This window comes from Pseudomonas kairouanensis (assembly GCF_004682055.1).
GTDB classification, from domain to species: Bacteria; Pseudomonadota; Gammaproteobacteria; order Pseudomonadales; family Pseudomonadaceae; genus Aquipseudomonas; species Aquipseudomonas kairouanensis.
The window spans coordinates 1-41,884 of sequence record NZ_QUZU01000051.1 but is presented as its reverse complement, the minus strand read 5'-3'; the positions used below and the strand labels follow the sequence as shown (position 1 = coordinate 41,884).

General features: G+C 61.3%; 39 protein-coding genes and 1 pseudogene. 27 read left to right on the top strand and 13 right to left on the bottom strand.

Annotated elements, in window-relative coordinates:
* Both DYL59_RS27285 and DYL59_RS27280 read right to left on the bottom strand, forming a co-directional pair.
* The coding region (locus DYL59_RS27285) for a penicillin acylase family protein (protein ID WP_135291935.1) at positions 1-1,079 on the bottom strand (1,079 nt) is incomplete at its 3' end.
* A gap of 30 nt (positions 1,080-1,109) precedes the next feature.
* Positions 1,110-1,685 (bottom strand): DUF6436 domain-containing protein, encoded by a 576-nt coding sequence (locus DYL59_RS27280; protein WP_135291934.1) that lies wholly within the window; start codon positions 1,683-1,685, stop codon positions 1,110-1,112.
* Positions 1,686-1,783: 98 nt separating this feature from the next.
* On the opposite strand from DYL59_RS27280, the gene bipL reads away from it, so the two are divergent.
* Positions 1,784-2,704, top strand: coding sequence for a phospholipase BipL (bipL, locus tag DYL59_RS27275; protein ID WP_135291933.1), 921 nt, complete (start codon positions 1,784-1,786; stop codon positions 2,702-2,704).
* Between the two features lie 90 nt (positions 2,705-2,794).
* Here bipL and DYL59_RS27270 read toward each other — a convergent pair whose 3' ends face one another.
* Positions 2,795-3,532, bottom strand: a complete 738-nt coding sequence (locus DYL59_RS27270; RefSeq protein WP_135291932.1) for a DUF2059 domain-containing protein — start codon at positions 3,530-3,532, stop codon at positions 2,795-2,797.
* A gap of 132 nt (positions 3,533-3,664) precedes the next feature.
* On the opposite strand from DYL59_RS27270, the gene DYL59_RS27265 reads away from it, so the two are divergent.
* Complete coding sequence (locus DYL59_RS27265) at positions 3,665-4,297, top strand: 2OG-Fe(II) oxygenase (RefSeq protein WP_135291931.1); 633 nt, start codon at positions 3,665-3,667, stop codon at positions 4,295-4,297.
* Between the two features lie 2 nt (positions 4,298-4,299).
* Entirely contained in the window at positions 4,300-4,794 is a 495-nt protein-coding gene (locus DYL59_RS27260; RefSeq protein ID WP_135291930.1) for a 2-thiouracil desulfurase family protein, read from the top strand.
* Positions 4,795-4,897: 103 nt separating this feature from the next.
* On the opposite strand, the gene DYL59_RS27255 is transcribed toward DYL59_RS27260, so the two are convergent.
* The gene (locus tag DYL59_RS27255; protein WP_135291929.1) at positions 4,898-5,392 is read right to left on the bottom strand and encodes a transporter substrate-binding domain-containing protein; all 495 of its coding nucleotides are present in this window, start codon (positions 5,390-5,392) and stop codon (positions 4,898-4,900) included.
* A 134-nt stretch (positions 5,393-5,526) separates the two neighbouring features.
* Between DYL59_RS27255 and DYL59_RS27250 the strand changes: the two genes are divergently transcribed.
* Positions 5,527-5,967 (top strand): DUF4399 domain-containing protein, encoded by a 441-nt coding sequence (locus DYL59_RS27250; RefSeq protein ID WP_135291928.1) that lies wholly within the window; start codon positions 5,527-5,529, stop codon positions 5,965-5,967.
* A 149-nt stretch (positions 5,968-6,116) separates the two neighbouring features.
* Here the strand turns inward: DYL59_RS27250 and serA are convergent, their stop codons facing one another.
* Positions 6,117-7,346, bottom strand: coding sequence for a phosphoglycerate dehydrogenase (serA, locus tag DYL59_RS27245; protein ID WP_003195214.1), 1,230 nt, complete (start codon positions 7,344-7,346; stop codon positions 6,117-6,119).
* A gap of 205 nt (positions 7,347-7,551) precedes the next feature.
* Between serA and DYL59_RS27235 the strand changes: the two genes are divergently transcribed.
* The 4 genes from DYL59_RS27235 (at position 7,552) to DYL59_RS27220 (ending at position 11,808) form a co-directional block, all read left to right on the top strand.
* Positions 7,552-8,946: an FAD-binding oxidoreductase gene (locus DYL59_RS27235; RefSeq protein ID WP_135291927.1), complete on the top strand. Its 1,395-nt coding sequence runs from the start codon at positions 7,552-7,554 to the stop codon at positions 8,944-8,946.
* A 20-nt stretch (positions 8,947-8,966) separates the two neighbouring features.
* Entirely contained in the window at positions 8,967-9,632 is a 666-nt protein-coding gene (locus DYL59_RS27230) for a fumarylacetoacetate hydrolase family protein (RefSeq protein ID WP_135291926.1), read from the top strand.
* A 213-nt stretch (positions 9,633-9,845) separates the two neighbouring features.
* Positions 9,846-10,772 (top strand): SdiA-regulated domain-containing protein, encoded by a 927-nt coding sequence (locus DYL59_RS27225; protein ID WP_135291925.1) that lies wholly within the window; start codon positions 9,846-9,848, stop codon positions 10,770-10,772.
* 121 nt (positions 10,773-10,893) lie between these two features.
* Positions 10,894-11,808, top strand: a complete 915-nt coding sequence (locus DYL59_RS27220) for an SdiA-regulated domain-containing protein (protein WP_135291924.1) — start codon at positions 10,894-10,896, stop codon at positions 11,806-11,808.
* An 86-nt stretch (positions 11,809-11,894) separates the two neighbouring features.
* Here the strand turns inward: DYL59_RS27220 and rpiA are convergent, their stop codons facing one another.
* Positions 11,895-12,566 carry a ribose-5-phosphate isomerase RpiA gene (rpiA, locus tag DYL59_RS27215; RefSeq protein WP_017253881.1) on the bottom strand — a complete coding sequence of 224 codons (672 nt, stop codon included), beginning with the start codon at positions 12,564-12,566 and terminating at the stop codon, positions 11,895-11,897.
* 138 nt (positions 12,567-12,704) lie between these two features.
* Between rpiA and ilvA the strand changes: the two genes are divergently transcribed.
* Positions 12,705-14,219 carry a threonine ammonia-lyase, biosynthetic gene (ilvA, locus tag DYL59_RS27210; protein WP_135291923.1) on the top strand — a complete coding sequence of 505 codons (1,515 nt, stop codon included), beginning with the start codon at positions 12,705-12,707 and terminating at the stop codon, positions 14,217-14,219.
* A 40-nt stretch (positions 14,220-14,259) separates the two neighbouring features.
* Positions 14,260-14,673 (top strand): DUF2269 family protein, encoded by a 414-nt coding sequence (locus tag DYL59_RS27205; protein ID WP_135291922.1) that lies wholly within the window; start codon positions 14,260-14,262, stop codon positions 14,671-14,673.
* 105 nt (positions 14,674-14,778) lie between these two features.
* Here the strand turns inward: DYL59_RS27205 and DYL59_RS27195 are convergent, their stop codons facing one another.
* Complete coding sequence (locus DYL59_RS27195) at positions 14,779-15,435, bottom strand: histidinol-phosphatase (protein ID WP_135291920.1); 657 nt, start codon at positions 15,433-15,435, stop codon at positions 14,779-14,781.
* 143 nt (positions 15,436-15,578) lie between these two features.
* Here DYL59_RS27195 and DYL59_RS27190 point away from each other — a divergent pair, with 143 nt between their 5' ends.
* The gene (locus tag DYL59_RS27190) at positions 15,579-16,058 is read left to right on the top strand and encodes an RNA pyrophosphohydrolase (protein ID WP_003176750.1); all 480 of its coding nucleotides are present in this window, start codon (positions 15,579-15,581) and stop codon (positions 16,056-16,058) included.
* Positions 16,059-16,080: 22 nt separating this feature from the next.
* A complete protein-coding gene (gene ptsP / locus DYL59_RS27185; RefSeq protein ID WP_135291919.1) occupies positions 16,081-18,360 on the top strand; it encodes a phosphoenolpyruvate--protein phosphotransferase in 2,280 nt (759 codons plus the stop codon).
* A 90-nt stretch (positions 18,361-18,450) separates the two neighbouring features.
* Here ptsP and DYL59_RS27180 read toward each other — a convergent pair whose 3' ends face one another.
* Entirely contained in the window at positions 18,451-19,197 is a 747-nt protein-coding gene (locus tag DYL59_RS27180; protein WP_135291918.1) for an NRDE family protein, read from the bottom strand.
* A 120-nt stretch (positions 19,198-19,317) separates the two neighbouring features.
* On the opposite strand from DYL59_RS27180, the gene DYL59_RS27175 reads away from it, so the two are divergent.
* The 3 genes from DYL59_RS27175 to DYL59_RS27165 all read left to right on the top strand — a co-directional run bounded on the left by DYL59_RS27175 (position 19,318) and on the right by DYL59_RS27165 (position 21,833).
* The gene (locus DYL59_RS27175) at positions 19,318-20,100 is read left to right on the top strand and encodes a sulfite exporter TauE/SafE family protein (RefSeq protein WP_135291917.1); all 783 of its coding nucleotides are present in this window, start codon (positions 19,318-19,320) and stop codon (positions 20,098-20,100) included.
* 66 nt (positions 20,101-20,166) lie between these two features.
* On the top strand, positions 20,167-20,979 hold the full coding sequence (lgt, locus tag DYL59_RS27170; RefSeq protein WP_010207296.1) for a prolipoprotein diacylglyceryl transferase: 813 nt from the start codon (positions 20,167-20,169) through the stop codon (positions 20,977-20,979).
* A gap of 20 nt (positions 20,980-20,999) precedes the next feature.
* A complete protein-coding gene (locus DYL59_RS27165) occupies positions 21,000-21,833 on the top strand; it encodes a thymidylate synthase (RefSeq protein ID WP_135291916.1) in 834 nt (277 codons plus the stop codon).
* Positions 21,834-21,962: 129 nt separating this feature from the next.
* Here DYL59_RS27165 and cadR read toward each other — a convergent pair whose 3' ends face one another.
* Entirely contained in the window at positions 21,963-22,403 is a 441-nt protein-coding gene (gene cadR / locus DYL59_RS27160) for a Cd(II)/Pb(II)-responsive transcriptional regulator (RefSeq protein ID WP_135291915.1), read from the bottom strand.
* A gap of 84 nt (positions 22,404-22,487) precedes the next feature.
* On the opposite strand from cadR, the gene DYL59_RS27155 reads away from it, so the two are divergent.
* The 7 genes from DYL59_RS27155 (at position 22,488) to DYL59_RS27125 (ending at position 31,403) form a co-directional block, all read left to right on the top strand.
* The gene (locus tag DYL59_RS27155) at positions 22,488-24,698 is read left to right on the top strand and encodes a heavy metal translocating P-type ATPase (protein ID WP_135291914.1); all 2,211 of its coding nucleotides are present in this window, start codon (positions 22,488-22,490) and stop codon (positions 24,696-24,698) included.
* Positions 24,699-24,714: 16 nt separating this feature from the next.
* Positions 24,715-25,578 carry a LysR family transcriptional regulator gene (locus DYL59_RS27150; protein WP_135291913.1) on the top strand — a complete coding sequence of 288 codons (864 nt, stop codon included), beginning with the start codon at positions 24,715-24,717 and terminating at the stop codon, positions 25,576-25,578.
* 197 nt (positions 25,579-25,775) lie between these two features.
* Positions 25,776-26,840, top strand: a complete 1,065-nt coding sequence (locus DYL59_RS27145) for a putative 2-aminoethylphosphonate ABC transporter ATP-binding protein (protein ID WP_135291912.1) — start codon at positions 25,776-25,778, stop codon at positions 26,838-26,840.
* 1 nt (position 26,841) lies between these two features.
* On the top strand, positions 26,842-28,548 hold the full coding sequence (locus DYL59_RS27140) for a putative 2-aminoethylphosphonate ABC transporter permease subunit (protein WP_135291911.1): 1,707 nt from the start codon (positions 26,842-26,844) through the stop codon (positions 28,546-28,548).
* A gap of 19 nt (positions 28,549-28,567) precedes the next feature.
* The gene (locus DYL59_RS27135; protein WP_135291910.1) at positions 28,568-29,590 is read left to right on the top strand and encodes a putative 2-aminoethylphosphonate ABC transporter substrate-binding protein; all 1,023 of its coding nucleotides are present in this window, start codon (positions 28,568-28,570) and stop codon (positions 29,588-29,590) included.
* Positions 29,591-29,715: 125 nt separating this feature from the next.
* Complete coding sequence (locus DYL59_RS27130) at positions 29,716-30,852, top strand: TIGR03364 family FAD-dependent oxidoreductase (RefSeq protein WP_135291909.1); 1,137 nt, start codon at positions 29,716-29,718, stop codon at positions 30,850-30,852.
* Positions 30,849-31,403 (top strand): phosphonate degradation HD-domain oxygenase, encoded by a 555-nt coding sequence (locus DYL59_RS27125; protein ID WP_135291908.1) that lies wholly within the window; start codon positions 30,849-30,851, stop codon positions 31,401-31,403. The genes DYL59_RS27130 and DYL59_RS27125 overlap by 4 nt, the downstream gene beginning before the upstream one ends.
* On the opposite strand, the gene DYL59_RS27120 is transcribed toward DYL59_RS27125, so the two are convergent.
* Together DYL59_RS27120 and DYL59_RS27115 are read right to left on the bottom strand one after the other, a co-directional pair.
* Positions 31,400-32,767, bottom strand: coding sequence for a DUF3482 domain-containing protein (locus DYL59_RS27120; protein ID WP_135291907.1), 1,368 nt, complete (start codon positions 32,765-32,767; stop codon positions 31,400-31,402). The two genes, DYL59_RS27125 and DYL59_RS27120, sit on opposite strands and share 4 nt — an antisense overlap.
* Positions 32,760-34,130 carry a DUF2868 domain-containing protein gene (locus DYL59_RS27115; protein WP_135291906.1) on the bottom strand — a complete coding sequence of 457 codons (1,371 nt, stop codon included), beginning with the start codon at positions 34,128-34,130 and terminating at the stop codon, positions 32,760-32,762. The genes DYL59_RS27120 and DYL59_RS27115 overlap by 8 nt, the downstream gene beginning before the upstream one ends.
* A 69-nt stretch (positions 34,131-34,199) precedes the next feature.
* Here DYL59_RS27115 and DYL59_RS27110 point away from each other — a divergent pair, with 69 nt between their 5' ends.
* On the top strand, positions 34,200-34,712 hold the full coding sequence (locus DYL59_RS27110; protein ID WP_135291905.1) for a dihydrofolate reductase: 513 nt from the start codon (positions 34,200-34,202) through the stop codon (positions 34,710-34,712).
* Here the strand turns inward: DYL59_RS27110 and DYL59_RS31820 are convergent.
* Both DYL59_RS31820 and DYL59_RS27105 read right to left on the bottom strand, forming a co-directional pair.
* A pseudogene (locus DYL59_RS31820) lies at positions 34,702-34,800 on the bottom strand (outer membrane lipoprotein carrier protein LolA); the annotation flags it as partial. The gene DYL59_RS27110 and the pseudogene DYL59_RS31820 overlap by 11 nt on opposite strands.
* 25 nt (positions 34,801-34,825) lie before the next feature.
* Positions 34,826-36,217, bottom strand: coding sequence for an L-cystine transporter (locus tag DYL59_RS27105; RefSeq protein WP_135291904.1), 1,392 nt, complete (start codon positions 36,215-36,217; stop codon positions 34,826-34,828).
* A gap of 238 nt (positions 36,218-36,455) precedes the next feature.
* On the opposite strand from DYL59_RS27105, the gene DYL59_RS27100 reads away from it, so the two are divergent.
* From DYL59_RS27100 to DYL59_RS27085, 4 genes are all read left to right on the top strand, one after another.
* Positions 36,456-37,514, top strand: coding sequence for an HAD family hydrolase (locus DYL59_RS27100; RefSeq protein WP_135291903.1), 1,059 nt, complete (start codon positions 36,456-36,458; stop codon positions 37,512-37,514).
* 216 nt (positions 37,515-37,730) lie between these two features.
* Positions 37,731-38,264 carry an RNA polymerase sigma factor gene (locus DYL59_RS27095; protein ID WP_135291902.1) on the top strand — a complete coding sequence of 178 codons (534 nt, stop codon included), beginning with the start codon at positions 37,731-37,733 and terminating at the stop codon, positions 38,262-38,264.
* Complete coding sequence (locus tag DYL59_RS27090) at positions 38,261-39,208, top strand: FecR family protein (RefSeq protein WP_135291901.1); 948 nt, start codon at positions 38,261-38,263, stop codon at positions 39,206-39,208. Before DYL59_RS27095 ends, DYL59_RS27090 begins: the two co-directional genes overlap by 4 nt.
* A gap of 131 nt (positions 39,209-39,339) precedes the next feature.
* Entirely contained in the window at positions 39,340-41,781 is a 2,442-nt protein-coding gene (locus DYL59_RS27085) for a TonB-dependent siderophore receptor (protein ID WP_135291900.1), read from the top strand.
* Positions 41,782-41,884: the final 103 nt, after the last annotated feature.

Genomic DNA, 41,884 nt, shown 5'->3' with positions numbered 1-41,884 from the left:
GTAAGGGTGACCGGCGCCTGGCCCTTGACCTTGATCTGTTGCTCGGTGCTGCTCATGTCGGCCCACTGGTCGTGGTACCAGACCTGGTTGGGGTTGGCCGGGTTGACCTTTTCGGCGATGAGGTCGAGGTCATCGTTCTGGAACATGGTCAGGCTCCAGCCGAAATCCAGGTTGTGTCCCAGGAACGCCATTGGCACCAGCGCGTTGTGATAGCCATACAGCTCAAAGCCCGGCGCCGACAGCTGCGCCTCGTACCACACCGACGGCACCGAGAAGCGGATATGCGGGTCGCCCGCCAGCAACGGCTTGCCGCTCTGGGTGCGGCTGCCGCTGATGGCCCAGGCGTTACTGCCCTCGAACTGCGGCAGACCGTTGTCGGCCAGGGCCTGCTCGCTCAGGGCAGCGAGGGCGCCGAGGCTTTGCCAGTCGCTGGCGGCGAGGTTGAGGGCGCCCTTGGGCTGCCAGTCCAGGTCAAAGACTTTGAGGTAATCGCTGCCCAACTGGTCGCGCACGTAAGTCAGCAAAGGCTCCGTGCGAAACGCCGCAGCAAAGCTGTAGGCCATGTACCCGGCAACGCTGATGCTGTCTTCGGCGGTAAACGGCCGCTTGGGGATGCCCAGCACGTCGAACTCCATGGGGCTGGCGTGGCTGTCCTGATACTGGTTGATGCCGTCGAGGTAGGCTTGCAGGGCCTTCCAGTGGGGCGACTCATGGTCCAGCTGGGCGACGTAAGTGGCAGCACGCTCGCGGATGCGCAGGCTGCGGAACAGTTTGTCGGTGGCCAACACCTTGGGGCCCAGCACCTCGGCCAGTTCGCCTCGGGCCAGGCGGCGCATGATCTCCATCTGGAACAGCCGGTCCTGGGCCTGTACGTAGCCCAGGGCGCGATACAGGTCGCTCTCGTTTTCGGCGCGGATATGGGGCACGCCACGGTCGTCGTAGTGCACCGTGACCGAGCCTTGCAGGTTGGCCAGCGTCACCGTGCCCTGGCGGGTCGGTTGCTTGCTGTAGACGTACACGCCTGCGCCCAGGGCAAGCACTACCACCAGCACCGCGAGAACCTGCAAGACGCGCTTCATGAACTTTCCTTAGTAACAATGGGTAGCGGCCTACTGACCTTTAGGCCACGAACAATAGCAGCCCACCGCCAGGGTGTGGGTGGCGTTCACTTCGCGTCCGGCTTCAAGGGCCTTGAGGATGGGTTCGATAAAGCTGTTGCTGGCATTGCACGTCAGCCCTTCGCTGTACGGCCCAAAATACGCGAGCTTGCCGGTGCGATCCCAGATCCCCACGGCAGGGCTCGCCGGCACCTGGTCGGCGCCGGGCAGGGTGGTGAGGGTTTTCAGGTTGCGCAGGTTGTCGGGCAACTGCCCGTGACTGCCGGGCTTTTGCAGGGCGTAGAACTCGACACCCTGGGGCGCGTAATGCTCGATCAGCTCGCCCAGGTGCTGCTGGTTGCCGACATTGCACGGACAGGCCGGGTCCCAGAAGTGCACCAGGCGGATTGGCCCGGGGCCCGCCAGTTCAGGTGGCAGTTTTAGCGGGTCGCCGGAAAACACCGCCGTGTGTTCGCTGAAGGCCCGCAGGTAGCGGCCCTGGAACCAGTCATAGGCCGCCCACAGCACGCCGGCGCAGATGACCAGGATCAGGCTGGCGAACAAAGCGGAACGGTAGGGCGGTCGCATTCAGATCAATCCTCGAAGGTCGCGTAGCTTGCCATGCTTGTCCTGACAGATGAATATCGCAGCTCGATATTCATCTTCGCCGTAGTCTGGAAGCCTTTATGCCTGTCACCTTTGACCCCGATCATCTGCGCGAAAGCTTGCGGCCCCTGGTGGATGCGCAACCGCTCAGCGCCGAGGCGCGGGTCTACCAGCGTTTCTACGGGCTGGACCAGGCTGCGAGCCGCCTGGGGCGTTTCGAGGTGGATGGGTTTGAGGTGGTGGCGCAGGTCTGGTGGCCATCAACGCCGGTTGCAACGCTGTTTATGTTTCATGGCTTCTACGACCATATGGGGCTGTACCGCCATGTGGTGCGCTGGGCGTTGGACCAGGGTTTTGTGGTGATCGCCTGCGATTTGCCGGGGCATGGATTATCCAGCGGTGCACGGGCCAGCATCGATGATTTTGCGGTGTACCAGCGGGTGGTGCAGGCGCTGTTCGCCCAGGCCAGTGCGCTGCAATTGCCCCAGCCGTGGCATCTGTTCGGGCAAAGCACCGGCGGGGCGGTGGTGGTGGATCACTTGCTCAACCATGGCGCCGACAGCCCGGCCCAGGGCAAGACCTTTCTGCTGTCGCCCCTGGTGCGGCCGCGGTCGTGGGGTTGGTCGCAAGTGAGCTATTACCTGCTGCGCCCGTTCGTCAAAGGCATTGCGCGGCGGTTCAGCGATAACACCAACGATCCGGCGTTCAGGCCGTTCCTGGAAGCCGACCCGCTGCAACCGCGCATGCTGCCGACTGCCTGGGTGGGCGCGCTGGCTCGCTGGATCAAGCGCATCGAAGCCGCCCCGCGCAGCTCGCGACGGCCGGTGATTGTGCAAGGTGAGGAGGATATGACGGTGGACTGGCAGCACAACTTGCAGGTGCTGCGGGGCAAGTTCGATCAGCCTGAGGTGTTGATGCTCAAGCGGGGCAGGCATCATTTGGCCAATGAAATTGCGCAGATTCGCCAGGAATACTTCAAGTATTTGACGGACCACCTGTAGGAGCGAGCTTGCTCGCGAAAAACGCAAGTGCACCGCGTTGACTCAGGTGCCCCGCGTAATCGTTGACGGTCTTCGCGAGCAAGCTCGCTCCTACAGGGTTTGGCCGACTGCAAGGCCTGCGCGAATCGCCGCCAGCGCGGCCTGGTAATACGCCTTACCCTCTGGCGATTCGGCAAAGGTGGCGAATTCTTCCAATTCCGGGTCCGACAAATCCCGATAGACATACAGCAACGTGTTGTTTAGATCCTTATCGATCTGCTGCATCAACCGCTCGCGCTGCCCATTCAACATCCCCTGCGCCTGACCGCCGCCCAGCAGGCCGGGAATCATTTGGCTCAGGCTGTCAGCGGCAACACCGGCAATCGCCAGGCTCACTTCGGCCCCGGCTTCACGCGCTGGCAGCGCTTGGGCCAGGTGACCGATGATCAGGCTGCGGGTAGCGTCGGCTTCGATCTTCGGCAAGCCCTGGGCGTTCTTTGCCAACTGGTCGCGACGGGTGGCCAGCAACTCAGCGGCAACGATCTTGCGGCCCAGCGGTGACTGAAAAAATGCCAGGGCCGGCTTGGGGTCCGCCAGGTTCTTGCGCAACTGCGCCTCGGCACGCTGGTCCACGGCCTGGGCGGCAAAGCGTTTATTGCTGTTGTCCACCAGTGCCTGGTACACCGCCGGCGGCAGGCTGTTGCGGTAGCGTTGCTGGGCGGCGCTGAGGGCGTCATTGAAATGCGCACGCTGTTCGGCCCAGCCGGCGACCTTGTACAACTGGTCATGGCCGTCTGCCCAGGCGGGCAAAACGCAGAACATCAGCAAGGATAAAAACAAACGACGCATTAGGGACTCCTGTCAGTCGGCCACTATTGTCCGTGTCGGGCGTAGGATTTGTCGAGAAATCCTATCGGTCACCTGATTAAAGTGTATTCACACGCTCGGCGGCGCTGTCGGATTCACAGGCGTATAGATACTATGCGCGCCATGCAAATACCCCTAGATCACCCGCTGCTGCAATGTATTGTCGACGACCTCGCCGAAAAAGGCTGGTCCCGCCAAGACGGATTCCTGCCCCAGGCTCTGACCCTGGAACTGGCGGCTGAGTGCCGTAAACGTGCGGCCGAGGGTGAACTGGCCCCGGCGGCGGTGGGACGCGGCCCGGCTCAGGAGATTCGCGAGGGCATTCGCGGGGACCATATCCAGTGGCTGGAAGACGGCGACGCAGCGGTCTGCGACACCTACATGGCGTTGATGGACAGCCTGCGCCTGGCAATGAACCGTGGCCTGTTCCTGGGCCTGGAAGACTTCGAAAGCCACTTTGCGATGTACCCGCCAGGTGCGTTTTACCTCAAGCACCTGGACCGCTTCCGCGATGACGACCGGCGCATGGTGTCGGCGGTGATCTACTTGAACGACGCCTGGCTGCCCGAGCACGGCGGCCAGTTGCGCATGTACCTCAAGGATGGCGTCGAATACGATGTAAACCCCACCGGCGGTTGCCTGGTGGTGTTTTTGTCCGGGGAAGTGCCCCACGAAGTCATGCCCGCCACGCGCGAACGCCTGTCCCTCACCGGCTGGTTTCGCCGGCGGGGTAACGAGCCGTTTTGAGCATGCAAAAGATTCTGATCAGCCGCTGTCTGCTGGGGCACAAGGTGCGCTACGACGGCGGCGCCAGTGGGCCGTTCGACCAGTTGGCCGCGTGGCAGGCGCAAGGGCGGGTAGTTGCGATCTGCCCGGAGGTCTCCGGTGGTTTACCAACGCCGCGCCCGCCTGCGGAGATTCCCGGCGGGCAGGGCGTGGAGGTGTGGGAAGGGCGGGCCCAGGTGCTGACCGCCGAGGGGGAGGATTTCAGTGCCGCGTTCATGGATGGCGCGCAACAGGCGTTGGCGTTGGTGCAGCGCCATAACATCCGCATTGCTGTGCTCAAAGCCAATAGCCCGTCTTGTGGGAATTTGTTGACCTACGATGGCACCTTCTCAGGTGTGAAAGTGAGCGGCGAAGGGGTGACGGCGGCGTTGCTCATGCGCCATGGGGTGCAGGTGTTCAGTGAGCTGGAGCTGCCCGAAGCGGCGCAAGCCCTGGCCCTACTCCCAAGCCTAACCTAGTTCAAAATGTGGGAGGGGGCTTGCTCCCGAATGCAGTGTGTCAGTATCAGATGTGCTGGCTGACACACCGCTATCGGGAGCAAGCCCCCTCCCACATTTGGATCTACTGCGTCTTGGCGATGGGTGTTTCACCCTCAAGCCACTTCTGCGCCAACGCCTTCAACCGCCCATCGGCCTTCACCCGCTGCAACGCCTTGTCCAGGCTTGCCTTGAACGCCGGGTTACCCTTCTGGAACGGAATCGCTAATTGCGGCTTCTCGTTATACGTCTCACTGAAATCGAACCGATCCTGCAGCTCGGCAGTCAGAGCGATATGGTTGATGGCCACGTCGTACTTGCCGGTTTCCACCCCCGGCAGCAGGTCGGCGTCATCGGTGGTGATAAACGAGGGGCGTACGTCCATCTCTTTAGCCAGTTGTTCACCCAGTTCCACTTCAAAACCGGTTAGCTTGTCGCCTTCCTTGAAGTTGAACGGCGGGGTATTGGCTTCAAGAGCGATGCGCAGTTCACCGCGATCGTTCACATCGTCGATCAATTCGGCGTGAGCCAGAGGGCTCATGAGGGGAAGCAAAAGTAACAGGCCAGGCGAAAAGCGCATGGTCACTCCTAGAAATTTCGAATGTGCGAGGCGCCGTTCAGCATCGCTTTGCTATGGTGTTGAGTGCCTTGGACAGCAATTTGTCGCGAAGTTGTCATAACCCTACAGATTTCACAGAAAAACTGGAGAAGCGAATGAAAGCCCTTTTGTCCCGTGCAACGATTGCCAGCCTGCTGCTGGGTACCTCGATGTTGGCCAGTGCCGCAGACCTTCCTCGTACGCCTGCGCCCAAAGGTGCCGAAGTGTTTATCGTCTCGCCAAAAGATGGCGCTACCGTCGACAAGACCTTCACCGTCAAGTTTGGCGTAAAAAACCTGGACCTTGAGCCGATCGACAAGCAAGTACCGAATGCCGGTCACCACCACTTGCTGGTAGACCGGGACGTACAGTCGCTCAAGGCCGGCGATCCGATTCCAGCCGATGCCACCTCGATCCACTTTGGCAAGGCACAGACCGAAACCGAACTGACGCTGACCCCAGGCAAGCACACCTTGCAACTCGTAGCAGGCGACAATGTGCACCGCCAGTTCGAACCCACTGTAGCCTCGAAAGTCATCACCGTTAACGTCAAATAAAAAAAGGGAGCCCCGTGAGGGGCTCCCTTTTTTCTGTAGGAGCGAGCTTGCTCGCGAAGAACCTCAACGATGACGCGTTCATTCTGGATAAACGCGGCGTCTGTGAGTTTTTCGCGAGCAAGCTCGCTCCTACGACCCGTGGTGCGCTGTTAGAACAACACGCGGCTACGAATGGTGCCGTTGATGTGCTGCAGCTTCTCTTGGGCCAGGTCCGAGTACTCGGCATCGACGTCGATGACCACGTAGCCGACCTTCTCGTTGGTCTGCAGGAACTGACCGGAGATGTTGATGCCGTTTTCCGCGAACACCTTGTTGATCTCCATCATCACGCCAGGAATGTTCTGGTGGATGTGCAGCAGGCGGTGCTTGCCAGGGTGAGCCGGCAGGGCCACTTCCGGGAAGTTCACCGACGATACCGAGGTACCGTTGTCGCTGTACTTGACCAGCTTTTCCGACACTTCCAGGCCGATGTTGGCTTGGGCTTCAGCGGTGGAACCGCCGATGTGCGGGGTGAGGATCACGTTGTCCAGGCCACGCAGCGGGCTTTCGAAGATGTCGTCGTTGGAGCGTGGCTCCACCGGGAACACGTCGATGGCAGCGCCGATCAGGTGCTTGTCCTTGATCGCGTCGGCCAGGGCATCAAGCTCGACCACGGTGCCACGGGCAGCGTTGATCAGGATGCCGCCTTTCTTGATGGCGCGGATTTCCTTCTCGCCGATCATCCACTGGGTCTCAGCGGTTTCCGGAACGTGCAGGGTCACGATGTCGGACATGCCCAGCAACTCGGTCAGGCTGGCCACTTGGGTGGCGTTGCCCAATGGCAGCTTGGTCAGGGTGTCGTAGAAGAACACCTGCATGCCAAGGCCTTCAGCCAATACCGACAGCTGAGTACCAATGGAGCCGTAACCGACGATACCCAGCTTCTTGCCGCGGATTTCGAAGGAGTTGGCTGCGCTCTTGATCCAGCCGCCACGGTGGCAGGAAGCGTTCTTCTCAGGAATGCCGCGCAACAGCAGGATGGCCTCGGCCAGCACCAGCTCCGCAACGGAACGGGTGTTGGAGTACGGTGCGTTGAACACCGCGATGCCGCGCTCGCGGGCTGCGTTGAGGTCGACCTGGTTGGTGCCGATGCAGAAACAGCCGACAGCCACGAGCTTCTTGGCGTGGTCGAAGATCTCTTCGGTCAGCTGAGTGCGGGAGCGAATGCCGATGAAGTGCGCATCGGCGATCTTTTCCTTGAGTTGGGCTTCCGGCAGAGAACTGGTGATGTACTCAATGCTGGTGTACCCGGCGGCTTTCAGAACGTCGACAGCCGATGGGTGGACGCCTTCCAGAAGAAGGAACTTGATCTTGCTCTTATCGAGAGAAGTCTTGCTCATCTGCGTAAACCTGTATCCCGGAGAAAAATGGCAGGGAATCGAGCAGCACAGAGCTGACCCGGACGGCAGGAAAGCCGTCACCGCAGAAACGCCTTTGGGCTCTGTCCTGCGGGGGCGGTATGCTAGCATACGCGCCCCGCAAACACTCATTCCTGCGACGTGAAGCGTTCTCAGGATGACCATGAATTGTTCGAGAGTTCTGTCGATGACCCATCCTGCCCTGATTGATGAGCTAAAGACCCTGGTTGAGCCTGGCAAAGTGCTGACCGATGCAGACTCCCTGGAGGCTTACGGCAAGGATTGGACCAAGCACTTCGCACCCGCGCCGACCGCCATCGTCTTCCCCAAGACCATCGAGCAGGTCCAGGCCATTGTGCGTTGGGCCAATGCACACAAGGTGGCGCTGGTGCCATCGGGCGGGCGTACCGGCCTGTCGGCGGCAGCCGTAGCCGCCAATGGCGAAGTAGTGGTGTCGTTCGACTATATGAACCAGATCCTCGACGTGAACCTCACCGACCGCACCGCCGTGTGCCAGCCGGGCGTGGTTACCAAGCAATTGCAGAACGTCGCTGAAGAGAAGGGCCTTTACTACCCGGTGGACTTCGCTTCGTCCGGTTCCAGCCAGATTGGCGGCAATATCGGCACCAATGCCGGCGGGATCAAGGTGATTCGCTACGGCATGACCCGCAACTGGGTGGCCGGCATGAAGGTCGTCACTGGCAAGGGTGACGTACTGGAACTGAACCGCGACCTGATCAAGAACGCCACCGGCTACGACATGCGCCAGCTGTTTATCGGCGCCGAAGGCACCTTGGGCTTTGTGGTCGAAGCCACCATGCGCCTGGACCGTGCGCCGAAAAACCTCACCGCGATGGTGCTCGGTACCACCGATTTCGATTCGATCATGCCGGTCTTGCACGCGTTCCAGAGCAAGCTGGACCTGACCGCCTTCGAATTCTTCTCCGACAAGGCCCTGGCCAAGGTCATGGGCCGTGGCGACGTGCCGGCCCCGTTCGAAACCGAGTGCCCGTTCTACGCGCTGCTGGAATTTGAAGCCACTACCGAAGAAGTCGCCAACCACGCGCTGGAAACCTTCGAGCACTGCGTGGAGCAAGGATGGGTGCTGGACGGCGTGATGAGCCAGAGCGAAACCCAGCTGCAGAACCTGTGGAAACTGCGCGAGTACATCTCCGAGACCATTTCCCACTGGACCCCGTACAAAAACGATATTTCGGTCACCGTCTCCAAAGTGCCAGCGTTCTTGAAGGAAATCGACGCGATCGTCGGCGAACATTACCCAGACTTCGAAATCGTCTGGTTCGGCCACATCGGCGACGGCAACCTGCACTTGAACATCCTCAAGCCGGAAAACCTGAGCAAGGACGAGTTTTTCGCCAAGTGCGCCACCGTGAACAAGTGGGTATTTGAAACCGTCGAGAAGTACAACGGTTCGATCTCTGCCGAACACGGCGTGGGCATGACCAAGCGCGATTACCTGACCTATAGCCGTTCGCCGGTCGAAATTGAATACATGAAGGCAGTCAAAGCGGTGTTTGACCCGAACGGGATCATGAACCCAGGCAAGATCTTCGCTGTTTAAGCCCCTGAAGGAGTCGTTCCATGAGCTATCAGCACAAGTATGTCGACGGCACCAACATCCACTTCCCCGTGGGGAAAGTGGTGTGTATTGGGCGTAACTACGCCGAACATGCCAAGGAACTGGACAACCCGGTGCCGACCGAGCCGCTGCTGTTCATCAAGCCGGGCAGCTGTGTGGTGGCGTTGGAGGGTGGTTTTGCCATTCCTACCGAGCGCGGTTCGGTGCACTACGAAGCGGAAATCGCGGTATTGATCGGCAAGCCGTTGTCGACCAAGCCCAGCCGTGAAGAAGTGCTGGACGCCATCTCCGGCTTCGCCCCGGCCCTGGACCTCACCCTGCGCGACAAACAGGCCGAGCTAAAAGCCAAGGGCCTGCCGTGGGAAATCGCCAAGTCGTTCGACGGCGCGGCGGTGATTGCCCCGTTTGTGGTGGGCAGCACCTTCCCGGACCTGACCGACATCGGCATCCGCCTGACCATCAATGGCGAAGTGCGCCAGGATGGCAACAGCGCGATCATGCTCAACCCGATCATCCCGATGATCCAGTACATGGCGGGTTGCTTCTCGTTGCAGGCGGGGGACGTGATCCTCACCGGCACCCCGGCTGGCGTGGGCCCGCTGAATGTGGGGGATGAGCTGGTGTTGGAGTTGTCGGGTGTGAATCGCTTCGAAAGCCAGGTTCGCTGACCAAGACCTGTGAGGTCAAAAATGTGGGAGGGGGCTTGCCCCCGATGAGGGTGTATCAGTGCCATATGTGCTGACTGATCCACCACTATCGGGGGCAAGCCCCCTCCCACATTGGTTTGTGTTGACTCATAAGATCCGGCACTTTGCATTTTTTTCACACATCATCCGGATAATCCTTCGCTCTTAACGCAGACTTCCCGGAAAAAGCGCCCCATGGCCATGCCACTCCCTACCGTCACCCCCAAGCCGCGTTCCCGCTTCGCCCTGCGCTGGTATTCCTGGCTGCTGTTGACGGGAGTGGTGGTGTATGGCGTTGCCTGGGCCATGCATTGGGATGATCGCGGCTTGCTGTGGGTGGCCGAGCGCTTCGAAACCCCCGCCGAGCGCCAGGAAAGTGTGTGGCTGCCCGACTATCACGTAGTGATCGACGCCAAGGTGTTGCCGGGCATGGAGAAGGACGAGGCTTCGGACGTCTCCTACAACCCTCAGACCAAAACCCTGTTTTCGGTGATGGGCAAAAACCCGTTCTTGGTCGAACTGAGCCTGCAAGGCGATGTGTTGCGCAAGATGCCACTCAACGGTTGGGATAACCCGGAAGGCGTAACGGTCATGGAAAACGGCCTGATGGCCGTGGTCGATGAGCGTCAGCACCTTCTGACCGTCATCAAGGTGGATGCCACCACCGCCCAACTGAACAAGGCCGACTTCCCTAGCTACGACCTGGGTCCGTCCAACAACCAGAACAAAGCTTTCGAAGGCGTTACCTGGGACAAGCGCAACCAGCAGATCGTGCTTGGCGAGGAGCGCCCACCCGCGTTGTTCACCTGGAAAAGCGATGGCAGCCAGACCCTCGTGGGTGACAAACAAAAGCTGACCAGCACCGAGTTGGACATGCGCAACCTATCGGCCCTGGCGGTGGACCCGCGCACCGGGCACCTGCTGGTGCTCTCGGCGGATTCCCACCTGCTGCTGGAGTTGGATGAAAAGGGCGAGCAAGTCAGCTTCATGACCCTGCTTGGCGGCTTCAATGGCCTCAAGGACACCATTCCCCGGGCGGAAGGGGTGACCATGGATGAGGCTGGCACGCTGTACATGGTCAGTGAGCCAAACCTGTTCTATCGTTTCGAGAAGCAGAAATAGCAGACGGGTTACGTCAGATATTTCTCTAGTAGCGGCATTCGCCAGACATCCGGGCGCGTTTAAGTTTAAATTCAGACAGGCGTGATATTCATTCGCCACTTTTGACTTTGAGCCTCGCCCCATGCGTCGATTCGCCCGTCCCAAACCCGTTCTACTGACGCTTGCGCTGATCGCCCTGATCAGTGCCGGGGCCGTTGCACAGCATTTTCGTCTGTTTGAGCGTGCCTGGTTCAACTTCCAGGCCTGGCGCCAGCCTTCCGATGAGCGTTCCATTGGCCTGGCTGATTACCAAGTGGCCCTGGAAGCCAAGGTGATCGAAGGTCTGCAAGACGACGTCTCAGCCCTCACCTACGACCCCGTGCGCAAAAGCCTGTTTACCGTCACCAATAAAAACCCCGAACTGATCGAGTTGTCCCTTCAGGGCGATATCCTGCGGCGCATTCCGTTGGTGGGGTTTGGCGATGCCGAGGCCGTGGAATTTATCAGCGAGAACATCTATGTGATCAGTGATGAGCGCCAGCAGCGGCTGATCAAGGTGCATGTGGACGATGACACCCAGTTCCTCGACGCCGCCGATGCGGAGCAGATGACCCTGGGCCTGCATGTGGGGGGCAACAAGGGCTTTGAAGGCCTGGCCTATGACTCAGTGGGCAAGCGTCTGTTCGTGGCCAAGGAGCGCGACCCGATGCTGATCTACGAGGTCCATGGCTTTCCCCATTTCAAGCCCGAAAAAACCTACTCGGTGCATGTGATCAACAACCCCAAGCGCGATGCCGGGTTGTTTGTGCGTGACCTGTCGAGCCTGCAATACGATGAGCGCAGCGGCCATTTGCTGGCATTGTCGGATGAGTCGTTTCTGGTGCTAGAACTGGATATCGATGGTCGGCCGTTGAGCAGTTTGTCGTTGCTCAAAGGGCGCCATGGCTTGAAGCAGCGCGTGCCGCAGGCCGAAGGGATTGCGATGGATGATGACGGTAACTTGTACCTGACCAGTGAGCCGAATTTGTTCTATGTCTTCAAGAAACCGAGTTCCTGAATTCAATTCTTGAGCTCACTGCGGGCCCCATGTGGGAGGGAGCAAGCCCCCTCCCACCTTAACCTGCTACAACTTTGGGTTTTGCATCAGGCCTTGAGGGTTTTAACGCCTTCAGAGGTGCCCAGCAGCAACACATCCGCCGGACGCGCTGCAAACAAACCATTGGTCACCACACCCACGATGGCGTTGATCTGGGTTTCCAGTTCCACGGGGTTGGTGATCTGCATATTGAACACATCCAGGATGATGTTGCCGTTATCGGTCAACACACCCTCACGGTAAACCGGGTCGCCGCCCAGCTTCACCAGCTCGCGGGCCACATGGCTGCGGGCCATCGGGATCACTTCCACCGGCAATGGGAACGCGCCGAGTACCGGCACCAGCTTGCTGGCGTCGGCGATGCAGATGAATGTTTTGGCCACGGCCGCGACGATCTTCTCGCGGGTCAGGGCTGCGCCGCCGCCTTTGATCAGGTTCAGGTGCGCGTCGCTTTCATCGGCGCCGTCCACGTAGAACTCAAGGTCACTCACAGTGTTGAGCTCGTACACCGGAATGCCGTGGCCTTTGAGGCGTGCAGCGGTGGCTTCGGAGCTGGCCACGGCGCCGTCGAACGCGCCTTTGTGCTGGGCCAGCGCATCGATAAAGCAGTTGGCAGTGGAGCCGGTGCCGACACCGACGATGCTCTTGTCGTCGAGTTTAGGAAGGATTAAATCGACAGCGGCCTGGGCCACTGCCTGTTTGAGTTGATCCTGGGTCATGCGGGCTCCGGAACGGGCGGGGAGTTAACGAGGGGCGCGAGTATAACCCAACAAAACCTCTGGATTCGTGTGGTCGCCCGGCCAAAAGCCGGGTTAGACTCCTTGGCCCTGCCAAACCGTGAAAGTAGATGCCCGCCGATGCTTGAACAGTACGTCAAAAAGATCCTCACCTCGCGCGTTTACGACGTTGCGGTAGAAACCCCGCTGCAGACCGCCCGCCAGCTCTCCGAGCGGTTGGGCAACAAGGTCTGGCTCAAGCGTGAAGACTTGCAGCCGGTGTTCTCGTTCAAGATTCGTGGCGCCTACAACAAGCTCACCCAACTGACCAGCGAGGAGCGCGCCCGTGGCGTGGTCACGGCCTCGGCGGGCAACCACGCCCAGGGCCTGGCCCTGGCGGCCAAGGTGCTGGGGGTGAAAGCCACCATCGTGATGCCCAAGACCACCCCCGAGATCAAGGTCGAGGGCGTGCGCTCCCGTGGCGGCAAAGTGGTGCTGCATGGTGATTCCTTCCCGGAAGCCCTGGCCTACTCGCTCAAGCTGGTCGATGAAAAAGGCTACGTCTACATTCACCCCTACGATGATCCCCACACCATTGCCGGGCAGGGCACCGTGGCGATGGAGATTTTGCGCCAGCACCCAGGGCCCCTGGACGCGATTTTCGTCCCCGTAGGCGGTGGCGGGCTGATCGCCGGTATCGCGGCGTATGTGAAATACCTGCGTCCGGAAATCAAGATCATTGGCGTAGAACCGGACGATTCCAACTGCCTGCAAGCGGCGCTGGCCGCTGGCGAGCGCGTGGTGTTGCCGACTGTCGGCCTTTTCGCCGATGGCGTGGCGGTGGCGCAGATCGGCCAACACACCTTCGATATCTGCAAAGACTATGTGGATGAAGTGATCACCGTGAGCACCGATGAAATCTGTGCAGCGATCAAGGACATCTACGATGACACCCGCTCCATCACCGAGCCTGCGGGCGCGCTGGGCGTGGCCGGTATCAAGAAATACGTGGAGACCCGTGGCGTTACCGGGCAAACCCTGGTGGCCATCGACTCCGGCGCCAACGTCAACTTCGACCGCTTGCGCCATGTGGCCGAGCGCGCCGAGCTGGGTGAGGGCCGCGAAGCCATCATCGCCGTGACCATCCCCGAGAAGCCGGGCAGCTTCAAGGCCTTTTGCGAGGCTGTGGGCAAGCGCCAGATCACCGAGTTCAACTACCGCTTCCACTCCGGCAGCGAGGCGCACATCTTTGTCGGCGTGCAGACCCATCCGGAAAACGACCCGCGCAGCGCGCTGATCGCCAGCCTGACCGAGCAGGGTTTTCCGGTGCTGGACCTGACCGAGAACGAGCTGGCCAAGTTGCATATCCGCCATATGGTCGGTGGCCATGCGGCCCACGTCAGCAATGAAGTGGTGTTCCGCTTCGAGTTTCCGGAGCGTCCAGGGGCTTTGTTCAACTTCCTGCACAAGCTGGGCGGGCGCTGGAATATCTCGATGTTCCACTACCGCAACCACGGTGCGGCAGATGGCCGTGTAGTGGCTGGCCTGCAAGTGCCGGCGAACGAGCGCCACCTGGTGCCTGCAGCGCTGGAGGCCATTGGCTACCCATACTGGGATGAAAGCGATAACCCGGCCTACAAGCTGTTCCTCGGTTGAACAGCTACGCTGATGGGGCGGCCTTTAAGGAAGACGACACATGGAAACCCTGACCACCCTGAAAGTTATCCACATCGCGGCCACTGTGTTGCTGCTGCTCAGTGGCCTGGGCCTGGCGCTGCTGGCCTGGCGCAAGCGCAGCGCCGGTCCGGCGGTTACCGTGCAGCGCCCCTGGGCGTTCGTGTGGTTGCTGATGGGGGTGTGCGTGGTGAGCATGCCGTTTACCGGTTGGTGGCTGGTGCACCTGGTTGGCTGGCCGCTGGGGCAGACCTGGATTTTGGGTTCCAGCATCCTTTATACGGTGGCGGCGTTGGCCTGGTTCTGGCTGGTGGCGCGGCTAAACCGGCTGCGTAAAGGCGAGGGCGGCAGCCTGAATTTCACTCTGGTGCTGGCCGTGGTCAGTCTGGTGGGGTTTTTGGCGATTGCGGGGTTGATGGGCGCCAAGCCCGTGTAGGAGCGAGCTTGCTCGCGAAAGGCGTCAACGATAACGCGGGTATCCTGGATACACGCGGTGCTCTCGGGCTTTTCGCGAGCAAGCTCGCTCCTACAAGGGAAGGTGTCAGCTGCGCAATGTAATCACCGGCCATCCACGCTTTTCAGCCTCGGCCCGCAAATTCGGGTCCGGGTCTACCGCCACCGCATGCGTCACCTGCTCCAACAGCGGCAAATCATTCATCGAATCGCTGTAGAAATAGCTGTCTTCCAGACTGAATCCGGTCTCTTCCAACCACCGGTTCAAACGCGTCACCTTGCCTTCACGGAAGCACGGCACATCTGTGCTGCGCCCGGTGTAGCGGCCGTTTTCCATCTCGCATTCGGTGGCGATCAAGGTGTCCACGCCCAGGCGTGCGGCAATCGGCGCGGTGACGAAACGGTTGGTGGCGGTGATGATCACCAGCGTGTCGCCGGCGGCGCGGTGCTTTTGCAGCAACTCCACGGCCCGCGGCAGCATCAGCGGCTCGATGCAGTCGCGCATGAAGTCACGGTGCCACTCATCCAGCTGGGCCATCTCGGTGCGGCCAAGGATTTCCAGGCTGAAGTTCAGGTAGGCCGCCTGGTCCAGCTTGCCGGCCAGGTAGTCCTGGTAGAACTCGTCATTGCGAGCCTTGTAGGCGATAGGGTCGAGAATCCCGCGTTCACACAGGTAATCGCCCCAAGCGTGATCGCTGTCACCGCCGAGGAGGGTGTTGTCCAAGTCGAATAAAGCCAGGCGCATTGCAGTTACTCGCTGAAAAGTCTGTAAAAAGGCGTCCAGAATACGGTCTTTTCACAAGAGTGCACATAAGGTAAGAAGCCTCGTTGCCGCTTCATCAACCTTTGTGGAACAATGCGGCGACATGCGTTTGCGAGGTTGTTGCCGTGATCGACCCCGATGGTTTCCGTCCTAATGTCGGGATTATTCTTACGAATGATGCCGGACAGGTGCTATGGGCTCGCCGAATCAACCAAGATGCCTGGCAGTTTCCTCAAGGTGGAATCAACCCCGACGAAACCCCTGAAGACGCCTTGTACCGTGAGTTGAACGAAGAAGTCGGCCTTGAGCGCGAAGATGTGCAAATTCTGGCCTGTACCCGTGGCTGGTTGCGTTATCGTTTGCCGCAACGCCTGGTGCGTACCCACAGCCAACCGCTGTGTATCGGCCAGAAGCAGAAATGGTTTCTCCTGCGCCTGATCTCCAATGAGCAGCGGGTGCGGATGGATTTAACCGGTAAACCGGAGTTCGATGGCTGGCGCTGGGTCAGCTATTGGTACCCGTTGGGCCAGGTGGTGACATTCAAGCGCGAAGTTTATCGTCGCGCGCTCAAAGAGCTTGCCCCGCGCCTTTTAGCGCGCGACTGACGACGGAGTTCGACCCCGAGCCATGCTCAATACGCTGCGCAAGATCGTCCAGGAAGTTAACTCCGCCAAGGATCTCAAGGCGGCGTTGGGGATTATTGTGTTGCGCGTCAAGGAAGCCATGGGCAGCCAGGTCTGCTCGGTTTACCTGCTGGACCCCGAGACCAACCGTTTTGTGCTGATGGCCACCGAGGGCTTGAACAAGCGCTCGATCGGCAAGGTCAGCATGGCGCCCAATGAAGGTCTGGTGGGCCTGGTGGGGACGCGTGAAGAACCCCTGAACCTCGAACACGCCGCCGATCACCCGCGTTATCGCTACTTCGCCGAAACCGGTGAAGAGCGCTACGCCTCGTTCCTCGGTGCGCCGATCATTCACCACCGCCGCGTTGTCGGCGTGTTGGTCATCCAGCAAAAAGAACGCCGCCAGTTCGACGAAGGTGAAGAAGCCTTCCTCGTGACCATGAGCGCGCAGCTTGCAGGTGTAATTGCCCACGCCGAAGCCACCGGCTCGATTCGCGGCCTGGGTCGCGAAGGCAAGGGCATCCAGGAAGCCAAGTTTGTCGGCGTGCCAGGTTCGCCGGGCGCTGCGGTGGGTACGGCGGTGGTCATGTTGCCGCCGGCGGACCTGGATGTGGTGCCGGACAAAACCGTCAAAGACATCGACGCTGAAATCAAGCTGTTCAAGACCGCCCTGGAAGGCGTGCGCGCCGACATGCGCAACCTGTCGAACAAGCTGGCCACCCAGTTGCGCCCCGAAGAGCGCGCGCTGTTCGACGTGTACCAGATGATGCTCGACGACGCGTCCCTGGGTAACGAAGTCAAGACCGTGATCAAGACCGGCCAGTGGGCCCAGGGCGCACTGCGCCAAGTGGTCACCGATCACGTCAACCGTTTCGAAATGATGGATGACGACTACCTGCGCGAGCGGGCCTCGGATGTGCGTGACCTCGGTCGCCGTCTGCTGGCCTACTTGCAGGAAGACCGCACCACCAACATGGTCTTCCCCGACAACACCATCCTCGTCAGTGAAGAACTGACCGCTACCCAACTTGGCGAAGTACCGGAAGGCAAACTGGTGGGCCTGGTCTCGGTACTCGGCTCGGGCAACTCCCACGTCGCGATCCTGGCCCGTGCCATGGGCATCCCGACGGTGATGGGCCTGGTGGACCTGCCGTATGCCAAGGTCGATGGCATCGACATGATCGTCGATGGCCATCGTGGTGAAGTGTTTACCAACCCCAGCGATGTGTTGCGCAAGCAATACGCCGAGGTGGTGGAAGAAGAGAAACAACTGGCCCTGGGCCTGGACTCGCTGCGCGAACTGCCGTGCGTGACCACCGATGGCCACCGCGTGCCGCTGCTGGTCAACACCGGCCTGCTGGCCGACGTGGCCCGTGCGCAACAGCGTGGCGCCGAAGGCGTGGGGCTGTATCGCACCGAAGTGCCGTTCATGATCAATCAGCGCTTCCCGAGTGAGAAGGAGCAACTGGCGATCTATCGCGAGCAACTGCAAGCCTTTCACCCGTTGCCGGTGACCATGCGCAGCCTGGATATCGGCGGCGACAAATCGCTGTCGTACTTCCCCATCAAGGAAGACAACCCCTTCCTGGGCTGGCGCGGTATTCGCGTGACTCTCGATCACCCCGAGATTTTCCTCGTCCAGACCCGCGCCATGCTCAAGGCCAGCGAAGGCCTGAACAACCTGCGTATCCTGTTGCCGATGATCTCCGGCACCCATGAGCTGGAAGAGGCGCTGCACCTTATCCACCGTGCCTGGGGCGAAGTGCGCGACGAAGGCGCCGACGTTCCGATGCCGCCAATTGGCGTGATGATCGAAATCCCGGCAGCGGTGTACCAGGCCAAGGAGCTGGCGCGGCAGGTGGACTTCCTGTCGGTGGGTTCCAACGACTTGACCCAATACCTACTGGCCGTTGACCGTAACAACCCACGGGTAGCCGACCTCTACGACTACCTGCACCCGGCGGTGCTGCAAGCCCTGCAACATGTGGTGCGCGACGCCCATGCCGAAGGCAAGCCGGTGAGCATCTGCGGCGAAATGGCTGGCGACCCGGCAGCGGCGGTGCTGTTGATGGCGATGGGCTTTGACAGCCTGTCGATGAACGCCACCAACTTGCCGAAGGTGAAGTGGATGCTGCGCCAGGTGGATTTGGGCATGGCCAAGGATTTGCTGGCGCAGTTGATGACCATCGACAACCCGCAAGTTATCCACAGCTCGTTGCAGTTGGCGTTGAAGAACCTGGGGCTGACGCGGATGATCAACCCGGCGTCGGCGAAAACCCTGTAGGAGCGAGCTTGCTCGCGAAAAACATTAACGATAACGCGGGGTATCTGGTTCCCCGCAACGCTCTCAGGTTTTTCGCGAGCAAGCTCGCTCCTACAGGTTGAGTTCTACCTCACCCAATCGCCCACCATGGGGCCCAAAACTGCGCTCCACCATCCTGCGCGACCCATCCGCATTCACAATCAGCGCCGTACTCGCCCGCGTCCCATAACTGGGGCTGGCAATAAACACGCTGGATAACAGGCTCTCCGTCGCCAACCCCACGCCGGTATCCGGCAGGTCTGCAAACGGCGCTGTCTGGGGATCACTCAAAATCTCCAGCAAGGCCTCCGGTTGCGGATCTTCCAGCGCCGCGCTCAATGCCGCCTTGGCCTTGAGCAACTTGGGCCATGGCGTATCCAGCCCGGCGTTGGACAATCCATACACCCCGGCCTTCAAGGGCGTCGGCTCCGTTTGATTGGCGTTGTAATGCCACAACTCATCCCGCGTGCCGACTAGCAGGTTAAACCCGGCATATTCAATCGAACGGCCGTTAACGTCGGCTAAATAGTCTTCGATCGGCAAGGTTCCATTGAGGAAGCGCGCCACCAATTCCCCGCGCGATTTACGTGCCGGCGGCTGGTGCGGGTCGCGGATATTGGTCAGGGCGGCAAAGCGTCCATCGGCATTGACCCCAAGCCAAGTCCCCCCCGCTTCCTGATCGCGGCCGGCGTAGACGTCGGGGGCATCCAGCCACTGGGCCAGCGGCAGGCTGGGGCGAGCGTAGAACTCGTCACGGTTGGCCGCGACGATCAGCGGTTGGGCATGGCCCGGCCGCCAGGCGAAAACAATCAGGCACATCAGGCGATCCCTTTTGTGTTTTTTGCCACTCTACGCACTCAAACAGAGGCGTTCCATCGTATCCAGTTGGGTCGCATGCCTTCCATCCGTTAACATGCCGCACTTGTCTGGGGGGCTCCCATGGAATTTCTGCTGTATTTGGCGCTGGGCGCCTGTGCAGGCGTACTCGCCGGGCTGTTCGGCGTGGGCGGCGGGATCATCATCGTGCCGGTGCTGGTGTTCAGCTTCACCTTGCAGGGCTTTGACCCGCAGGTGCTGACGCACCTGGCCGTGGGCACTTCGCTTGCGACCATCATCTTTACCTCGGTCAATGCCGTGCGCGAGCACCATCGGCGTGGCGCCGTGCGTTGGCCGATCTTCATGTGGATGACCGTGGGTATCCTGATCGGCGCGGGCTTTGGCGCGCTGACGGCCGAGGCGATTTCCGGCCCCAATTTGCAGAAGGTCATTGGTGTATTTGCCTTGGTCATCGCCGTGCAGCTTGCCCTGGAGGTCAAGCCCAAGGCCAGTCGCACGGTGCCAGGCAAGGTCGGCCTGACCCTGGCCGGCACGGTGATTGGCTGGGCCTCGGCGATCTTCGGGATCGGCGGCGGCTCGCTGACCGTCCCCTTCCTGACCTGGCGCAGCGTGCCGATGCAGCAGGCCGTGGCCACCTCGTCGGCCTGTGGCCTGCCGATTGCCGTGGCCAGTGCATTAAGTTTCATGATTCTGGGCTGGCATGACCCGCTGTTGCCCGCTCATAGTCTAGGGTTCGTGTATTTGCCGGCGCTGTTGGGCATTGCCCTGACCAGCATGGTGTTTGCCCGCTTCGGTGCACGCCTGGCGCACAAGCTGTCGCCGCGTTTGTTGAAGCGGCTGTTTGCCGGGCTGCTGTTTTGCGTCGGTTTGAACTTTTTGTTGTAACGCAGCCTTAATCGCGCACGGGCATGGTCCCGAACGCCATAACGAATGATTTAACGAGGAGTCGCAATGCTGCCTTACCCGCAGATCGACCCGGTGGCCCTGGCCATCGGTCCGCTGAAAATCCACTGGTACGGGTTGATGTACCTGATCGGCATCGGCGGTGCCTGGTTCCTGGCTTCTCGACGCCTGAACCGCTTCGACCCCACCTGGACCAAGGAAAAACTCTCCGACCTGATTTTCTGGTTGTCGATGGGGGTGATCGTCGGCGGGCGCCTGGGGTATGTGTTGTTCTACGATTTGTCCGCCTACATCGCCAACCCGACGCTGATCTTCGAAGTGTGGAAGGGCGGCATGGCGTTCCACGGTGGGTTTATTGGCGTGATGATCGCCGCCTGGTGGTTTGGTCGCCGTAACGGCAAGTCGTTCTTCCAGTTGATGGACTTCGTCGCGCCCATGGTGCCAATCGGCCTGGGTGCCGGGCGTATCGGCAACTTCATCAATGCCGAGTTGTGGGGCAAGCCGACTGATGTGCCGTGGGCCATGGTGTTCCCACCTTTCAGCGACCCGGCGCAACTGCCGCGCCATCCGTCGCAGCTCTACCAATTCGCGTTGGAAGGCGTGGCGCTGTTCCTTATCCTCTATATCTTCTCGCGCAAGCCACGCCCCACCATGGCGGTGTCGGGCATGTTCGCGCTGTTCTACGGGATCTTCCGCTTTATCGTCGAGTTCGTGCGCGTGCCGGATGCGCAGCTGGGCTACCTGGCGTTCGGTTGGGTGACCATGGGGCAGATCCTCAGCCTGCCGATGATCCTCGGTGGCCTGGGCTTGCTGTGGTGGGCATACAACCGCCCGCAACCTTTGAAGAACACCGCGCTTTAAATTCGAATACGGGTACACACATGAAGCAATATCTCGAACTACTGAACGACGTCGTCACCAATGGATTGACCAAGGGCGATCGCACCGGCACCGGCACCAAGGCTGTGTTTGCCCGTCAGTATCGGCATAACTTGGCCGACGGCTTCCCGCTGCTGACCACCAAGAAGCTTCACTTCAAGAGCATCGCCAACGAGCTGATCTGGATGTTGAGCGGCAACACCAACATCAAGTGGCTCAACGAAAACGGCGTGCGTATCTGGGACGAGTGGGCCACCGAAGAAGGTGATCTCGGTCCGGTCTACGGCGAGCAGTGGACCGCCTGGCCGACCAAGGACGGCGGCAAGATCAACCAGATCGACTACATGGTTGAAACGCTGAAGACCAACCCCAACAGCCGCCGCATCCTGTTCCACGGTTGGAACGTCGAGTACCTGCCCGACGAAACCAAGAGCCCCCAGGAAAACGCCCGCAACGGCAAGCAAGCCCTGCCGCCGTGCCACCTGCTGTACCAGGCGTTCGTGCATGACGGGCACCTGTCGATGCAGTTGTATATCCGCAGCTCCGATGTGTTCCTGGGCCTGCCGTACAACACCGCGGCGCTGGCGTTGCTCACCCATATGCTGGCCCAGCAGTGCGACCTGATCCCCCACGAGATCATCGTCACCACTGGCGATACCCATGCGTACAGCAACCATATGGAACAGATCCAGACCCAGCTGGCGCGTACACCGAAGAAGCTGCCGGAGCTGGTGATCAAGCGTAAGCCTGCGTCGATCTATGACTACAAGTTCGAAGACTTTGAAATTGTGGGTTATGACGCTGATCCAAGCATCAAGGCTGACGTGGCCATCTAAAGGCTACTCGGTCAATGTGGGAGGGGGCTTGCTCCCGATAGCGGTGGATCAGCCAAATAGTCAGTGGCTGACACACTGCAATCGGGAGCAAGCCCCCTCCCACATTTTGATTGGGTTACCAAGCTGGGGTCAGTGACCATGGCTCCTGCCCACATGGGACGGCTCCGCCTCACTCGCCACCACACTCCCGCTCACCTCCAGCCGCTGCAAAATCCCGCATTCTGGCCCGCCGCCACAGCGCTGTCGCAAGTCCAGCAACTGTTCCTGCAACACCAACAACCCGTCGATCCGCGCCTTGACGTGCTGGATATGCTCGTCGATCAACGCATTCACGCTTTCGCACTGGTCCTGGGGGCTATCACGTAACCCCAAGAGGCTGCGGATTTCTTCCAGGGTCATGTCCAGGCTGCGGCAATTGCGGATGAAGATCAGCCGCTCGGTGTGCGCCTGGGTGTACACACGGTAGTTGGCCTCGGTGCGTGCCGGGGGTGGCAGCAGGCCTTCCTTTTCGTAATACCGGATGGTTTCCACCTGGCAGTCGGTCAGTTTCGCCAGTTCGCCGATCTTCATTGCAGCAATCTCCAAATGGGTGCTTGACCCTATAGTGGCTACAGGGTCTTTACTTGGCAACAGGCACCTTACGGACGCGACCTGATGAGCGACTCCCTGCAAAAACTTACCCCTGTGCATAACCACGGTCATGGCGGCTCTTGCTGTTCGGGCACGCCAGCGCCTGCGCGGGTGCAACTGAGCCAAGCGCCCACTGCCGGCTCGCGCCTGAGCACGTTCCGCATCGAAGCCATGGACTGCCCCACCGAACAAACCCTGATCCAGAACAAACTGGGCAAGCTTGCTGGCGTGCAGCAGCTGGAATTCAACCTGATCAACCGCATCCTCGGCGTCACCCACGACCTACCAAACACCGCGCCGATCATCGCGGCCATCAAGTCCATCGGCATGCAGGCCGACCCCATTGAAGACGGCACTACGCCTGCCGCGCCACCTGCCAAGAAGCATTGGTGGCCGCTGGCGGTGTCCGGCGTGGGTGCACTGGGTGCCGAGGTGTTGCACTTCACCAGCGCCGCGCCGACCTGGGTGATTGCGTTGGTGGCACTGGTGTCGATCCTCAGCGGCGGCCTCACCACCTATAAAAAGGGCTGGATCGCCCTGAAAAACCTCAACCTGAACATCAACGCCTTGATGAGCATTGCGGTAACCGGTGCCGTGTTGATTGGCCAGTGGCCAGAAGCGGCGATGGTGATGTTCCTGTTCACCGTGGCCGAACTGATCGAAGCCAAGTCCCTGGACCGCGCACGCAACGCCATCAGCGGTTTGATGCAGATGACGCCGGAGCAGGCCACTGTTCAGCAGGCTGATGGTTCTTGGGCGGAGCAAGAGGTTAAAAGTATCGATCTGGGCGCTATTGTGCGGGTAAAACCTGGCGAGCGTATCGGCCTGGATGGTGAAGTCACCGTCGGTCAATCAACCATCGACCAGGCGCCGATCACCGGAGAAAGCCTGCCGATTGAAAAAACCGTGGGCGATAAAGTCTTCGCCGGCACCATCAACCAGGCAGGTTCCCTGGAATACAAAGTCACCGCAGCCGCCGATAACTCCACCCTGGCGCGCATCATCCACGCGGTGGAACAGGCCCAGGGCGCGCGGGCACCCACTCAGCGTTTTGTCGACAGCTTCTCGAAAATCTACACCCCGGCTGTGTTCCTGTTTGCCCTTGGCGTGGCGGTGATCCCGCCGCTGTTCATGGCCGGTGCCTGGTTCGACTGGATCTACCGCGCGCTGGTGCTGCTGGTAGTGGCCTGCCCGTGCGCATTGGTGATCTCCACCCCGGTGACCATCGTCAGCGGCCTGGCGGCGGCGGCACGCAAAGGCATCCTGATCAAGGGCGGCGTGTACCTGGAGGGCGGTTACAAGCTCGACTACCTGGCCTTGGACAAGACCGGCACCCTCACCCATGGCAAACCGGTGCAAACCGATTACCTGGCGTTGTTCCCCACCGTCGAAGACCGCGCCCCGGCCCTGGCCGCCAGTTTGGCCGGGCGCTCCGATCACCCGGTGTCCCTGGCCATCGCCAAGGCAGCTGTGGATAAAAACCTGTCCGCCCACGTTGTGGATAACTTTGAAGCACTCGCCGGTCGTGGCGTGCGCGGCGATATCAACGGGGAAACCTATTACTTGGGCAACCATCGGCTGGTGGAAGACCTGGGCCTGTGTTCGCCTGCGCTTGAAGAAAAACTCTTCGCCCTGGAAAAACAAGGCAAGTCTGTGGTGCTGCTACTCGACAAATCCGGCCCCCTGGCCCTGTTCGCCGTGGCCGACACCGTCAAGGACAGCAGCCGCGAAGCCATACAGCAACTGCACGCACTGGGCATCAAGACCTTGATGCTCACCGGCGACAACACCCACACCGCCCAGGCAATTGCGAGTCAAGTTGGCATCGATCAGGCCCAGGGCGACCTGTTGCCCACCGACAAGCTGCAAGCCATCGAAACCCTCTACGGCCAAGGCCATCGCGTGGGCATGGTGGGTGATGGCATCAACGACGCCCCGGCCCTGGCCCGCGCCGAGATTGGTTTTGCCATGGCCGCCGCCGGCACCGATACCGCCATCGAAACCGCCGACGTGGCGCTGATGGACGACGATTTGCGCAAGATCCCGGCATTCATTCGGCTGTCGCGGCAAACGTCGAGTATCCTCAGGCAGAACATCGCCCTGGCGCTGGTGATCAAGGCGATCTTCCTGGTGGTCACCTTCCTGGGCCTGGCCACCATGTGGATGGCGGTGTTCGCCGACATGGGCGTGGCCCTGCTGGTGGTGTTCAATGGTCTGCGCCTGTTGCGCAAATAGACGATGAGAGGGTGGTGTGCTGAGTGCCGAGCTAAAGGCTTTTTTCATGGTCGCCCGCCTGGGCAGCATTACCCAGGCGGCGAAAAAACTCGGCCTCAGCCAGCCCACCGTCACCACGCAGATTCGCAACCTCGAAAGCCAATATGGCGTTGAGCTGTTCTACCGTGGCGGCCGCCGCCTCACCGTCAGCGACGAGGGTGCGCGGTTGCTGCCGATGGTCAAGGCGTTGTTGCAGCAGGAAGCGGATATCGAGTTTTTCCTGCGTAACAACGGCCAGGTCCAGGGCGCATTGAGGATTGCCGCAACGGCGCCGTATTACATCCTCGATCTGGTCAAAGCCTTTCGCGAGCGCCTGCCCCACGTCGAGGTGTCGGTGGAAATCGGCAACTCCCAGCAAGTGCTCGAAGCGTTGGATGATTACCGCGTGGATGTCGCCGCCTCATCGCAACTGCTGGAGGACCCGCGCTTGATCCGCCGCGTGCTCGGCACCGACCCGCTGGTGCTGGCGGTGCACCGCAACCATCCCCTGGCCAAGCTTGACCATGTGCCCCTCAGCGCGCTGGCCGGGCACACCCTGTTAATGCGCGAAGCGGGCTCGACCACGCGGCGGCTGACAGAAGATATGCTGCAAGGCGCCCATGTGAGCTACGGGCCGTTGCTGGAAATCGGCAGCCGCGAGTCGATCCGCGAGGCGGTGCTGCGCAATATCGGCATCAGCATCATTGCGCGCCAGGAGGTGCCTCATGACCCGCAATTGCGGGTGCTGACCCTCGAGAATGCGCCGCAGATTCCGGAGTATCTGTACTGCCTGAAGGAGAGGAAGGGCGCGCGGCTGCCGGCGGCTTTTCTGGGGCTGGCACAAGAGATGTCCCCCCTGTAGGAGCGAGCTTGCTCGCGAAAATCGTCAACGATAACGCGGTCATCCTGAATCTGCGCCGCGTCCTCAGGTATTTCGCGAGCAAGCTCGCTCCTACAAAAAAACACCAATACCACTATCACTGCCTTTTGCCTTCCTGCCACATGAGCGACGCATTCGCTCCCTAGCATGGCCCTCATTCGTTTGATGAGGTGCCCTCCATGAACACAGCCCTGACCCAACCCGGCGCGCCCATGAAGGTGCGCAATGTGCAAAAGCGCTTCGGCGCCTTTACGGCGCTGGACAACGTCTCCCTGGACGTCGCCGCCGGTGAACTGGTGTGCCTGCTGGGCCCGTCCGGCTGCGGCAAAACCACCTTGCTGCGCTGCATCGCCGGGCTTGAGCGCCAGGACAGCGGTGAGCTTTACCTGGGAGGTCGTGACGTTTCCCTGCTGCCACCCCAGGCGCGGGACTACGGCATTCTGTTCCAGTCCTACGCGTTGTTTCCCAACCTCACCGTGGAAGCCAATATCGGCTACGGGCTCACCGGCAGTGGTCGCGATGAAGCGCGCAAGCGCGTCGGCCAGATGCTGGAACTGGTGGGCCTGCTGGGCAGCGAAAAGAAATACCCCGGCCAACTCTCCGGCGGCCAGCAGCAACGCGTGGCCCTGGCCCGTGCGCTGGCGCCGGCGCCTTCGTTACTGCTGCTGGATGAACCGATGTCGGCCCTGGACGCCCGCGTGCGCGAGCATTTGTGCACTGAGCTGCGCCAACTGCAACGTCAACTGGGCATCACCACCTTGATGGTCACCCACAACCAGGACGAAGCCATGTTGATGGCCGACCGCATTGCCGTGATGAACAACGGCAAGGTCGAGCAATACGCCACCCCCCAAGAAATTTACGACCGCCCGGCCACGCCGTTCGTGGCGGAGTTTGTCGGCCAGGGCAACTGGCTGCCGTTCAGCCGCAACAGCGCCAGCTACGCCCAGGTCGGCGGGATGAACCTGCGCCTGGCCGATGATGCCGGTGTGGCCAGGTCCGGGCGCCTGTTCTGCCGCCCGGAAGCCATCAACGTCAACCCTGGGGTGCATGAAGAAAACCTGTTCCCGGCCAAAGTGCGTGAGATCACCTTTCTCGGCAACCGCTGCCGCATGAGCTTTGAGCTGGAACAACTGCCCGGCCATGCGCTGCTGGCCGAGCTGGCCCCGGAAGCCATGCCACGCCTGGGCGCCCAGGATATCTGGGTTGCCTTGCCGCCGCGCAGCCTGCAGGTGTTTGCCTGAGATGGCCGCTGTCATAACGTTGCCGCGTCAGGTCTCCCGCGCTGAAACCGGTGATCGAATCTTTGTCGTCGGCGGAAAGCTGGTGTGGCTGGCGCTGCTGTGCGTCGCAGTACTGATGCCGTTGCTGGCGATCTTCTGGCGCGGTTTCAGCAGCGAAGCCGGGCAGGGCGGTGGTCTCGTTGCCGCGCGTGAGTTGGTGACCAGCGCCAACTTCCACTGGCTGTTGGGCAATAGCCTGAAGGTTTCACTCAGCGTGGCAGCCATCGTCGTACCCCTGGCCTACCTGTTTGCCTACGCCCTGCAACGCACGTTGATTCCGGGCAAGGCGATCTGGCGAGGCATGTCGCTGCTGCCCTTGATGGCACCGTCAATGTTGCCGGGCATTGCGCTGGTGTACTGGTTCGGCAACCAGGGCCTGTTGCGCGGGTTGCTCTCGGACAATATCTACGGCTTCTGGGGCATTGTGCTGGGTGAGGTGATCTACACCTTCCCACATGCCTTGATGATCCTGCTGTCGGCGCTGTCCCTGGCGGATGCGCGGCTGTTCGATGCCGCTTCCAGCATGGGCGCCAGCCCGGCCCGGGCGTTTCGCAGCGTCACCTGGCCGGCCACGCGCCAGGCGGTGTTCGCGGCGTTCTGTCTGGTGTTCACCCTGACCATCACCGACTTTGGCGTGCCGGTTGTCGTGGGGGGCGATTATCAGGTGCTGGCGCTGGAGGCCTACAAAGCGGTGGTCGGCCAACAACAGTTCGGTCGCGGCGCCTTGATCGGCATGGTGTTGCTGCTGCCCGCACTGTTCAGTTTTGCTGTGGATGCCTGGCTGCGTCGTCGCCATGGTGATTCCATGAGCGGTCGCGCCCAGGTGTTCCAACCCGTGCCTTCGCGGTTGAGGGACGGCTGCTACCTGGCCATCGTGCTGACGATTTGCGCCGTATTGCTGCTGGTATTCGGCATGGCGGTGTACTCCTCGCTGGTCAAATTCTGGCCGTACAACCTCTCGCTCTCGCTGAGCCACTACCAGTTTGAAGACACCGCTGGCGGCGGCTGGCTGGCCTATCGCAACAGCCTGACCCTGGCCTTGTGCACGGCGTTGATCGGCAGCGTGCTGATCTTCACCGGCGCCTACCTGATGGAAAAGACCAAGGGCCAGAAAACGCTCAACCTCGCGTTGCGCTTGCTCAGCTTCGTGCCGATGGCGGTGCCCGGCCTGGTGCTGGGCCTGGGCTACGTGTTCTTTTTCAACCTCAGTGGCAACCCGCTGCACGTGCTCTACGGGACCATGACCCTGCTGGTGGTGTGCACCATTGCGCACTATCTGACCACCGCACAGATGACCGCCACCACGGCGCTGCGTCAGCTCGACGCCGAGTTCGAAGCCGCCGCGCTGTCCCTCAAGGCGCCGCTGTACCGCCACTTTCTGAAAGTGACCGTGCCGATCTGCCTACCGGCCTTGCTGGACATCGTGCGCTACCTGTTCGTGTCGGCGATGACCACCGTGTCTGCCGCGATCTTCCTCTACAGCCCCGACACCATCCTCGCCGCCGTCGCCGTGTTGAACATGGACGATGCCGGCAACGTGGGCGGTGCGGCGGCCATGTCCACCCTGATCCTGTTCACCTCGGCCGGCGTTTCGCTGCTGCTGGCGTGGGCCTCACGCGGCGCACTGCGTCGCTCCCAAGCCTGGCGCCAGAGCGCGCCGGGCCAATAACCCCCAGAGGAGGTATTCCATGTTCAAGCCCCTGGCGCTGGTCGCTGCCGTACTGTCTGCATTCAGCCTGAATGCCTTCGCCAAGACCGACCTCACCGTGTACACGGCCCTGGAAGCCGAGCAGTTGAAGAGCTACAAGCAGGCCTTCGAAAAGGCCAACCCAGACATCGAGATCAAGTGGGTGCGTGATTCCACCGGCATCATCACCGCCAAGCTGTTGGCCGAGAAAGACCGCCCGCAAGCCGACGCGGTCTGGGGCCTGGCCGCGTCCAGCCTGGCGATTCTCGACCAGCAGGGCATGCTGGATAACTACGCACCCAACGACCTGGACAAGATCGGCAAAAACTACCGTGACCCTGCCAACCCACCGGCCTGGGTCGGCATGGACATCTGGGCCGCCACTATTTGCTTCAACACCGTCGAAGCCGAAAAGCAGGGCCTGACCAAGCCGGTGAGTTGGCAAGACCTCACCAAGCCTGAGTACAAGGGCAAGATCGTGATGCCCAACCCGGCCTCGTCCGGCACCGGTTTCCTGGATGTGAGCGCCTGGTTGCAAACCTACGGCGAGAAACAGGGCTGGCAGTACATGGACGACCTGCACCAGAACATCGGCCAGTACGTTCACTCCGGCTCCAAGCCTTGCAAGTTGGCGGCCTCGGGTGAGTTCCCGATCGGGATTTCCTTTGAGTACCCGGCCGTGCAGTTGAAACGCCAGGGCGCGCCGCTGGACATCATCCTGCCCAAGGAAGGCCTGGGCTGGGACATTGAAGCCACGGCGGTGATGAAGGGCACGGCCCATGCCGAGGCGGCGAAGAAACTCGCCGATTTCTCGGCAAGCGCCGCTGCGATGGATTTGTACAAAGACAACTTTGCCGTGCTCGCCCAGCCGGGTATCGCCAAGCCGCAGACCGAATTGCCAGCAGATTATGAGCAGCGGTTGATCAAGAACGACTTTGCGTGGGCGTCGAAGAATCGCGACAGCATTCTGACTGAGTGGCGTAAGCGCTATGACGGTAAGTCGGAGAAGGTGGCGGGTCAGTAAGGTTTTCGTTAGGGCAGATGGCCTCTTCGCGAGCAAGCCCGCTCCCACATTTTGATTTGTGAACACATTCAAATGTGGGAGCGGGCTTGCTCGCGAAGGCGGCCTTGAATTCAGGACATCACTCCATGACACACCAAACCGACCTGCTAATTGTCGGCGCCGGCATCCTCGGCCTATCGCACGCCTACGCCGCCGCCAAGCGCGGCCTCAAGGTCAAGGTGTTCGAACGCAGCGCCACGCCCCTGGGCGCCTCGGTGCGCAACTTCGGCCAAGCCCTGGTCACCGGCCAACCGCCGGGCCCCATGCTCGACCTTGCGCGAGAAAGCCGCGACATCTGGGGCCATTGGGCCCAGGTCGCTGGCCTGCAACTCAAGCGCAACGGCGCCTACTTGTTCGCCCGCACCGAGGCCGAAGAGCACCTGCTGGAAGCCTTCTGCGCCGGTCGCGCCAAGGAGCACGGTTATAACGTCGAACTGCTGCAAGGGGCGGCGTTGAGGGATTTGTACGGCGGCCAGTTCCGCCATCACCGCGCCGCGCTGCATGGTCGCGACGATCAGCAACTGTATTCGCGTGAAGCGATCCCGGCGCTGATCAACTACCTTCGCAATGAACTGAAGGTGCAGTTCCACTTCTCCACCCTGGTGCGCGATGTAGAGCCAGGCCTGCTGCACAGCACGGCGGGCAGTTTTCGTGGCGAGCAGATCATTGTGTGTTCCGGCCACGACTACCAAACCTTGCTGGCAGGCGCCATGGCCGAACTCAACCCGAGCATCTGCCGCCTGCAAATGCTGCGCGCTCGCCCGGCGATCAATCTGAACCTGCAACACGCCTTGCTCACTGGTTTGAGTTGCGTGCACTACGGCGCCTTTGCCGACCTGCCCGAGGCCGCCGCCGTGAAGGCGCAAATCCTGCGTGAGGCACCGCACCTGCAGGAGCACGGCATCCATCTGTTGATCAGCCCGACGCCCCATGGCGAGCTGATCATCGGTGACTCACACGATTACGGCAGCGACGCTTCACCGTTCAATGCCGAGCAAGTGGATGACTGGATGATCGAACTGGCCGAGCAGACCCTGGGCTGCAAGGTCCAGGTGGTGGAGCGCTGGCAGGGCGTGTATGGCTCCCGTGGGCCGGGGCCGTTTTCATACCTGCGGGCAGCGCCCGGCGTGAGTGCGGCGTTGATGCACACCGGCGTGGGCATGAGCGTCGGGCCGGCGCTGGCCGAGGGCAATATCCGCGCATTGTGGGGCGCCGCGAGATGAGCCCGGAACAGGCGATTGCCGAGGTGTTCGGCTTGTACGAGCAACACGGCACGGCAGACTACATCGGCGAGCCGGTGTCGCAGATCGAGCATATGTCCCAGGCCGCGCAACGGGCGATGGCTGAAGGCTTTGATGATGAAGTGGTGTTAGCGGCGTTCTTCCACGATATCGGCCACCTCTGCGGCCTGGGTGGCGAGAACATGGGCGGTTTTGGCGTGGTCAGCCATGAGCGGTTGGGGGCCGACTTTCTGCGCCGCGCAGGGTTTGGCGAGCGCTTGGCCAAGCTGGTGGAGTATCACGTCCAGGCCAAGCGCTACCTGACCTTCAGCCAGCCGGGCTACTACGCCAGGTTGAGCGAAGCCAGCCGCCGCACCCTGGCGTATCAGGGCGGGGTGATGAGTGCTGAGCAAGCGCACGCGTTTGAACAAGACCCGCTGTGCGCCGTGAGTTTGCGCCTGCGCCATTGGGATGAGCAGGCCAAGGAACTGAACGTGCCGCTGCTCGACCTTGAAGTGCTCAAGGCCAAGGCCCGGCAGGTGCTGGTGGGTTAGGTTTCGTCCAGGCGTTGGGCCAAGGCTTCGACCTGCTCCTGACGCTCGGCCTGGCTGAGCTTGGCGTGGGGGTTGAGGGACGACCACTGCGGGTGGGCCCGAGCCTTGTGCAGCGCTTGCGGGAGTTTGCCTTCGCGCCAGGTTTTGTCCTGGGGCGTGTCGACCTTGATACTGTGCATCGCCGCATGGCCGCGCAGGTTCAGGGCCTTGAGCAACTGGCGCTGGCGCAGGGCGAGCAGGCGCAGCACGCTGTCGTCCACGGTCAGTTCGCGTTGGCCCTTGATCTTGCCCAGCAGGCGGCTGCCATAGCTGCGGGCGGTTTGCAGGGCGCCTCCAGCAATTGCACCGGCCAGGGCGGCAGCGCCTAACGTCAAGCCGCCGACCAAGAGGTCTACACCGGCACCGGCTGCCGCGCCTGCAGCGATGCCGCCGCCGACGCGCACACCCAGTTGCTTGAGGGTCTCGGGGTTGAACAGGTCATCGCCCCAGCGCCCGTCCAGCAACGGCAAGTCGCTGGCGGCGGCATCTTGGGGGCGAAAGCCGAACAGTTTGAGCAGCGCTTCCACGCACTTTTGTTCGCGCTGGCGGATGGCCTTGCGCAGCTCGTCAATGGCGTGGGGTTCATCTTCTGTCACCACACTGCGACGGCATGCAGCGCAGTCGATCAACAACTCGGCAATCAAGCGCGCGGCACTTTGCTGGCGGGCCTGGCGCTGGGCTTCTTGATCCAGAATCAAGCGCTGCAACTGCGGTCGAGCGTTTTCCAGCAGCAGGGCGAGGCTTTCGTACAGGCGTCGCTCGCCATCTTCGAGGGGCGCCACGCTGTCGAAGCGTACCAGCGCATGCAGGCCCAGGCGCGCGAGGGCTTCACGCCAGTCCGGCTCACGGTGGTCACTGCTGCTGACAAAGTTGAGCACCGGCAACAGCGGTTTGCCGCAACTGGCCAGCACTTGCAGTTCGTCGCGGTACTTGGCCAGCACTGGCTCGCGGGCGTCGATCACATACAGGCCCGCATCCGAAGCCAGCAGTTGGCGCAGCACCTTGGCTTCCTGCTCGAAGCGTTGACGGGCTTCGCTGCCTTCGAGAAAGCGCGCCAGGCGGGCCGGGCCGTCGAGGCGTTCGCCGGGGCGGTCCAGGCGCTCCAGGTAATCGAGTAGGGCGATGGCGTCTTCCAGGCCAGGGGTATCGTACAACTCCAGCAAGGCTTCGCCATCAACTGACAGCCGCGCACCTTCCACATGCCGTGTGGTGCTGGGGCGATGGGAAACCTCGCCGAAGCCGACGTCACGGGTCAGGGTGCGCAGCAATGAGGTCTTGCCGACATTGGTATGGCCGACCACGGCGAGTTTCAGCGGTTTAGTCATGGCCCGTCTCCAACCAGTTCAGCGGCGCGCAGTCGGCGAAGGGCAACTCCAGCTGTTGCAGGGAGGCGTGCCAGTCCCCCAGGCGTTCGGCGTCCAGCGCCTGGCCCGGCGGGGCTTGCAGCAACCATACGCGGGTTTCGCTGGCGTTGCGGGCCAGTTCGGCGATGAGCGCCAGGCTGCCGCGATCCGGCGAGCGACGCGGGTCGCAGGCGATAAGCAGGCGTGCGGGCGGGAAGCGCGTGAGTTGCTCCAGCAGTTTGTTGCGCGACTCGCGACTGTCGAGGATGCCTGCGTTCTTGACGCTGGCGGGAAGCTTGGGTGGCCAGGGGTGCTGGTCGTCCAGTTCGATGGCCACCAGCAAGGCGCCGTTAGTTTGCAGTTCGCTGGCGCCGCCGCTGACGTGGTGCAATTGTTCAGGTGCGGCATCGTTGACGCCAAGGCGTTCGCTGCTGGGCATCAGACGCTCGCGCAGCAGGTTGTAGCCGGGCAGGTTGAGGTCCAGGCTCAGGGCCGCGCGCCCGCGTTTCCAGCGCCACAGACACAGCAGCGCGAGGGTCGCGCGTGGCAGCAGGCCGTACACCAGCAAGACGCCCACCAGCCACGCCGCCCAGGCCTGGCGGGCGCTTTCGATATTCAGGGCTGAATCGCCGCTGGCGCGGATCATCTCGACGGTGGGCACGTTGAAGCCCAGCAGGGCGGGCAGGGTGCCCAACGCTTGGGTCACGGCCACAAAGGTGTCGGCGCCGAGAATAGTGGTTTCCCACACAAAGCCGTAGCGGCGGGTGGCGAGCAGCATCAGCAGGATCACCAGGGCGCTGAGCAGCGCCAACAACCACAGGCCGTTGACCAGCACACCGACAGCCCAGCGATTGAGCTTTTGGCGCTGCAACAACAGCAATAAGGCCGGAGCCAATTGCGCGGCCTTGGCGTCACGGGCCAATTTTTCGCTGAGCCACAACCACAGGCGTCCGAGGCTGGCGCTGTGTTCTCCCGCAAACAGCAGGCCGAGTGCCCAACTGATCAACAGGATCAGGTTCAACCCGAGCAGGCTGCCCAATGCCCAGAACACATTCACCGGCGCCAGCCCATTACCCAGCGCGGCAAAGGCCAGGCCCGCACCGCTGACCACGGCGACGATCGCCAGCAGTACCAGCGCCAGCCGCGCACCTTGCAGCCAGCGGGTGAGGGCGGTGGTCAGGCCATCACGCTCGGCCAGGTGCAAGGCGCGTTGTTGAATGCGTGTTGGCAAGTCACCACCGGCCGCGCGGGCCAGGCGGTTGGCTTCCTGGTCTTCCAGGGCGCCTGCGTGTTCTTCACGCAGGCGCACGGTTTCTGTCAGCCAGAGTCTGTGCAGAGGAGTCACGCGCTGTCCTGTTGTGTGAGTGAGCCTGGAGCATAACCCCAGGCTCGTTGCTCTGGTATTCTCGTCGCCATGAAAAAAACTCTCCCTTTAAGCCTGATCGCAGCCCTCGGTGAAAACCGCGTGATCGGCGTCGACAACAGCATGCCCTGGCATTTGCCGGGGGATTTCAAATATTTCAAGGCCACCACCCTGGGCAAGCCGATCATCATGGGGCGCAAGACCTGGGACTCCCTGGGCCGACCGTTGCCGGGGCGCTTGAACCTGGTGGTCAGCCGTCAGACCGATCTGGTGCTTGAAGGTGCGGAAGTTTTTCCGTCGCTTGATGCCGCAGTGGCGCGCGCCGAAGAATGGGCGCTGGCCCAGGGCGTGGATGAGCTGATGCTGATCGGCGGGGCGCAGCTGTATGCCCAGGGGCTGGAGCAGGCGGATCGCCTGTATTTGACGCGGGTGGCGTTGAGCCCGGAGGGCGATGCGTGGTTTCCGGAGTTTGATTTGAAGCAGTGGAAGCTGGTGTCGAATGTTGAGAACCCGGCGCAGGGTGATAAGCCGGCGTACAACTTCGAAGTCTGGGAACGCAACTGATTGTAGGAGCGAGCTTGCTCGCGAAAAACCTGAGGGCGCCGCGTTCATTCAGCATGCCCGCGTCATCGTTGAGGTTCTTCGCGAGCAAGCTCGCTCCTACAGTTGATTCGGCTTCAGGCCTGCGCTAACTCAGCATGCTCATCGGCCTCAAGCAACGCCTTATCCGTTTGCCCCATGATCTGGCTGGTAATCGCGCCCGCCGTCATCGAGCCGTTCACGTTCAACGCCGTACGGCCCATGTCGATCAGCGGCTCCACCGAAATCAGCAGCGCCACCAGTGACACCGGCAAGCCCATCGCTGGCAACACGATCAGCGCAGCAAAGGTCGCTCCGCCGCCCACGCCGGCAACGCCTGCCGAACTCAAGGTCACAATCGCCACCAGCGTGGCGATCCACAGCGGGTCCAGCGGGTTGATGCCCACGGTCGGCGCTACCATCACGGCCAGCATCGCGGGGTAAAGCCCGGCGCAACCGTTCTGGCCGATGGTCGCGCCAAACGAGGCGGCAAATCCGGCGATGGATTGCGGGATGCCCAGGCGGCGGGTCTGCGCCTCGATGCTCAGCGGGATTGCCGCCGCGCTGGAGCGGCTGGTGAAGGCAAACGTCAGCACCGGCCACACTTTACGGAAGAAGCGCAGCGGGTTGATGCCAGCCAGGGACAGCAGCAGGCCGTGCACCCCAAACATCAGGCCCAAGGCCAGGTACGACACCAGCACAAAACTGCCCAGCTTGATGATGTCTTGCAGGTTGGAACCGGCGACCACCTTGGTCATCAGCGCCAGCACGCCATACGGGGTCAACTTCATCACCAAACGCACCAGGCGCATCACCCAGGCTTGCAGGGTGTCGATGGCGTTGAGCACTTTCTGGCCTTTTTCCACGTCATCCTTGAGCAGTTGCAGCGCGGCAACCCCAAGGAACGCGGCGAAAATCACCACGCTGATGATCGACGTCGGCTTGGCCCGCGCCATGTCGGCAAATGGGTTGGACGGCACGAACGACAGCAGCAACTGCGGGATATTCAGGTCGGCGACCTTACCTGCGTAATCACTCTGGATCACTTGCAGGCGCGCCATTTCCTGAGTGCCAGCCACCAGGCCTTCGGCGGTGAGGCCGAATAGGTTCGTCAGGCCAATGCCGATCAGCGCCGCAATCGCGGTGGTGAACAGCAGGGTGCCGATGGTCAGGAAGCTGATCTTGCCCAGGGACGCAGCGTTGTGCAGGCGAGCCACGGCGCTGAGGATCGAAGCAAATACCAGCGGGATCACGATCATTTGCAGCAGTTGCACATAACCGTTGCCCACCAGGTCGAACCAACCGATGGAGGCCTTGAGCACCGGGTTGCCGGCGCCGTAGATCGAATGCAGTGCCACACCAAACGCCACGCCCAGTACCAAGGCAAACAACACCTTCTTGGCCAGGCTCCAGTCAGTGCGGCGGGTTTGTGCCAGGCCCAGTAACAGGGCCGCGAACACCAGTAAGTTGAGAATCAGGGGCAGATTCATTGAAGCTCCGTAAGAGGCTGCCAATCGCGTGAGCCTGCGATTGCGAACCGGAAAGCCTAACAGCTTGATATCTAATGAATTAATAACAAGATGGAATGGTGACTGTCGTTTTTGGAATAAGCCGATGGCGCCCAGGCACACGGCATTGGCGCGATCACGACGCAAGCGGTCGTGCTCGGGTGTTTAGCGTCACACAGATTTGTTAGCGTCGATGTCTTTCACTCAGGGAGAAACGCTTATGAAGCTTGCTTCGAGAATGTTTGCCGCAGCGCTGTGCCTGGGCCTTGCTGGCCACGTCATGGCTGCGACCGAGTTGAAACACTGGCCGGCCCCTGCCGCCAAACAGCTGAACGACATGATCGTCGCCAACGCCAACAAGGGTAACTTTGCGGTGTTCGACATGGACAACACCAGCTACCGCTACGACCTCGAAGAATCCCTGCTGCCCTATATGGAAAACAAGGGCCTGATCACCCGCGAAAGCCTCGACCCCTCGCTCAAGCTCATGCCGTTCAAAGACAGCGCCGACCATAAAGAGAGCCTGTTCAGTTACTACTATCGCCTGTGCGAAGTGGACGACATGGTCTGCTACCCGTGGGTCGCCCAGGTGTTTGCAGGCTTCACCCTCAAGGAGCTCAAGGTCCAGGTAGACGAGCTGATGGCCTCCGGCAAACCGGTGCCGGTCAGCTACTTTGAAGGCGATGCGGTGAAAACCTCCGAAGTCCAACCGCCCAAGGTCTTCACCGGCCAGCAGGAGCTGTACAACAAGCTGATGGAAAACGGCATCGAGGTGTACGTGATGACCGCCGCCTCTGAAGAGTTGGTGCGCATGGTCGCGGCTGATCCGAAGTACGGCTACAACGTCAAACCCGAGAACGTCATCGGCGTGACCACCCTGCTCAAAGACCGCACCACCGGCGAGTTGACCACCGCCCGCAAACAGATCGCCGCTGGCAAATATGACGAAAAGGCCAACCTCGGCCTGGAGCTCACCCCCTACCTGTGGACCCCGGCAACCTGGATGGCCGGCAAGCACGCGGCGATCCTCACCTACATCGACGAATGGAAAAAACCGGTGATCGTCGGCGGCGATACGCCCACAAGCGACGGTTACATGCTGTTCCACGATGTGGACGTGGCCAAGGGCGGCGTGCACTTGTGGATCAACCGCAAGGACAAATACATGACCCAACTCAACGGCATGATGGCCAAGCATGCGGCGGCGCAGGCCAAGGAAGGGTTGGCGGTGACGGCGGATAAGAACTGGGTGATTGTGAAGCCGGAGGAGATTCAGTAACACCGAGTCGCCTGCTTTCGCGAGCAAGCCCGCTCCCACATTCGACCGCATTCTCATGTTGAAACGCGGTCAACTGTGGGAGCGGGCTTGCTCGCGAAGACGGCCTCAAAAACACCGCATAACCCACAGCAAAAAATAGATATCAATTGCGAACCAATCTCATCCTCTGCTAGCGTGCACACCTCCTGAACCCCCCGTTCTTCTCAAGGTAGTGCCGTGCTCTCCTGGAATTCGCAGATCGCGCGCCTGTTCGCGGAGCAGAAGAAAGCCCTCGAAGCCTTCGTCACCCGCCGCACCGGCAGCGCCCAAGTGGCGGCCGACCTGACCCAGGAATCGTTCCTGCGCCTGGCGCGTCTCGATTCCGGCGAGAAGATCGACAACCTCCCAGCCTTCCTCTTCACCATCGCCAGCAACCTGGTGCGCGATCATCAGCGCCAGGCCATCCGCCGTGAGCGCCTGGATGCCGGTGAGCCCAGCGAAGAACTGCCGTGCACCAACCCAGGTGCCGACGAACAATTGGCCGCCTACCAGCAGGAACAACTGATGCAGGACGCGATCCTGGCGTTGCCCGAAGCGACTCGGCAGATCTTCCTGCTCTATCATGTCGACGAACTTTCCTACCGCGAGATTGGCGAACGCCTGTCGATCACCCCGCGCAGTGTGGAATACCAATTGCGTCGCGCCTTGATTGAATGCCGCGCCTACATCAAGACGCGGCTCGCCTGCGACACACAAGGACGTCGGTCATGACCGCCACACTCACCGCCGACGCGTTGTTCGAAGAAGCGTCCGCCTGGTATTTCCGCCTGCAGGCCGAGGACGTAACCCCGGCCGAACTGGATGCCTTCGCCGTCTGGCTCGGCCAAGGCCAGGCCCAGGATGACGCTTGGCAGGAAGTGCAGGCGCTGCTCGGCGGCTTGCGTGAACCGGCGCGGGTGGTGCGCCGTGCCGAACAGGCTGCCTGGCGCAAACCGGCACGGCGCTGGGCCTGTGCCGCGGCGGTTTTGCTCGCGGTAGGGCTGACCGTGCAAAACACCCCTTGGCTGGACCGCCTGCGGGCGGACTACGCCACCAGCACCGGCGAGTCGCGTACCGTCGAGTTGGCCGACGGCTCCCAGTTACAACTCAATACCGACAGCGCCATTCAAGTGCGCATGAGCGGTGGTGAGCGTCAGATTCGTCTGCTGCGCGGCGAAGGATTTTTCAGCGTAGCCAAAGACCCGTCACGACCATTCGTGGTGCAGTCCGGTGATGGCTGGGTCAAGGTGGTCGGCACGCAGTTCAGCGTGGCACGGCGTGAGGCGCAGACGCGGGTGCAGGTGGCCCAGGGCAAGGTGCAGGTCAGCGCGGGCAGCGGCGCGCCGGTGTACTTGGAGCCGGGGCTGGCGGTGGAATATCAGGGCCAGCAATTGGCCAATGTGCACGGTTTCGACCCGGCCAGCGGTTTTGCCTGGCGCCAGCGGCAGTTGGTATTCCGCCAGCAGCCGCTGTCGGAAGTGGTCAGCGAGTTGAACCGCTACTGGCCCGGTAAGACACTGGTGCTGGGGGATGCGCTGCGCAATCGCGTGGTGTCCGGCGTGTTTGAAATCGACAAACCCGATGCCGTGATCAAGGCGCTGGAGTACACCCTCAACCTGCATGCCGAGCACTACACCCCGTATTTACTGGTGCTGCGCGAAGGCAAAGCGTCTTGACGGCAACTTTTTCAAAATATTTTCAGGGTTTCTCCGCAAGCCATCGTCCTTGATCACTGAGGCGCAAATAGTAAGCACTCTCAAGTAGTGCGGCGCCGATCACAGACTTTTTGCACTGGGGAGCACCATCCATGGCACACCGATACGCCGCACGGCCTTTGCTGGCACTGGCCATTTCCATGGCCAGCGGCACTGCGCCGCTGTACTTGCAGGCCGCTGAGACCGTTCAGGCCCAGACTTACCGCTTTGATATTCCAGGGCAGAGCCTGGACGGTGCGTTGGCGGCGTTTTCGGCGGTGACGCGGATTCAGGTGCTGGTGTCCGGTGAGCTGACCCAGGGTGTGACATCCCCAGGTGTGCGCGGCAACTTGGGCCAGCGCGAAGCCCTGGGTTTGCTGCTGGGCAGCACAGGCTTGAACGCGGCGTTTATCAATGCCGACACCGTCACCCTGGAAAAGCCTGTGGCCAGCGGCTCGGCGATTGAAGTCGGCGCCACCACCATCAGCGCCGAACGCCTGGGTACTACCACCGAAGGTACAGGCTCCTACACCACCGGCGCGGTGACCCTGGGCAAGGGCGAGCAAAAACTCAAGGACATCCCACAGTCGGTCAGCGTCATGACCCGCAAGCAGATGGATGACCAGAACACCACCAAGCTCTCCGAAGTGGTCAAGCGCACACCAGGCCTCACGGCGACCAAATCCCCCGGCCCCGGCATGTTCATTTTCTCCCGGGGTTTCGAGGTCGGCACCCTGCAATACGACGGCGTGGGCATCCCGCGCAACACCTACACGTTGGGCAGCTACCTCACCGAAAACATGGCGATCTACGACCGCGTCGAAACCCTGCGCGGCCCTGCAGCCTTATTGCAAGGCGCCAACAGCCCCGGCGGCACCATGAACCTGGTGCGCAAACGCGGCCAACAAGCGCCGACGGTGACCATCACCGCCAAGGCTGGCTCGTGGGACCACTACGGCACCCAGGTCGACGCCGGCGGCCCGCTCAACGCCGAAGGCACTTTGCGCGGCCGGTTTGTGGCGGATTACGACACCACCAATTCCTTTGTCGACTACGTGGGCGCCTGGAATCAGACCGTGTATGCGGCGGTGGACTACGACTTCACCCCCGACACCACCGTGGGCATCGGCATCAGTAACCAGAAAGGTCACTCGCGCCCCAACTTTATGTCGTTGCCCCGTTATGCAGACGGCAGTGATATCGGCCTGTCGCGCTCGACCTTTGTGGGTGCCAGTTGGAACCGTAGCGTCAACAACCAGACTCAGGTGTTTGCCGACCTGGAGCATCGCTTCAACGATGACTGGAAGGTGAAGGCCGCATTGGTGGCGATGGACGAACGCAACGACGCGACCTACCAGGCCACGTGGGATACGATCCCCAATGGCGGCGGCACTGTGCGCTACATCGATTGGGTCACCGACTTCAACACCAAGAGCCGTGGCGCGGATGTGTATGTCAACGGCAAGTTCGATGGCCTGGGCTTCCAGCAGGAAATGGTGTTGGGCGCCAACTACTCCAAGCTCACCACCGATGATTTGTGGGCGCGGGCGGCGACGCCGGGCGCGGATATCTTCAACATCGACCACAACCGCCCGCAGCGCGACAAATACCAATTGTTCCAGGACGGTTGGGGGTCCAAGAGCTGGTATGACATTCGTCAGAAAGGCATCTATGGCACCTGGCGCGTGAAAGTGCTGGACCCGCTGACCTTGATCGTCGGCGCACGCACCAGTTGGTATGACTATTCCTATATCGGCCAGGGCGGCACAAGCGGTGTGTACCGCGCCCCTGAAGGCAGCACCACCCAATCCCACGGCAAGGTCACGCCGTACGCGGGCCTGGTGTATGCGCTGAATGAACAATGGTCGGCCTACGCCAGCTACACCGATGCGTTCGAACCACAGACCAACCTGACCACCTCCCTTTCGATCCTCAAACCCATCGAAGGCAAGAACTACGAGCTGGGCCTCAAGGGCGAACTGGCCGACGGCCGCCTCAACGCTTCGTTCGCAGTCTTCCGCTACGACCAGGAAAACCGCGCCGTCCAAGACCTGCAGGGCGACAAGCTGTGTGACGGCTGGTACTGCTCGGTGGCCTCGGGCAAGGTCCGCAGCCAAGGGTTCGAAGCCACATTGGCCGGTGAAGTGCTGACGGGTTTGCAACTGAACGCCAGCTACACCTACAACACCACCAAATTCCTCAAGGACGACACCTACGAAGGCAAAGTCTTCAGCACTTGGACGCCCAAGCATTTGCTCAAAGTCTGGGGTGACTACCAACTGCCGGGGGATTGGCACAAATTCAGCGTCGGTGCTGGTGTGACCGCACAAAGCAGCACCGTGGCCTACGACCGCACGTTCAGCGTGCCGGGCAATGCGCTGTGGGATTCGCGGGTGGCCTACAAGATCAACCAGGAATTCACCGTGGCGGCGAACCTGAACAATATGTTCGACAAGAAGTACTACATCCCGGCGTATAACGCGAACTGGGGCAGTAACTACTACGGTGACCCGCGTAATGTGATGTTCACCATGACCTACACCCCGCAGTTCTAAAGCCTCACACCCAACCCCTGTGGGAGCGGGCTTGTGTGGGAGCGGGCTTGCTCGCGAATGCGGTGTGTCAGGCAGCACTTCTGTAACTGACAGACCGCATTCG

Bases quoted from the DNA above. Each gene is read 5' to 3' on its own strand.
- DYL59_RS27280 (WP_135291934.1), bottom strand. From the start codon at position 1,685: ATGCGACCGCCCTACCGTTCCGCTTTGTTCGCCAGCCTGATCCTGGTC.
- bipL (WP_135291933.1), top strand. From the start codon at position 1,784: ATGCCTGTCACCTTTGACCCCGATCATCTGCGCGAAAGCTTGCGGCCC.
- DYL59_RS27270 (WP_135291932.1), bottom strand. From the start codon at position 3,532: ATGCGTCGTTTGTTTTTATCCTTGCTGATGTTCTGCGTTTTGCCCGCC.
- DYL59_RS27265 (WP_135291931.1), top strand. From the start codon at position 3,665: ATGCGCGCCATGCAAATACCCCTAGATCACCCGCTGCTGCAATGTATT.
- DYL59_RS27260 (WP_135291930.1), top strand. From the start codon at position 4,300: ATGCAAAAGATTCTGATCAGCCGCTGTCTGCTGGGGCACAAGGTGCGC.
- DYL59_RS27255 (WP_135291929.1), bottom strand. From the start codon at position 5,392: ATGCGCTTTTCGCCTGGCCTGTTACTTTTGCTTCCCCTCATGAGCCCT.
- DYL59_RS27250 (WP_135291928.1), top strand. From the start codon at position 5,527: ATGAAAGCCCTTTTGTCCCGTGCAACGATTGCCAGCCTGCTGCTGGGT.
- serA (WP_003195214.1), bottom strand. From the start codon at position 7,346: ATGAGCAAGACTTCTCTCGATAAGAGCAAGATCAAGTTCCTTCTTCTG.
- DYL59_RS27235 (WP_135291927.1), top strand. From the start codon at position 7,552: ATGACCCATCCTGCCCTGATTGATGAGCTAAAGACCCTGGTTGAGCCT.
- DYL59_RS27230 (WP_135291926.1), top strand. From the start codon at position 8,967: ATGAGCTATCAGCACAAGTATGTCGACGGCACCAACATCCACTTCCCC.
- DYL59_RS27225 (WP_135291925.1), top strand. From the start codon at position 9,846: ATGGCCATGCCACTCCCTACCGTCACCCCCAAGCCGCGTTCCCGCTTC.
- DYL59_RS27220 (WP_135291924.1), top strand. From the start codon at position 10,894: ATGCGTCGATTCGCCCGTCCCAAACCCGTTCTACTGACGCTTGCGCTG.
- rpiA (WP_017253881.1), bottom strand. From the start codon at position 12,566: ATGACCCAGGATCAACTCAAACAGGCAGTGGCCCAGGCCGCTGTCGAT.
- ilvA (WP_135291923.1), top strand. From the start codon at position 12,705: ATGCTTGAACAGTACGTCAAAAAGATCCTCACCTCGCGCGTTTACGAC.
- DYL59_RS27205 (WP_135291922.1), top strand. From the start codon at position 14,260: ATGGAAACCCTGACCACCCTGAAAGTTATCCACATCGCGGCCACTGTG.
- DYL59_RS27195 (WP_135291920.1), bottom strand. From the start codon at position 15,435: ATGCGCCTGGCTTTATTCGACTTGGACAACACCCTCCTCGGCGGTGAC.
- ptsP (WP_135291919.1), top strand. From the start codon at position 16,081: ATGCTCAATACGCTGCGCAAGATCGTCCAGGAAGTTAACTCCGCCAAG.
- DYL59_RS27180 (WP_135291918.1), bottom strand. From the start codon at position 19,197: ATGTGCCTGATTGTTTTCGCCTGGCGGCCGGGCCATGCCCAACCGCTG.
- DYL59_RS27175 (WP_135291917.1), top strand. From the start codon at position 19,318: ATGGAATTTCTGCTGTATTTGGCGCTGGGCGCCTGTGCAGGCGTACTC.
- lgt (WP_010207296.1), top strand. From the start codon at position 20,167: ATGCTGCCTTACCCGCAGATCGACCCGGTGGCCCTGGCCATCGGTCCG.
- DYL59_RS27165 (WP_135291916.1), top strand. From the start codon at position 21,000: ATGAAGCAATATCTCGAACTACTGAACGACGTCGTCACCAATGGATTG.
- cadR (WP_135291915.1), bottom strand. From the start codon at position 22,403: ATGAAGATCGGCGAACTGGCGAAACTGACCGACTGCCAGGTGGAAACC.
- DYL59_RS27155 (WP_135291914.1), top strand. From the start codon at position 22,488: ATGAGCGACTCCCTGCAAAAACTTACCCCTGTGCATAACCACGGTCAT.
- DYL59_RS27145 (WP_135291912.1), top strand. From the start codon at position 25,776: ATGAACACAGCCCTGACCCAACCCGGCGCGCCCATGAAGGTGCGCAAT.
- DYL59_RS27140 (WP_135291911.1), top strand. From the start codon at position 26,842: ATGGCCGCTGTCATAACGTTGCCGCGTCAGGTCTCCCGCGCTGAAACC.
- DYL59_RS27135 (WP_135291910.1), top strand. From the start codon at position 28,568: ATGTTCAAGCCCCTGGCGCTGGTCGCTGCCGTACTGTCTGCATTCAGC.
- DYL59_RS27130 (WP_135291909.1), top strand. From the start codon at position 29,716: ATGACACACCAAACCGACCTGCTAATTGTCGGCGCCGGCATCCTCGGC.
- DYL59_RS27125 (WP_135291908.1), top strand. From the start codon at position 30,849: ATGAGCCCGGAACAGGCGATTGCCGAGGTGTTCGGCTTGTACGAGCAA.
- DYL59_RS27120 (WP_135291907.1), bottom strand. From the start codon at position 32,767: ATGACTAAACCGCTGAAACTCGCCGTGGTCGGCCATACCAATGTCGGC.
- DYL59_RS27110 (WP_135291905.1), top strand. From the start codon at position 34,200: ATGAAAAAAACTCTCCCTTTAAGCCTGATCGCAGCCCTCGGTGAAAAC.
- DYL59_RS27105 (WP_135291904.1), bottom strand. From the start codon at position 36,217: ATGAATCTGCCCCTGATTCTCAACTTACTGGTGTTCGCGGCCCTGTTA.
- DYL59_RS27100 (WP_135291903.1), top strand. From the start codon at position 36,456: ATGAAGCTTGCTTCGAGAATGTTTGCCGCAGCGCTGTGCCTGGGCCTT.
- DYL59_RS27090 (WP_135291901.1), top strand. From the start codon at position 38,261: ATGACCGCCACACTCACCGCCGACGCGTTGTTCGAAGAAGCGTCCGCC.
- DYL59_RS27085 (WP_135291900.1), top strand. From the start codon at position 39,340: ATGGCACACCGATACGCCGCACGGCCTTTGCTGGCACTGGCCATTTCC.